We start from the raw sequence: 57,671 nt of genomic DNA on the forward strand, positions 1-57,671 counted from the left end.
GCGTATCCCGGCTCGCCGCCGAGCTGGCCGGCCAGACGTCGCACCACCCATTCGCTGATACCGAACGCGAGCACGATCAGCCCGATCGTCATCACCGCTATCATCACGAACGACGAGTGGTAAATAAAGCCCGATGCATCGATCGTCGCCTTCGCGGCGGTGCCGCGCTGCACGACGAGTTCGTCGACCATCTTTTCGAGCTTGTCGGTTTCGACCAGCAGCGACACGTCCTGCGTGCCGACCTGCCAGTTCATTTGCGACAGATCGAGCGGCTGTGCTTTCACGAGCGTCACGAAGTCGCGCAGGTGCCCGCTCCAGACCGTGACGGCGGCGGCGAATTTCTTCTGCTGGTCGACCGCCTTGGCGTCCGACGTATCGACGTACTGCTGCAGCGTGACGAGCTGCGCGGCCAGGCCGTTCAACCCCTTGTCGATGTCGCCGCCGAGGTCGTCGCGTTCCTTCGCGGTGGTCGCGGTCAGCAGCATTTTTTGCGCGCGGCTCGCGCGCAGCATGTGGCCGCGCGCCTCTTCGGCCGCGCGGCTGGCAACGTGCCCCTGGTCGTAGATGGATTGCGCGGAAGCGTTCAACCGGCTGATCTGCGTCAGCGAAAACACGCCGATCAGCAGCGTACCGATCAGCAGCACCGCGAAGGCGAGACGCAGCATCACCTTCACCGACAAACCCTTGAGCTTCACGCCGCGCGAGCGGCTGCTCTGGCCACGCGGCGGCAACTTGCCCGCCGAATCCCCCTCTGGAACAAAACCCACACCTGCCTGGCTGCCCAGCGACACTGCTTTCATATTCCCCGTCCCCACATGTAGAGCTGCCGGAAAGGTCAGTCCCGGCATTGCTGCCTATCTCTCCGGGTCTACGGCAAGAACGTCTGCGATCTTTAGCGTCGCTCGCGAAATGCCGACCGCGTATTGCCCGGTCCTCGACGCATCGCCTTGTAAGCTTCGCGCCCGCGACCGTTTTATACACGGCCAAAAATCCCCGAGCCGGATTTATCCGACGAGTCGCCAGCCACCCGTGGTAAGGGCAACACACGCGCATCAAGCACCGTGACGGTGCAGGCGGCTCCCGCTTTCGGCGTGTCGCGATGTGGCATGCATCGACAAATCATGTCCGATTCGCGACAAAACTTGTCCTTACATTTCGCTCAAGCCACATTAAACTGCGACAAATAGCTGATTACGCCGGTTGCCGCGTCGAAATGTCGCAGCAGTCCACGCCCAGCGGCAAGGCGCACCGGCAGCATCGAATCCTTTCCCGTCATCTTCCTTTTCTGTCATCTACCGCATGGAAACGAGCCTCGATAAAAGCGCCCTCGCCGGCGCGTCGGCCGGAGCCGGAAACGGCACTGTGTCCGCCAACTCCGCTGCCCATCCCGCAGCCAACCCCGCCACTGCGCAACCGGCCGCCACGGTCCAGCGCACGGTGTATTCCGTGCTCGGCGCGATCAGCTTTTCGCACCTGCTCAACGACATGATCCAGTCGTTGATCCTGGCGATCTACCCGATGCTGAAAGACAACTTCGCGCTGTCGTTCGGTCAGATCGGGCTGATCACGCTGACCTATCAGATCACCGCGTCGCTGCTGCAGCCGTTTATCGGCATCTATACCGACAAGCATCCGAAGCCGTATTCCCTGCCGGTCGGCATGGGCTTCACGCTCGCGGGCCTGCTGCTGATGTCGGTCGCGCCGAGCTTCGGCGTGCTGCTGGTCGCGGCGGCGCTGGTCGGCTGCGGCTCGTCGGTGTTTCACCCGGAGTCGTCGCGGGTCGCGCGCATGGCGTCGGGCGGCAAGCACGGTCTCGCGCAGTCGCTGTTCCAGGTGGGCGGCAACGCCGGTTCGTCGCTCGGGCCGCTGCTCGCCGCGCTGATCGTGATTCCGCATGGCCAGCGCAGCATCGCGTGGTTCTCGGTGGCGGCGCTGGTCGCGATCGTCGTGCTGACGCAGATCGGCCGCTGGTACAAACGGCATCCGTCGATCAAGAAGGCGCGCAACTCGGCACCGCACGCCACGCTGTCGCGCAACAAGGTCATGTTCGCGATGGGCGTGCTGATGCTCCTGGTGTTCTCGAAGTACTTCTACCTCGCCAGCCTCAACAGCTACTTCACCTTTTATCTGATCGACAAGTTCCATCTGCCGGTGCAGGCCGCGCAGATCCATCTGTTCGTGTTCCTCGCCGCGGTGGCCGCGGGCACGGTGATCGGCGGTCCGATCGGCGACCGGATCGGCCGCAAGTACGTGATCTGGGTATCGATTCTCGGCGTCGCGCCGTTCACGCTACTGCTGCCCTACGCGAACCTGTTCTGGACCAGCGTGCTGACGGTGATCATCGGCGTGGTGCTGGCCTCGGCGTTCTCGGCGATCATCGTCTACGCGCAGGAGCTGATTCCCGGCAAGGTGGGCATGGTCGCGGGGTTGTTCTTCGGCTTCGCGTTCGGCATGGGCGGCGTCGGCGCCGCGGTGCTTGGGCAGTTGGCCGACGCCACCAGCATCGCGTATGTGTACAAGGTCTGTTCGTTCCTGCCGCTGATCGGCGTGCTGACGGTGTTTCTGCCGGATGTCGAAGGCAAGCGCGCGAAGGCGTGACCGGTTAGCTCGAAAGTGGGTTTCAGAGAAAGGCGCTGCGGCGCCTTTTTTGTGGGTCGGTCGCTCATGGACAACCCGCGTTGTCCGCAACGTCGCGCCTGTTCTATCCTTGTGCGGGACCACACCCTGCTCCCGCGCCGCGCAAGCCGGCCGCCCGCTCCGCTATCCCGTTCACTCAGGTTCACTCACGCAGCAGAAGGATTGCCGTCGATGACCAGCTACCGCGACTTCCACCGCCGTTCGATCGAGAACCCCGAAGCCTTCTGGCGCGACGAAGCGCAACGGATTCATTGGGAGACGCCGTTCGACACGGTGCTCGACCGCTCGAATCCGCCGTTCGCGCGCTGGTTCAGCGGCGGTCGCACGAACCTGTGCCATAACGCGGTGGATCGTCATCTGGCCGCGCGCGCGCAGCAGAATGCGCTGGTCTATGTGTCGACGGAAACCGGTATCGAGCGGCGCTACACGTACGCCGAGCTGTACGCGGAAATCAACCGGATGGCGGCGGTCATGCGCTCGCTCGGCGTGAAGCGCGGCGACGTGGTGCTGCTCTATCTGCCGATGATCCCCGAGGCGCTGTTCGCGATGCTTGCCTGCGCGCGGCTGGGCGCGATTCATTCGGTCGTGTTCGGCGGCTTCGCGGCGCCGAATCTCGCGGCCCGCATCGACGACGCGAAGCCGGTGCTGATCGTGACCGCCGACGCCGGCGCGCGCGGCGGCAAGGTGATCGACTACACGCCGCTGATGGACGAAGCGCTCGCGCGCGCCACCCACAAGACGCCGCACGTGTTGCTGATCGACCGGCAACTCGCGCCGGAGCGGCTCAACGCCAGCTACCTGGTCAGCTACGAACCGCTGCGCGCCCAGTTCTACGACGCCCATGTGCCGTGCGAATGGCTCGAATCGAACGAGCCTTCTTACGTGCTGTACACGTCGGGCACAACCGGCAAGCCGAAGGGCGTGCAGCGCGACGTCGGCGGTTATGCGGTGGCGCTGGCGGCGTCGATGGAACACATCTTCCAGGGCAAGCCCGGCGACACGATGTTTACCGCGTCGGACGTCGGCTGGGTGGTCGGCCATAGCTACATCATTTACGCACCGCTGATCGCCGGCCTGACCACCGTGATGTACGAAGGCACGCCGATCCGGCCGGATGGCGGCATCTGGTGGCGCCTCGTCGAACAGCACAAGATCAATCTGATGTTCACCGCGCCGACCGCGTTGCGCGTGCTGAAAAAGCAGGATCCGGCGCTGCTGAAGCAAGCGGATCTGTCGAGCCTGCGCACGCTGTTTCTGGCCGGCGAACCGCTCGACGAGCCCACCGCCGCGTGGATTACCAAGGCGCTCGGCAAACCGGTGATCGACAACTACTGGCAGACCGAAACCGGCTGGCCGATGCTGGCGATTCCGCGCGGCGTCGAAGCGTTGCCCACCAAGCTCGGCTCGCCGGGCGTGCCGTCGGCGGGTTTCAATCTGAGCTTGCGCGACGAGTTGAGCGGCGAGCCCTGTGCGCCGGGAGAGAAAGGCGTGCTGACGCTGGCTTATCCGCTGCCGCCGGGGTGCATGTCGACGGTTTGGGGCGATGACAAACGCTTTGTCAGCACGTATTGGTCGAGCATTCCGAACCAGCAGCTCTATTCCACCTTCGACTGGGGCATTCAGGACGAAGACGGCTACGTGACGATCCTCGGCCGGACCGACGACGTGATCAACGTCGCGGGCCATCGGCTCGGCACGCGCGAGATCGAGGAAGCGTTGTCGAGCCACGCAGCCGTGGCGGAAGTGGCCGTGGTCGGCGTGACGGATGCGCTCAAGGGACAAGCGGCGATGGCCTTCGTGGTGCTACGCGACGCCGACGCTTATGCGGGCGCAAAAAAACGCACGAAGCTGGAAGCCGACCTCACGGCGACGGTCGACCGTCAACTCGGCGCGATTGCGCGGCCGGCGCGCGTGGTGGTGGTGTCGATGCTACCGAAGACGCGCTCCGGCAAGCTGCTGCGCCGCGCAATCGCGGCGCTTGCGGAGGGACGTGAGCCGGGCGATTTGCCGACCATTGAAGATCCGGCGGCGTTGCAGCAAGTGCGCGAGGCGTTGGACGAGATGGGGAAGGATTAGCGTGCGCTGTGACAAAAAACGCCGGCATGCAGCCGGCGTTGTTGTCATTCATTCCGCGACACGGGTCAGTCAGTGCGCCGAACTCCGCGCTGCTAAAAACCGCGTCAGGATCGCGTTCGAATACGTGCCGGCGATCTCCGTGAGAAACGAGACGAACGACTCCGGCGCGTGATCGTCGGCGGTATCCGAGATCGTGCGCACCACCGCGCACGGCACACCGTATTCGTAGCAAACCTGCGCGATTGCCGCGCCTTCCATTTCGACCGCGAGCGCGTCCGGCAGCGCGTCGCGCAGCGCTTTGACGCCTGCCGCGCTGGCCACGAACTGATCGCCGCTGATAATCAGGCCGCGATGCACGCGCGGCGCCTGAGTCCCAAACCGCGCCGCCGACACTGCGCCCTCTTCAGCGACGAAGCGTTCGCAAGCCGCCGCGAGCTGATCGGCCAGCGCCGCATCCGCCGCGAAACGCGACACGCCCAGCAACGGCACTTCGAAGCGCGGAAACAGCGGCGACGCGTCGAGATCATGCTGCAGCAGCGCGTTGGCCACGACGATATCGCCGACCCGCACCTCCGGGCCCACGCCACCGGCGACGCCGGTGAACACGACCGCTTCGACCTCGAACGCGTGAATCAGCGCGCTGACCGTAGCCGACGCCGCCACCTTGCCGACCCGCGCCAGCGTTACGACGCAAGGCGCGCCGTGGAAGGTGCCGAGGTGATAGTCGCGCTGACCGTGCGTGATCGTGCGTACGCCGGACTCGGCTCGCATTGCGTCGATCAGATCGCCGAGTTCCTGCGGCAGCGCCGCCAGAATGCCGAGCGGACGATGTGACGGCGCGGCGCTCATTCGACCGCCTGCAATTTGGCGACCGCGAGCGCCAGCCACTTCTCGCCGTGCCGCTTGAATTTGACCTGCGCCTTGGCGTCGACGCCGCCGCCTTCGAGCGCGGTGATCGTGCCTTCGCCGAACTTGGTGTGGAACACCTGCTGCCCGACGCGGAAGCCCGTTTCCGCTGCCCGCTGCTCATTCGCGAAAGCCGGCAACGGCGCCGGCGTCGACGACGCGGGCCCGGTATAACCCGGCCGCGCGAACCAGTCGCGCCCATAGCCGGCGTTGTCCGACCGGCCGCCGCCCCAGCGCGCGCCCGCCTCGATCTTCGGCGTGAGCCACTTGAGGGTTTCCTGCGGCAGTTCGTCGAAGAAGCGCGAGCGGATGTTGTAGCGCGTCTGGCCATGCAGCATGCGGCTTTGCGCGAACGACAGATACAAACGCTCCTTCGCGCGCGTGATCGCCACATACATGAGGCGCCGCTCTTCCTCCAGACCGTCCGACTCCATCGCGCTGTTCTCGTGCGGGAACAGGCCCTCTTCGAGACCGGTGATGAACACCGCCGTGAACTCCAGCCCCTTGGCCGCGTGCACGGTCATCAGTTGCACGGCCTCCTGGCCGGCTTGCGCCTGGTTGTCGCCCGCTTCGAGCGATGCGTGCGACAGGAAGCCGGCGAGCGGCGTCATCGTGTCCGGGTTTTGCGCCGGATCGGCGATGCCGGGGGCGTCGAACACGACGGTATTCGGGTCGTCGGTGGCGACCGCCAGCTCAGGCGCGGCGCTCGCGCCCGGGCGCAGCGGAATGGACCGCGCCGGCGTGTCCATGCCGTAGCCTTCTTCGCTGACGAACGCCGCCGCCGCGTTGACCAGTTCCTGCAAGTTCTCCAGTCGGTCCTGGCCTTCGCGTTCGTTCTGATAGAACTCGGACAGCCCGCTCGTGCGCACCACGTACTCGACGGTTTCCGGCAGGCTCATCTGCTGCGTTTCCGCGCGCATCTTGCCGACCAGGTTCGCGAACGCGGAAAGACTCGAACCCGCCTTGCCCGCCACGTACGGAATCGCCGCGGCCATCGAGCAGTTGTACAGACGCGCCGCGTCCGCGAGTTGTTCGATCGAGCGCGCGCCGATACCGCGCGTCGGGAAATTGACGACGCGCACGAACGCGGTGTCGTCGTTCGGATTGTCGATCAGGCGCAGATAGGCGAGCGCGTGCTTGACTTCCTGGCGCTCGAAAAAGCGCAAGCCGCCATACACGCGATACGCGATGCCCGCGTTGACCAGCGTGTGTTCGATCGTGCGCGACTGCGCGTTGCTGCGATACAGGATCGCGACTTCGCTGCGCGACGTGCCGGTACTGATCAGCGCCTTGATTTCCTCGACGATCCAGCCGGCTTCCTGCGAATCGGTAGCGGATTCGTACACGCGCACCGGTTCACCGTGACCCGCGTCGGTGCGCAGGTTTTTGCCGAGACGTCGCGAATTGTTGGCGATCAGTTGATTGGCGGCGTCGAGAATATGGCCGTGCGAGCGGTAGTTCTGCTCCAGCTTGATCAGATGGCGGACGTTGAACTCGTGTTCGAAGTCGCGCATGTTGCCGACGTTCGCGCCACGGAACGCGTAGATCGACTGGTCGTCGTCGCCGACCGCGAAGATCGAGTTGGTCTGGCCGGCCAGCATTTTGAGCCACGCGTACTGCAGCTTGTTGGTGTCCTGGAACTCGTCGACGAGGATATGACGAAAGCGCGCCTGATAGTGGGCGCGCAGCGGCGGATTATGCGCGAGCAGCTCGAAGCAGCGCAGCAGCAGTTCCGGGAAATCGACCACGCCTTCGCGCTGGCACTGCTGGTCGTAGGCTCCGTAGAGTTCGACGAATTTGAGGTTGAAGTTGTCGGTCGCGTCGACGTCTTTCGGGCGCAGGCCTTGTTCTTTCGCGTTGTTGATGAAGTACTGGAGGTTTTTGGCCGGGTACTTTTCATCGTCGATATTGAGGCCCTTCATCAGACGCTTGATCGCGGACAACTGGTCTGCGGTATCGAGAATCTGGAACGTGGCGGGCAGGCCTGCGTCGCGATGGTGCGCGCGGAGCATGCGATTGCAGAGGCCGTGGAAGGTGCCGATCCACATGCCGCGCGTGTCGATCGGCAGCAGCCCCTGGAGACGCGACATCATTTCGCGCGCGGCTTTGTTGGTGAAGGTCACCGCGAGGACGGTGGCGGGCGACGCCAGCCCGTGCTGGATGAGCCACGCGATGCGGGTGATGAGCACGCGGGTTTTGCCGCTGCCTGCACCGGCGAGGATGAGCGCCGGCTCGTTGGGGAGCGTGACGGCGGCGTGTTGTTCGGGGTTCAGGTTGGCGAGTAGGTCGGGCATTTTTCTCGGAGGAGCGGCAGGTCGGGGGACATTATATGCCCCACGGCGGGCGCGGTTTTTTTGATTCTCCGTCCGGCAGCGGCGCTTTTTCGCGATCCTTCCGGCCGCGGAACCCGGGCCGACACGCTCAGTTCATTTCTTCGGAATAGATCCGACGACAACCCGTTTTTGCAACGACGACTGCGTCGAGTAAGGCCGCAGCAATGGCCTCTGCCGGATTGACGTGAAATTTCCTCGGCAGGATCGGCGCCAGCAGCCGAAGCACCGTCAGCGCCGCGCCCTCCGCGCGCCTCGCTTCATTCCGCTCCCCGCCGATAAGGCTGGGTTGGCAGATCGTCAGCGAGCGGAATCCGATGTCCAGGATGTCCCGCTCGACCTCGCCTTTGGTCCGGTAGTAGAAGCTCATGGACTGAGTCGATGCGCCCATCGCGGTCACAATCGCATACGTTTCCACGCCGGCACGATGCGCGGCTTTGCCGATTGCAACGGGGAGTTCGTAGTCGACATAACGGAACGCTTCCTTCGTGCCCGCTTTGGCCTGGGTCGTGCCCAATGCGCAGATAACCGCATCGGGCCGGTACGACATCAACGGTGGAACCAGCTCGTCGAGGCGCGAGCCGGTCGGGTTCACCAGTCTGTCGTTTGGTGCAAGCGGTGTCCGCGTCGGCGCAATCACCTCGGAAAAGGCGGGATTGGAGAGCGCGAGCTTCAAGGTTCTGCTTCCCACTAACCCGGTCGCTCCCAGCAATAGCAGTTTCATTGTTCACGCCCTCCTGTCCGGGTGTTCGATCCAACGTGAACCAGTCTAAAACGGTTTGGAGTCAGCAAAGACCGAAAGCCTATTGCTTGATACCTTCGAAATTGATCGTCACGTGGACGTCGTCGCCAACATAAGGGACATAGGCCTTCATGCCGAAATCGGAACGCCTGATTATCGTCGTGGCGGTAAAGCCGGCCTTAAATACGTTTGTACCGGTCGTGTCCTGCGCCATGCGATTGAACGTTGTCTTGAGAATCAGCGGTTTGGTGATCCCGAGCAGGGTGAAGTCGCCCTGAATGTCGGCCGTCTTGTCGCCCGTCATTTTGATGTGCGTGCTCCTGAATGTCATGGTCGGAAATTGCGCGACGTTGAAGAACATCGGCCCTTGCAGACTTTTGTCGCGAGCCGCGAAGCCCGTGTCGACGCTGTCCGCGGCCATGGTCACCGTCACCACGCTGTTTTCGGGTTTCGCCGTATCCAGAAGCAGCGTGCCTTTAATATCGTGAACCGCTCCGGTGATTGTCGAGAAACCGAGATGGTCGATCGTGAAAATGGTCTGGGTATGGGCTGGGTCCAGCGCGAACGTGTCAGCCGCGAACGCGGCAGAAAACGGCGCGGCGCTGATCAGGGCGGCCGCACAAAGTGACTTCAATGAAAACGACATGAATAGAGTCCATCTTGGGTTGAGATTGAGTGTCGATGGAATGTTCGACCATTCGGGTTTTTGATCGACTTCGCACAATCGCGGCGTTAAACCGGTTGCGTGCCGTGAGCTGCATTCGATACGGTTTCCCATTTGTCCCAATTGGCCAGTCGCGCCGCGTAAACCGCCTTGAACTTCGCGATCGTCGTCGAACCGAGCACGAGGCGAAGTGGCGGCTCGGCAGCGTCCACGGCTTGGAAAATGGCCGCGGAGGTGGCGACCGGATCGCCGAAATCCCCAGGTTTGAATGACGCGCGAATGGCCTGGCGGATGGGGTTGTAAGCGTCGATGGCCGGTGGGACTTGCACCGCCGCGCGAAACCCGGTGGTGAAGTGGCCCGGTTCCACGATCGTGACTTTGATGCCGAATGCGGCGACTTCGGCCGCCAGGGCTTCCGACAAGGCTTCGACGGCGAACTTGGTGGCCGTGTACGTGCCGCCGGTCGGGAAGGCAATCACGCCGCCTATGCTCGACACCGTCAGGATATGACCGCTGGCCTGCGCTCGCAGGATCGGCAGCGCGGCCTGAATGACCGAGAGCGTCCCGAATACGTTGGTGTCGAAGCTGGCTTTGGCTTGCTCGGGCTCCAGTTCCTCGATCGCGCCCATATAACCATAACCGGCATTGCTCACGATAACGTCGAGGCGGCCAAAATGCCGATGCGCCTGACCGACCGCCTCGAATACGGCATGCCGATCCGTCACGTCGAGCGCTAAGGCCAGAACCGCATCGCCATGCGCGGTGACCAGGTCATTGAGCTTGCTCACGTCTCGCGCGGTGGCGACGACCCGGTCGCCGCGTTGCAGCGCCGCCTCCGTCCACACACGACCGAACCCGCTCGATGCACCGGTGATAAACCAGATTTTTGATGACGTCATGTTGGCCACTCCGTTATTTCGACAAAACAGAACTACACTCAGTGCAATTTATCGCACTGAGTGTAGTTCTGTCAAGAAATACGGAGTGTGATCGCTTCGTTCCGCCGCAAGCGCGCGGCGGAGGCATCGGGCGGCTACGGCATAATCAGAGAACGGGAATCGCCCGTCGCCGCCTGCCGGCCACGGACCATGTTCGATTCCGATAGCGATAAAGCGCCCCTGAACCCTTACACCCCCGGCAAGTTCAGACTGCTTTCCGGGTGGAAAAATACTGAATCGCAGCGGCCGTCAGAGTGACCACGATGAGTAACACAGAGAAAATCCCGAACGAGTTGCGCGAACGCAAACGTCAGTTGACGCTCGATCAGATCGCCCAAGCCGGTCTCAAGCTCTTCATAGAAAACGGTTACGAAGCGACGACGCTCGACGCGATCGCCGCGGCAGCGGGCATCTCGCGGCGTACTTTTTTCTATTATCTGAAGTCGAAGGAAGAGGTTCTGCTGGCGCACGAGAGCGGCAACATCCCGCGCCTTCTGCGTCCCACTTTCCTGAAGCAAGCGCCGGAGCAATCGCCGTTCGACGCGGCCCGGAAGACTTTTTTGACCTTGGCGTCGCTGTATGAGACCGAGGAATCGGTCATGGCGGACCGAATCCTGCGATCGATAGAAACGCTTCGGCTACGCAAAGAAGCGCTTCATATTCAGTTGGAGGCGGTACTGGCCGAGGCGATGTACGAACTATGGCCCGATCCGATCCGGCGACCGGCTTTGCGTCTGGCCGCCATGATGGCGATGGGTACGCTCCGGTTTGCCAAAGACAACTGGCGACTGGACGACGCGGCGCGTCCGTTGACGCACTACATCGACGAGGCTTTCGATCTTCTCGATCAACAGTCGAACCGATGCGCCGAAACGGATCAAGGCGCGAAGGGTTAGTTAGTAAGCATCCGGGCAGGCGCGTCGACGGCAAGCCAAGGCCGACAACGCCGAAGCAACGACAGCCCAGCCCATCGCCGCACGCCCCGACACACCCTGCTGTAGAATTTCACACTTCAGCGTCGCCGCAAGCGACGCGCCGTTCCCGAAGGTCATCGTCGATGCAAATTCAGATTCACAAAGAAGTCGATGCACGCGGCCTGTTGTGCCCGCTGCCCATCTTGCGCGCCAAAAAAGCGCTCGCCGACATGGAAAGCGGCCAGATTCTCAAAGTGCTCGCCACCGACCCCGGCTCGCAGCGCGATTTCGCCGCCTTCGCCAAACAAACCGGCAACGAAATCGTCGAAACCTCGACTCACGACAAAGTCTTCACGTTCCTGATGAAACGCCGCTAACCCGGCAGTCACTCACGCACCGAACGCCCAAACAAAAGGCGCTGTGCCCCGCAATCGCGGGCACAGCGCCTTTTTTACGTCAGTCTGATGCTATCGAGAGGCTAAAACGACCTGCGAACAGGCCAATGCGCCTAACTCTCGTTCAGCCTTCCAGCACCGGCGAACGGGTACGCAAATATTCTTCGAAATCAGCGGCCACTTCCGGATGACGCAACGCGAACTCGACCGTCGCCTTCAGATAGCCAAGCTTGCTGCCGCAGTCGAAACGCGTGCCGTGATACTTGTACGCCAGCACCTGTTCGTCGGCGAGCAACGACTGGATCGCGTCCGTCAGTTGCAATTCGCCGCCAGCGCCCGGTTTCAGCGCGCGCAAATGTTCGAAGATACGCGGCTTCAACACGTACCGGCCCACCACGCCGAGATTCGACGGCGCCACGCTCGGTTCCGGCTTCTCGATGATGCCCGACATCTTGATGATCGAGTCTTCCCACTCCTTGCCGTCGACAATGCCGTACGACTTGGTTTCCTGTGCCGGGATCTCTTCGACGCCAATCACCGAGCTGTGATAGTGGTCGAACACCTCGATCATCTGCGTCATGACCGGCGGCGTGCCGTACAGCAAGTCGTCCGCGAGAATCACGGCGAACGGGTTGTCGCCCACCAGCTTTTCCGCGCACAGCACCGCGTGACCGAGGCCCAGCGCTTCCGGCTGACGCACGTAGAAGCAGTCCACATGGCTCGGCTTGATGCTGCGCACCAGTTCGAGCAGCTTGTCCTTGCCGCGCGCTTCCAGTTCCGCTTCGATTTCGTACGATTTATCGAAGTGGTCCTCGATGGCCCGCTTGCTGCGCCCCGTGACGAAAATCATTTCGGTGATGCCGGCCGCCATGGCTTCTTCCACCGCATATTGAATCAGCGGCTTGTCGACGATCGGCAGCATTTCCTTCGGGCTCGCCTTCGTGGCGGGGAGAAACCGCGTGCCAAGACCTGCTACCGGAAATACCGCTTTTGTAACTTTTAGCATGTGATTACCCTGAGTCCTCTGGTTTAGCTATCAGTCCTTGTCCGCCCGATCACCCTCTGATCACAGGCGGACACGGAGCCCCGATCAGGCGGGCAACCGCGCCAACTGGGCTTGCAGCTTGCCCACCGTGGCTTCGAATTCAGCCCGCCTTTTCTGCTCCTGCTCAACGACTGCCGGCGGCGCCTTCGCAACAAAACTTTCGTTCTGCAATTTGCCGTTGCACTTGATGATTTCCGTGCTCAACCGCGCAATCTCTTTCGACAAACGCTCGCGCTCCACGGCGACATCGATTTCGACCTTCAGGACGAGCTTGTCATTCCCTACGATAGCAATTGGCGCGCCATCTGCCTGGGCGTCCAGCGTTGCTTCGTCCGCGATGATCTGCACTTCCGACAAACGGGCCAGCGCCTTCGCGTACGGAGCAAAGGTACGCAGGCGCTCCGCGTTGCCGGCCGCGAGCAACGGCACCTTGACCGCCGGCGACAGATTCATTTCACCGCGCAGATTCCGGCACGCGTCGATCACCGCTTTCAGATCGGCTGCCCATTGTTCCGCGTCTTCGTCGATCTTCGAAGGCTCGGCAACAGGGTAAGGTTGCACCATGATGGACGCTTCGCCCTCGGCCTTGCCCGCGGGATAACGTCCGGCCAACGGCGCCACTTTCTGCCACAACGCTTCGGTAATGAAAGGAATCACCGGATGCGCGAGGCGCAGCACCGTCTCGAGCACGCGCAACAGCGTGCGGCGCGTGGCGCGCTGCTGGTTCGGCTGACCCGTCTGGATCTGAACCTTGGCGAGTTCGAGATACCAGTCACAGTATTCGTCCCATACGAACTTGTATAGGGCGTTGGCCACATTGTCAAAACGATAGTCGGCGAAACCCTTGGCGATTTCCGCTTCCACGCGCTGCAGGCGCGAGACGATCCAGTAGTCGGCCTGCGAGAAGTGCAGATGGCCGTCCGGGCCGCATTCGCCGCACTGTGCCGGCTGCTCGAAGCCGCAATCGTGGCCTTCGCAGTTCATCAGCACGAAACGGGTGGCATTCCACAGCTTGTTACAGAAGTTGCGATAGCCTTCGCAGCGCGCGAGATCAAAGTTGACGTTGCGGCCGAGCGTGGCCATGGAGGCCATCGTGAAGCGCAGCGCGTCGGTGCCGAACGCCGGGATGCCGTCCGGGAATTCCTTGCGGGTTTTCTTTTCGATCGATGCGGCCTGCTTCGGATTCATCAGGCCGGTGGTGCGCTTGGCGACCAGCGTGTCGAGGTCGATACCGTCGACGATATCGATCGGGTCGAGCGTATTGCCCTTGCTCTTCGACATCTTCTGGCCTTCGGCGTCGCGCACCAGACCGTGCACGTAGACCGTGTCGAACGGCACCTTGCCGGTGAAGTGCGTGGTCATCATGACCATGCGCGCGACCCAGAAAAAGATGATGTCGAAGCCGGTCACCAACACCGACGACGGCATGAAATGCTTCAGTTCCGGCGTTTCGTTCGGCCAGCCGAGCGACGAGAACGGCACCAGCGCCGACGAGAACCATGTGTCGAGCACGTCTTCGTCGCGCTTCAGTGCACCCGTGTAGCCGGCTGCGGTGGCCTTGGCGCGTGCGTCTTCTTCGTTTTTCGCGACGAAGATCTCGCCGTTTTCGCCGTACCAGGCCGGAATCTGATGGCCCCACCAGAGTTGACGCGAGATGCACCAGTCCTGGATGTTTTCGAGCCACTGGTAGTACGTGGAGCTCCAGTTTTCCGGCACGAATTTGATCTCGCCGCTGCGGACCACGTCCAGCGCGGTTTCGGCGATCGATTTACCCGGATTGAAGGTGCCTTCCGGCGCCGGCTTGCTCATGGCGACGAACCATTGGTCCGTCAGCATCGGCTCGATGATCACGTTCGTGCGGTCGCCGCGCGGCACCATCAGCTTGTGCGGCTTGACCGATTCGAGCACGCCGAGCGCTTCGAGATCCGCCACGACCTGCTTGCGGGCGTCGAAACGGTCGAGGCCGCGGTATTTTTCCGGCGCGTTCCCGTTGATCTTCGCGTCGAGCGTGAAGATTTCGATCATGGGCAGGTTGTGGCGCTGGCCGACCGCGTAGTCGTTCAGGTCGTGCGCGGGCGTGACCTTGACGACGCCGGTGCCGAATTCGCGGTCGACGTAATCGTCGGCGATGATCGGCACTTCGCGGCCCGATAGCGGCAGCGTGACAGTCTTGCCGATCAGGTGCGCGTAGCGCTCGTCTTCCGGGTGGACCATCGCGGCGGTGTCGCCGAGCATGGTTTCCGGGCGGGTGGTCGCGACCGTCAGATGGCCGGAGCCGTCGGTGAGCGGGTACTGGATATGCCAGAGGAAGCCGTTTTCTTCTTCGCTGACCACTTCGAGATCGGACACGGCCGTCATCAGCACCGGGTCCCAGTTGACGAGGCGTTTGCCGCGATAGATCAGGCCTTGTTCATACAGGCGGACGAACACGTCGCGCACGGCGGTCGACATTTTGTCGTCCATCGTGAAGTATTCGCGCGACCAGTCGATCGAGGCGCCGAGGCGGCGGACCTGATTCGTGATGGTCGAGCCGGACTGCTCTTTCCAGTCCCAGACGCGTTCGACGAATTTTTCGCGGCCGAGGTCATGGCGCGACACGCCTTGCGCGTCGAGTTGACGTTCGACGACGATTTGCGTGGCGATGCCCGCGTGGTCGGTGCCCGGCACCCACAGGGTGTTTTCGCCGAGCATGCGGTGATAGCGGGTGAGGCCGTCCATGATCGTCTGGTTGAAGGCGTGACCCATATGCAGGGTGCCTGTGACGTTCGGCGGCGGCAGCTGGATCGAGAAGTCTTTCTTGTTCCCGTCGAATGAAGGTGCGGCGTAAGCGCGTTTTTCCCATTCCGGGCCCCAGTGGGCTTCGATGGTGTGGGGTTCGAAGCTCTTGGAGAGGGTGTCGGTGGCGGTGGTGTCGCTCGGGGTCTCGCTCGGGGTCTCGCTCATGGGGCTTTCTGCTGGTGGATGCGTGGAATCTTTGATTATAAGCGGGGGTTGGGGTTGAGCGATTTTTGAGGTTGGTTTTTGGCCTGCTCGGCGCTTGAGTTGTGCTCTCTGCTGCGTTGGCCTTTCCTTGTTGTCGCGGTGGTCTATTAGCGATCCCCCTGTGCGGGGGGGCACCTACTTTTCTTTGCCTGCCGCAAAGAAAAGTAGGCAAAAGAAAGCGGCTCACACCGCTAACTCTTAAGCGGGTCCCATGGTCCGCGACGGGTAGTGGCTCATCTGGAATCCGTGCCCCCGCACACTCCGCGCTGATGACAAGGCAGTCATTCTTCCGGCGGCGCTGCGCGCGCCGTAGCGGTCGTTCACCAAAACATCGGGACTGGGCGCGCCGGTGGCGGGTGTTCGCCGGAACATGAGGGGCTTTCTCAACAACGCCGAAATCAGCAACACATTTTGGCGCATCGCCGAGGCGAAGCCGACGGCTCCCGCCGCGCGCAGAAAAGCCACTGGTTCGAGGTGAACCGTTCCGGCGAGCGCGTAGCGCGAGGCGGGATGAACGATGGCCTTGTCACGAACGCGGAATGCGCGAGAGCACAGATTCCAGATGCACCACTACCGGTGGTGGACCACGAAACCCGCTTAAGAATTGGCGGTTTGAGCCGCTTTCTTTTGCCTACTTTGCTTTGCGGCAAGCAAAGAAAAGTAGGTGCCGCCCCGCACAGGGGCAACGCTAATAGACCACCGTGAACTCAAGGAAAGGCCAAAGCAGCAGGCCAACAACGCAAAGCGCCGCGGCCCAACCACAACCTACAAAACCACAGCCTGCCCGCTCAGAAGCGACTCCCTCAACGCACTCCCAATCCGCGTAGCCTCAACCGCATCAGCGAGCGTAGCGCCGCAGGCACTTCCACCCCGCACAGCGGCAACAAACTCCTTAGCCTCAACCAGAAACGCCTCTTCAAACCGATCAAAAAACGTCGGCGTGCACTCATTCCGGATCCCGGATCGATCATAAATCTCAACCCGATTCACCGACGGATTCCGCCCGATCGCCAGCGCCCCGGCCGTGCCGATCACTTCGCTATGACTATCGTTCCCATGCGCCTGCGTCCGCGACGCATAAAACACGGCAAGCTTGCCACCCTCAAACTCACAAATCGCGACGCCATTGTCAACGTCGCCAAACTCCCGCAACCCCTCATGCAACGCCACCGCCCCAGCGGCAAACACCCGCGTGGCCCGCGGCTTCCCCAACAGCCACCGCGCGACATCGATATCGTGCACCGTGCAATCCAGAAAAATCCCGCCCGACGTCGCCGCGAAGCGCACAAAAAAACCATCGGTATCGTTCTGATCCGTCGTCTGCGAGCGCACCAGAAACGGCCGCCCAATCGCGCCCGCTTCGATCTTGTCGAACGCATCCCGATAGCTCGGATCGAAGCGCCGCATAAACCCAATCGTCGCCTGCAAATGCGGATACTTCGCCGCCTCGGCCAGCACCCGCTCGCATTCCGCCAGATCCAGCGACAACGGCTTCTCGCAAAACACATGCTTGCCGGCCTGCAACGCATCGATAATCTGTTGCGCGTGCAACGACGACGGCGTCACCAGCCACACCGCATCCACCTCACGATCCGCCAGCAACTCGGCGTAATCGTTATAAAGCCGCGGCTCGGGCAGCGCCTCACGCGCCCACGCGCGCTCCTCCTCCACCGGACTGCAGGCCGCCACCAGCGCGGCGCCCGGCACCCGGTACGCAAGATTCTCCGCATGGCGCTTGCCCAGCCGCCCCAACCCCACCACGCCCAGCCGCAGCCGCCCCGTGTCCGCGCTCATCACAACGCCTCGCCGAGTTTGACCGCACGGCCCTCGCGCCACGAACGCGTGGCGGCATCGGCGAGTTCAAGCGCTTTCAACCCATCGGCGACGGTCGTGCGCACCGGCTTGCCGCGCGTCACCGCATCGAAGAAATGCGCGATTTCAAGCGCATACGCTGCACGATAACGTTCGAGGAAAAACGCTTCGGGCACATCGCTCGACACTTCGGTTTTCGAGTACGCCGTGACTTCCGTCGGCCGCACATTGCCCGCCTGCAGCATGCCGGTGCTGCCGAGCACTTCGAAACGCTGGTCGTAACCATACGCGGCACGCCGCGCGGTGTTGATCTGGCACAAGCGGCCGCGCTTCGTGCGGATCGTCACCGCCGTCGAATCGATATCGCCCGCCTCGGCAATCGCCGGGTCGGTCAGGCAACTGCCGGTGGCGTGCAGCGTGTCGGCTTCGTCGTCGAGAATCCAGCGGAAGATGTCGAAGTCATGAATCAGCATGTCCTTGAAAATGCCGCCCGAATGCCGGATGTAATCGACCGGCGGCGCACCGGGATCACGGCTCGTCACCACCAGCATCTCCGGTGTGCCGATTTCGCCCGCGTCGATACGCGCCTTCAATGCGGAAAACGTCGGATCGAAGCGGCGCTGAAAACCGATCATGCACACCACGCCCGCGCGCGCCACCGCGTCGGCGCAAGCCCGCGCGCGCTCCAGCGTGAGATCGACCGGCTTCTCGCAAAACACGTGCTTCTTCTGCGCGGCGGATTTCAGAATCAGGTCCGCATGCGTGTCCGTGCTCGAACAGATCACCGTCGCGCCGATCGACGCATCGCCCATCGCACCGTCGATATCCGCCACCTGCGCGCCATGCTCGGCGGCGAGCGCCGCGGCAGCCTCGCGATTCACATCGACCACATACTTGAGCCGCACGCCCGGTTGCCGCGCGAGATTGGCCGCATGAATCTTGCCGATGCGTCCCGCGCCGAATACCGCTACATCGATCGTCTTTGCCACATCAGTCATCGTATCCTCCAGTGTCTTTGGATTCTTCAACGTTCAATTCGAGCTTGTACGCGAGCGCGATAAACAACGCCTGGCACAAACAGATCGTGCTGGTCAGCGAGCGGAACGCGAACGCACTGCCCTCTTTCACATACAGTTGGGTGGTCGCGTAGCGGGACAGCGGCGACAGTTGGCTGTCCGTAATCACCAGCGTTTTCGCCTGATGGTGATGCGCGACGCGCAAGCAATACTGCGTTTCCTTGCCGTACGGCGCGAAGCTGATCGCGATCACCACGTCGCCCTTCTTCACGCTGCGAATCTGTTCGCGGTACATGCCGCCGAAACCGGACACCAGATGCACGCGCTTGGGCGTGTGCTGCAACGCGTAGACGATGTAGCTCGCCACCGGAAACGAACGCCGCACGCCGATCACGTAAATGTTGTCGGCCTGCTGCAGCATCTTCACGGCGGCGTCGAACTGCGCGTCGTCGAGGCCGGCTTCGAGTTCTTCCAGCCCGCCACGCGACGCCGCGATAAATTCCCGCGCCACCGAACCGCCCGACAACGCACCCGGCTTTTCGTCGATCAGCTTGCGAATGCGCTGCTGATAACTCGGCGACGAACTGCCCTGCCCCGTGTAAGCCTGACGAAACACCGCCTGCAAATCCGAGAAGCCGGAAAACCCGAAGCGCTGCGCAAACCGCACCACCGCCGACGGATGCACGCCGCAACTCGCGGCGATGTCGCTAGTGCGATCCACCATCACGCTCGCGCGATGCTGTTCGATATACGTCGCGACGTTCTTCAACTGACGCGGCAGCGCCTCGTAGTTTTCCGCGATGCGCTGCATCAATTCTTCGACGCTCGGCAATTCTTCGATGCTCTCTTCCGCCATGGCTCTCTCTCGGGTGCTTTATTGCAGTGCGGTATCGGCCTGTAAAGCCCGCCACACGGCGTCCTGACGCTGCCGATTATAGGCAGCCACCCCATCAAATGGAACGTATTTTCTATTTTTATTTGTCATGAAATTTTCATTGCAACGCTCAGGAAGATGGCCTAATCTTGGTCGTGAGCGATGGCGCCGAGCTGAACCCGCACGGCCAGGTTTGCGAACGGAAAGCCGCCCGCCAGACGCTCCCTTCAATAACGACAGACCGAGAAAGGTGGAGACAATGAGACTTTGCAAGGGCAAGGGTGCGCTCAGGATTCTGGTGACGGCATTGACGTTGGCGACGGGATTCGGCGCGGCCTCGGCCGCCCGCGCGGCTGACGCCCATTTCGTGCTGATCAGCCACGCGCCGGATTCGGATTCGTGGTGGAACACCATCAAGAACGCGATCAAACAGGCCGACGAGGACTTCAACGTCGAGACCGATTACCGCAATCCGCCGAACGGCGACATCGCCGACATGGCGCGGCTGGTCGAACAGGCCGCGGCGCGCAACTACGACGGCGTGATCGTCTCGATCGCCGACTTCGACGTGCTGAAGAGTTCGATCGCCAAGGTCACGCAGAAACACATTCCGCTCGTCACGATCAACTCCGGCACTGAAGAGCAAAGCGCGCAGCTCGGCGCGATCATGCACGTGGGCCAACCTGAATACGCGGCCGGCAAAGCGGCGGGCCAGAAAGCGAAAGCCGCGGGCATCAAGTCGTTCCTGTGCGTGAACCACTACGCGACGAATCCGGCTTCGTTCGAACGTTGCCGTGGTTTTGCCGACGCACTCGGCGTCGACTTCAAAACCTCCACGCTCGACGCGGGTCAGGACCCGACCGGCGTGCAGTCCAAGGTGAGCGCGTATCTGCGTAATCATCCGGACACGCAAGCGGTGCTCGCGCTCGGTCCGCTGTCGGCCGATCCGACCATCAAGGCGTTGCAACAGATGGGCCTCGCGGGCAAGCTCTGGTTCGCTACGTTCGACTTCGACAGCGACATCGCGAAGGCGATCCAGGACGGCACGATCCAGTTCGCGATCGATCAGCAACCGTACTTGCAGGGCTATATCCCGGTCGCCGTGCTGGCGATCGTGAAGAAGGACCACACCACCGACCCGGCGAAGATCCGCCAGATCCTGCAGGCCAATCCGAAGTTCAAGGAACGGCTCGCCACTTACGGGCTCGCGCCTTCGTATGGGCCGCGCAATATCGGCTCTGGGCCGGGCTTCATCACCAAGGCTAACGTCGACAAGGTGCTGAAGTACGCGGGGCAGTACCGCTAAGCCGGTAATCCGCTAAGCCGCTTGGCCACGCATAGCCTGAACCCGCCGCGGGCATCGCGATCACGACGATCGCCTCGCTCGCGGCCAACAACAATCAAGCGGGGAACGGGCGGATCGATTCGGCCCGGCCGGCACTCGCCCGCCCGTTGTATTTGACGTGCAGCCTCGTCGCGCTGCACCGGCATGCCGCACAGACCGACGCGACAGGCCGCCACTATTCGCCGCATTTACTTTGCTTCAAACGCCGCACGGGTTGCCGACGACCAGTCGCCCGCCGGCGTATCAAGGAGAGCTTCAAATGGGTGTCGCCAACATTTTTCATCCCCATCCCCGCAAGCAGCCGCCGACCGACCCGCAGGACCCGACGGGACAGGCCAGCACCACGACGGCGGCTGGCGCCGACGAACGCGTACGCCGCGAATCGTGGTTCAAGCATCTGCTGAATCGCCCGGAATTCGCGGCGCTCGCCGGCACCGCGATGGTGTTTATCGTGTTCGGCCTGGCGGCCGGCAACTCGGGGATGTTCAACCTCGACGGCGTGATGAACTGGTCGCAAGTCGCGGCCTATCTGGGCCTGATCGCGGTCGGCGCGTGCGTGCTGATGATCGCCGGCGAATTCGATCTGTCGATCGGCTCGATGATCGGCTTTGCCGGCATGATGGTCGCGCTGCCCACCATGTACTTCCACTGGCCGATCTGGCTCGCGATCATTTTCGCTTTCGCCGGCTCGATGCTGCTCGGCGCGCTCAACGGCTATCTGGTGATGCGCACGCGGCTGCCGTCGTTCATCGTCACCCTCGCCTTCCTGTTCATTCTGCGCGGCCTCACGCTCGCCTTGTCCGTGATGTTCGCCGATCGCACGATCATCTCCGGTGTCGGCGACGTCGCGCGTCAGGACTGGCTGGCGCACACGCTGTTTCAGGGTGTCGCGTTCAAAGGTCTGTTCGTCTGGCTCGGCCATCTCGGTCTCGTCAAGATGCTCGACAACGGCGTGCCGCTCGTGCCCGGCATTCCCAAGGTGCTGCTGTGGTGGCTCGGTCTGGCGATCGTCTGCGCGTTCGTGCTGGCACGGACCCGCTTCGGCAACTGGATCTTTGCCGTCGGCGGCGACGCCAACGCGGCCAAGAACGTCGGCGTGCCGGTACGGCGCGTGAAGATCTCGCTGTTCGTGCTGACCGCGTTCTGCTCGTGCCTGTATGCGGTGCTGCAGGTGTGCGACATCGGCTCGGCCGCGGCCGACCGTGGTTTACAGGCGGAATTCGAAGCGATCATCGCCGCGGTAATCGGCGGCACGCTGCTCACCGGCGGCTACGGCTCGGTGATCGGCGCCTGCTTCGGCGCGCTGATCTTCGGCGTCGTGCAGATCGGCATTACCTACACCAACGTCGACTCCGACTGGTTCCGCGTGTTCCTCGGCGTGATGCTGCTGTTCGCCGTGCTGTTCAACCACTACGTGCGTAGCCGCGTCGCGGCGTCCCGCTAAACCTCGCTAATTTTCGCTAAGGCACGGAGTTCACGATGAGCACCCTCGAACAGACCGAAGGCGACTACATCCTGTCGCTGGAAAATGTCAGCCGCTATTTCGGCAACATCATCGCGCTGAAGGACATCAACATCAAACTGCGGCGCGGCGAAGTGCATTGCCTGCTCGGCGACAACGGCGCGGGCAAATCGACGCTGATCAAGACGCTCGCCGGCGTGCATCAGCCGAGCGAAGGCACGTATCTGGTGGACGGAAAACCGGTCCGCTTCACGTCGCCGAAAGATGCGCTCGATCTCGGCATTGCGACCGTCTATCAGGATCTGGCGCTGGTGCCGCTGCTCTCGGTAGCGCGCAATTTCTTCATGGGACGCGAGCCGCAGAAAAAGCTGCTGGGCTTCATCAACGTGATGGACCTCGAACACTGCGCCACCGCCGCACGCGACAAGCTGGCGGAAATGGGCATCAACGTGCGCGACCCGCATCAGCCGATCGGCACGATGTCAGGCGGCGAGAAGCAATGTCTGGCGATCGCGCGTGCGATTCACTTCGGCGCGCGCGTGCTGATTCTCGACGAACCGACCGCCGCGCTCGGCGTGAAGCAGAGCTTCAATGTGCTGAAGCTGATTCACAAGGCGCGCGCCAAAGGTATTTCGGTGATCTTCATTACGCACAACGTTCATCACGCGTATCCGATCGGCGATTCGTTCACGCTGCTCAATCGCGGCAAATCGCTCGGCACGTTCACGAAAGACACCATCAGCAAGGACGAAGTGCTCGACATGATGGCCGGCGGCGCCGAGATGCAGAAGATGATGGGCGAACTCGAAGGCGCGACGATCTGATTGGATCTGATCTATTCGCGTGGGCCCGGTGCCAAGACGCCGAATCCCACGCTCAGCTATTCAGGATTATTCATGGCTCACTCCAGCACACTCAGCGCTAACCCGTCCGGCCCGGTGTCGGGTTCGGGTTCGACCACCGGCCGCTTCGCGCCGGGCCGCACGCGCGACATCGTCTGCCTCGGCCGGCTCGCCGTCGATCTGTACGCGCAGCAGGTCGGCGCGCGGCTCGAAGACGTGTCGAGCTTCGCGAAGTATCTCGGCGGGTCGTCGGCGAATATCGCGTTCGGCTGCGCGCGGCTCGGTCTTGCCTCGGCGATGCTGGCGCGTGTCGGCAACGATCATATGGGCCGTTTTCTCACCGAGACGCTCACCCAGGAAGGTTGCGACGTCAGTCATGTGCGCGTCGATCAGGAACGCCTGACCGCGCTCGTGCTGCTCGGCCTGAAAGACCGCGATACGTTCCCGCTGATTTTCTACCGCGAGAACTGCGCCGATATGGCCGTCGACGAAGCGGATTTCGACGAGGCGTTCATCGCGTCGTCGAAAGCGCTGCTGATTACCGGCACGCACTTCTCCACCGAACAGGTGAACCGCACGAGCCGCCGCGCGCTGGATTACGCGCGCCGCAATCAGGTGCGTACGGTGCTCGATATCGACTACCGCCCGGTGTTGTGGGGCCTCACGGGCAAAGCGGACGGCGAAACCCGCTTCGTGGCGAGCGAAGGCGTCACCGCGCATTTGCAGCGGATTCTGCCGCTGTTCGATCTGGTGATCGGCACCGAGGAAGAATTCCGCATTGCCGGCGGCAAGACCGAACTGGTCGATGCCCTCGCGATGGTGCGCGCCGTGACGCCCGCCACGCTGGTGCTCAAGCGTGGGCCGCTGGGCTGCCAGATCATCGACGGCGCGGTGCCCGCCTCACTCGACGACGTGCCGATTCAGGGCGGCGTGGAAGTCGAGGTGCTGAACGTGCTCGGCGCGGGTGACGCATTCGCGTCCGGTTTCCTCTCCGGATGGTTGCGCGATCAACCGCTCGAAGCCTGCGCGCGCGCGGCGAACGCGAGCGGCGCGCTGGTGGTGTCGCGGCACGGTTGCGCGCCGGCCATGCCGACGCCGGCCGAACTCGACTACTTCCTGCGCGAAGCGAAGGCCGACCCGCAGCGTATGCGCCGTCCGGATCGGGACGCGACGCTGGCCCGTTTGCATCGCGTCTCGCCAGCCCGCAAACAATGGGACGAAGTACTCGGCTTCGCGTTCGATCATCGCAACCAGTTCTTCGAACTCGCGCAGCAAACCGGCGCCGACGAAGCGCGCATCGCGCAACTGAAAGGCCTGTTCGTCGAGGCCGTTGCGCAGACGGAAAGCGCGTTGGGTTTGCAGAACCGCATCGGCGTCTTGATCGACGACCGTTACGGCCAGGACGCGCTAAACGCGGCCACCGGACGCGGCTGGTGGATCGGCCGTCCGGTCGAACTGCCCGGCTCCGTGCCGCTGGTGTTCGATCACGGCCGCTCGATCGGCACCTCGCTGATTCCGTGGCCGCAAGACCATATCGCCAAGTGCCTCGTGCAGTTCCATCCGGACGAGCCCATCGAACAGCGTCTCGAACAGGAAGCGCAGTTGCGCGCGCTATACGACGCGACTCAGGCAAGCGGCCATGAACTGCTGCTCGAAGTGATTCCGCCGAAGCACGGCTCGCTGCCGCAGGGACCGGACATTGTGTATCGCGCGTTGAAGCGGTTGTACAACATCGGCATTTATCCGGAGTGGTGGAAACTCGAACCTATGGACGCCGCGCAATGGCAGGCCGTCGACGCGCTGATCGCCGAACGCGATCCGTATTGCCGCGGCGTGGTGCTGCTCGGTTTGTCGGCGGGTGTCGAGCAGTTGAACGAGGGTTTTCGCGCCGCCGCGCAATCGGCAACGTGCCGTGGCTTCACCGTCGGCCGCACGATCTTTCACGAGCCGAGCCATGCGTGGCTCGCCAATGAAATCGACGACGACGAACTGATCGTGCGCGTACGCCGCACGTTCGAAACGCTGATCGCGTCGTGGCGCGCGACGCGTGGCGCGAATGCCGCGCAGCACGGCGCGTCGAGCCGCGTTCATCAGGAGCAGGCCGCATGAACCAGCGCGTAATGCATCACGACACGGCGTCCGCCAACGACGCTACCCAGGCACGCCCCGCGGTGTCCGGCACGATCCGCCTGACGACCGCGCAGGCGCTGGTCCGCTACCTCGCCGCGCAACGCGTGCCCACCGAAGACGGCAAAGGCACCGAGACGCTATTCGGCGGCGTCTTCGCGATCTTCGGGCATGGCAATGTTGCGGGGATCGGCGAGGCGCTGTATCAGCACCGCGAGGAATTGCCGACGCTGCGCGCCTACAACGAACAGGCCATGGCGCACAGCGCGATTGCTTTCGCGAAGGCGCATTTCCGCCGCCGCATGATGGCCGTGACGACCTCGATCGGACCAGGCGCCACCAATCTGGTGACGGCGGCGGCGCTCGCGCATGTGAACCGTTTGCCGGTGCTGCTGCTACCCGGCGACATCTTCGTGTCGCGTGCGCCGGATCCGGTGCTGCAACAGGTGGAAGACTTTCACGACGGCGGCGTGTCCGCCAACGACGCGCTCAAACCGGTGTCGCGCTATTTCGACCGTATCGTGCATCCGGCGCAATTGCTCAATGCGCTGCCGCGCGCTGTGCGTGTGCTGACCGACGCCGCGTTGTGCGGTCCGGTCACGCTCGCGTTGCCGCAGGACGTGCAGGCGCAGGCGTGGGATTTCCCGGCGGAGTTTTTCGAGCCGCGCATCGTTCGCTTTCATGCGCCGGCGCCGCGTATTGATGAAATCGAAACCGCCGTCGCGCATTTGCGGCGCGCCAAACGGCCGCTGATCGTCGCGGGCGGCGGCGTGCTCTACGGCCACGCCACCGACGCGCTGCACCGCTTCGCCACCACGCACGGTATTCCGGTCGCGGAAACGCAGGCGGGCAAAGGCTCGCTGGCGTGGAACGATCCGTTGAACGCAGGGGCGCTGGGCGTAACGGGGTCGCCCGCCGCCAACGCGCTCGCGCACGACGCCGACTGCGTGCTCGCCATCGGCACGCGCCTGCAGGACTTCACCACCGGCTCGAATACGCTGTTCACGCAGGCCGACGTGGTGGCGATCAACGCCAACGCGTTCGACGGCCTCAAGCATCGCGCCCTCGTCGTGGAAGCCGACGCGCGTCTCGCGCTCGACGCACTCGCCGAACCGCTGCAAGGCTGGCACGCGGAACGCCCCTGGACCGCGCGCGCGCACAAACTCGCGGCAAGCTGGCGCGACACGGTGAGCACGCTCACGCATGCGCCGCAACGCGACAGCGTGCTGCCGTACGAAGGCGACGTGATCGGCGCGATCCAGCGCTCGAGTCCGGGGTCGGCGGCGAACGACATCGTCGTGTGTGCGGCGGGCACGCTGCCCGCTGAATTGCACAAGCTGTGGCGCGCCGGCAAACCGGGCGCGTATCACGTCGAATATGGCTATTCGTGCATGGGCTACGAGATTGCCGGTGGCCTCGGCGCGAAGCTCGCGCGACCAGCGCGCGAAGTGATCGTGATGGTCGGCGACGGCAGCTATCTGATGATGAACAGCGAGATCGCGACCTCGGTGATGATCGGCGCGAAGCTGATCGTGGTCGTGCTCGACAATCGCGGCTACGGTTGCATCAACCGCCTGCAACAGGCGTGCGGCGGCGCACCGTTCAACAACCTGCTGGAGGACTGCATGCAAGGTCCGCTCGGCGCGCCGACGATCGATTTCGCCGCGCATGCGCGGGCCCTCGGCGCGCAAGCCGAACACGTCGCGAATATCGCTGAACTGGAAGTCGCGCTGCAACGCGCACGCGCCGCGGATCGCACTTACGTGATCAGTATCGACACCGACCCGGCCCGCACCACCGACGAGGGCGGCTGGTGGTGGGAAGTCGCCGTGCCCGAAGTGTCGGCGCGCCCCGCCGTGCGCGACGCGCGCGCGAAGTACGACGCGCAGCTCGCGGCCCGCGCCGAATCGGCCGACACCGGCGAGCACGCTGCCCAACCCGACAACGAATAAGGACGTCCGCATGACTGCTTTCGACGTACGTATCGGCATCAACCCGCTATCGTGGATGAACGACGATCTGCCTTCGCTCGGCGGCGAGACGCCGCTCGACACGGCGCTGACGGAAGGCCGCCAGATCGGCTATCAGGGCTTCGAACTGGGCAACAAGTTTCCGCGCGAACCGCAGGCGCTGAAGACCCTGCTCGCGCAATACGATCTCGCGCTGGTGTCCGGCTGGTATTCCGGCCGCCTCGCGCGCGGCAGCGTGGAAGACGAAATCGCGTCGGTCGGCCCGCATCTGGAACTGCTCGCGCAAAACGGCGCGACGGCGATGGTGTACGGCGAGGTCGCCGATTCGATTCAGGGCGCAGCGCAGCCGCTGTATCAACGGCCGCGTTTTTTCAGCGATGCGCAGTGGGCCGCGTACGCGGCGCGTCTCGATGAATTCGCGCGCTATACGTTAAGCCGTGGCGTGCGGCTGGCTTATCACCATCACATGGGCGCGTATGTCGAAACGCCCGCCGACGTCGATCAGTTGATGGCACGCACGAGCGATGCCGTCGGCCTGCTGTTCGACGCCGGGCACATTACGTTTGCCGGCGGCGATCCGCTGGCGGTGCTCGACAAACATATCGGCCGCGTGTGCCACGTGCATTGCAAGGACGTGCGCCCCGCCGTGATGAAGCTCGCACGCAATCGCAACTGGAGTTTTCTCGACGCGGTGATTGCCGGCGCGTTCACGGTGCCAGGCGACGGCGCGGTGAATTTCCCGGCGATCATCGAGCGCCTGAAGCATCACGGTTATCGCGGCTGGCTGGTGGTCGAAGCGGAACAGGACCCGGTGGTCGCGCCGTCGTTCGAGTACGCGCAGAGGGGTTATCGCACGTTGCGCGCGTTGGTGGATGCACCGCTCGACGGTGTGGGCAGCGCGGATCAGGAGGCAGCATGAGTTTATTGGTGAAGGCGCAGCGCGACGGCCAGACGATCGCGCGGGTCACGCCGGAGTCGGCGTGCTGGCGGTATGTGGGCTTCGCCGCTTACCGGTTGGGTGAGAACGAAGTCGTGCATGTGCTCGAAGCGGCGCGCGAGGTGTGTATCGTCGTGCTGACCGGCGCGGTGGATATCGAAACTGCGGACGCCACGTGGACCGCGCTCGGTTCGCGCGACAACGTGTTCGAAGACGCAGCGCCATACGCGGTATATCTACCGCCGGGCGTGCGCGCGACCGTGCGCGCCAATCGCGAAGCGGAGATCGGCGTGGCGAGCGCGCCGGCCAAGGGCCAGTTTCCGGCAAGGCTGATCGAACCGGCGTCGATGAAGCGCTCCACACGCGGCAAGGGCCTGAATACACGTTACGTGTGCGATATTCTTCCGCAGACCGAGCAGGCGGAGTCGTTACTCGTGGTCGAAGTCAGAACGCCGGGCGGACACGCATCGAGCTACCCGCCGCATAAGCACGACACCGACAATGTGCCGCACGAGAGCTCGCTTGAAGAGACTTACTACCATCGGTTGAATCCGCCGCAAGGCTTCGCGTTTCAGCGCGTGTACACCGACATGCGCGATATCGATGAATCGATGGCCGTGGAAAATCACGATGTGGTGATGGTGCCGCGTGGCTACCATCCGGTGATCGTGCCGTATGGTTATGACTCGTACTACCTGAACGTGATGGCCGGCGGGCAACGGGTCTGGCATTTCCGCAACGATCCGGCGCATGAATGGATCATCAATAAAGACGCTTGAAAGACGATTGAGCGTTTGGCGTCACGTCACGGCGCGCCTTGACGCGTCGTGACGCCGCGTGACGTTCGCTACTTTCTCGTGGCCAGGTCGACGTTCAGGCCGCCGTCGGTGCCCATTCGCACGGTGCCCTTCGACACGTCGCGGCGATAACCGTACAGATCGAACTTCATCACGCCGGGGTTCGAACTGTCCTTGATGAAGGTTCTCGTATTCGTCACCAGCGAATTGAACATCTTCACGTCGCCGGATTCGATCCACACGAAACTCTTGCCCGCATTCGCCGGCGGGCGCGCGGCGGCGATCGCTGCGTCACGCTTGAATTTCAGCACGAGACCTTCGTCGCTCACCGTCGCGCTGGCGAGGCGTCCTTGCAGCACCGGCGGCGGAAACACCGTGTACTGGTCGAACACCAGCTCGTTGCCCTTCAACGCGACGCCCTTGCGCGTGAACGGCGTCAGCGACGCCAGCGGAATATCCAGCGCGCGCAGCAAGCCCGCCTGCGGCACGCCCAGCACCTTCACGGAGGTTGGTTCATAGACGAGATGGCGCTCGTCCTTCGCGACGATCGTGCCGCTCATCGTGGTCGGTAGCCATACGCCGGGAAAGTGATTCCACAACTTGATGCCGCCCGTGACTTCGAGCTTGCCGTCGACGGGTTTCAACTGCAGATCGTTCAGCGAGCGCGGCGCGTAGTCGAGCAGGTAGTCGTTGAACAGCGCCGCCATGGCCGGCCAGGGCTCGACCACCTCGCCGCCGATGATATGAATGTCGTACTGATCCGGATCGTCGAGGTCGACGGGTTGGCCCGGATGCTTCGGCACCATCTGCGCGTCCAGCGATCGCACATGAAAACCGATCCGCCCCGCTACGTAGAAGTCGACATTCTCGACGTGAATCAACGGCGCGACGCCCGGCGAATGACGCTCGTCGGTGAACGCTGAGCCGGGTGTCGCCATGCTTTGGCCGCTAAATGCCGCGCGTGTGCCGACCGGAATGGCGCGTGCGATCGAGGCGGTCCTCAAGGTCTGCGGCACGTGTTGCCAGATCAGCCGCGCTTGCGCAAGCGAAGCCTGTTGCGCGCGGATGAAGCTGTCGTTGAAGCGCGCGCCGGCGCTGCCCGTTTGCAGCGGCGTGTCGTTGGCGGCGGTGCTGGAATTTGCACTTGCGCTAGCGCTGGCGAGCGTCGAATAAGAAGGCAGATGCACGTCCAGCGCGCCCGCTTCGTCGAAGGTCAGATAACCGGCCTCCATCTGGTCGCGGTAGTGATACAGGTCCAGCACGAACGGCGCGTTGGCGTCGAGCGGCGTGATCGCCATGTCGATGTTCATCGGCATCGACCGCATGAATTTCACGTCACCGCCCTGCACCAGCATGCCGCGGGCGGGCATCGTCGCGGGCCAGTCGATTTTGGGCACGGTGTGGTCGTCCAGCGTGAAGCGCACGCCGGCCGCGCTCGTGTCGATGTGCGTGATCGTCATGCGCAACGCGGGCGGCGGCGTCAGTTTGGCGACCTGCATCACCACGTCGTCGCCGTCCAGACGCGCGATCGGCGTGTCGACTTTCAGCAGGTCGGCCATCTTGACGTGCGCGGCCTGCATCAGCTTGTCGGCGCCGACACCGGCGACTTCGACGTGATCGGCGTGGAACACGAGTTCGTTGGCGTTGCGCATCGACAAGGCGCCGCTCAGCACGATCGGCACCCAGGTCTCGCGATGCATCTCGCCCGTAATGCGCAAGCTGCCGCCGTCTTGCGGCACCACCCGCATGTTGCGCAGCGGCGAGCCCTGGTACTGGAACAGATAGCGGTCGAAAATCGCGGTGAGCTTCGCGCTGTCGAGCGTGACGTCGCCGCGGTGGACGTTGATCGTCACGCTGGTGGGGTCGTCGAAGACGATCGGCTGGCCGGGATGCGCGGGACTCAGCGTCGCGGCCATGTCGTGGATCATGAAGCCGATGTCGCCGGTCACACGAAAGTCGACGTCGCGCGCGAACATCAGCGAACCGTCGATGCCGGAATCGCGCAACGTTAGCGGGCGGGTACGCTTTTCGGTCATGCCGCTGGCTGACGGCAGGCGGTCGGCGATGCGCTGTTCGGTGGCGAGTTGTTTGGCTTTCGCGAGTTCGAGTGATGGGCGTGACGACGCGGCGGCGCCGTGCGAGGTGTCGGCGGCGGTGAGGGCCGCGTCTTGCGACGGCGTTGCGGTGACGGCATTGCCGGTTGTGCTCGCCGTGCTCATCGAAGCGCTCACGGGTTTCGACGAAGTGGACGACGTCTCGGTGGTGCTCGAACTCGCGTCGGCGCAAGCGGACATCAGCAACGCGGCGGTCAACAACGCGACGCCGACGCCAATCGGTGCGCACCACGCTCGCATTTGCCCTGCTCTTCGTGACGTTTGCGACCGTGGTCCATTCAACTCCACCACGCGCCGCCCATTCGCGGCCGCTTCGCCTGTTACGCGTCTCTGTTTCACGATGTCTCCTCCTGAGGCCGCGACGCGTCTCGCGCACGTCGGCTGCGGCATGGTTCGTCGCGCTGACGGCGGCTTTAAACACCACGCCGACGCCGCGCGCCTTTGACCTGATTGTCTTGATTTGTCAGCGCGCTGCCGACAAGATTTCTGGAGGACGCTCACCAAACGATCAAGCGTTTGAATCGCTGCGGTGAGTCAGTGGGAAGCCGCATGGGTCGGGCGTCAGCGCCGTGCCGTGAAACGGCATTCAAACGGCACTCAAACGGCACTGAGGGGCTTAATTTGCGCGAGGTGTGGGATTAGCGGAGACGTAGAGGTCCGCAAGGCGCTCGCTGAAGCCGCAGAAACAATCGTCGATCGATTTGCGGCGCTGCAATAAGCAGGTGGCCTATCGACCGCCTTTGAACATCACGTAGTCTGCTGAACCCATTGCTTACGCCAACTGGGTGCTTCAAAAGGATCCGAAAAATACTGGGTCTCGTGGACGACCTTGCCGTCGTGAAACTCCATGATGCTGACCGTCCAGAACGCTCGACCGTTATAGGTGATCTCGTATTCCGTGACCCACAGATTGCCTTCGCCTTGAATTCGCCTGACGTCGAATCCGGATGGCTTGTCGGGGTGGTGTCCGCGCAGTGCCTGCAAATTGGATCGGCCGAGAATTCGCTCGCCCGATTGCGGATAGTCGCAGATGGCATCGTCAGCGTAAATAGCGTGCTCCGCGTCCAGATCGCCGGCCGCCGATGCGCGCCAGTGCGCATTCAAGGCTTCACGCAATTGCTCTTCCTGCATGGCAACACCTCCGCACGATTTCGTGTCCCGCGATGAAGGACTCACGCGATGAAGCCGTCAAAACGGGCACGGTTGATTCGTCACCAGGTAGCCGCTGTCAGGGTCGAACCGGGCCCTGAACAACAGGTGGATTGGCTAATTCAGTGTACCAAATGAATCGCTGCTGAATGACGCCGACTGGTAACGGCAGGAATTGCACCGTTTACCAGCCGGGCCCCAAAAAGATTCTTCACTCAGGTTTTACAAACCCAACGATTCCTCCAATCGCCGCATCTCCTGCTGCCATTCCTGCTGCAAATGAGACTTCTGATGCTTCGGTTTACGCGCCCGGTCCGTCTCCAGCCACGCCTCCAATTGACACCAGCGCTGCCACTGCACTTCGGCCTCTTCACTAGCGAAAGTGGACTGCGCAACCAGATCGGGCAGCGCAGCCGGAGCAGTTTCGGATCGCACCTTGCCGCCGGTGGCGAACAGACTCTGATAAGCACTCGCGGCATCCGGCCATTCCTGGACGCGACCCTTGCTGATTACCCAGAAACGGTTGCAACTGTTTTCGATCAGTTCACGGTCGTGCGAAACCAGCAGAAAACCACCAGCGAAAACAGCGAGCGCTACCGCGAGTTCACGCTTGCCGTCCAGATCCAGGTGATTGGTCGGTTCATCGAGCCATAACAGGTGATAGCTGGCCATGGACAGCGCCAGGAACAGCAACCGCGCGCGCTCACCGCCGCTGAGCGTGGCCACCTTCTGACCGTGTCGCGAATAGGCGAACCCCGCCGAGATCAGGGCTTGCCGTCGCTCCCGGTCGCCAACCGGTGCGAACTTGTAAAGGGCGTCGGCTAGTGTCGCTTCGTCGGCCAGTTGACGCAGCGACTGATCGTAGTAGGCGATGCTCGCCGCAGGGTGATAGCGCCAGCCTGCCCGAGCCTCGCCTGCCTGCACGTCGCTCCAGCACTGCCGCAACAGCGAAGACTTGCCCGCGCCATTGCTGCCCAGAAGCGCGACCTTGTCACCCGGCCGCAGCCACAGCGCGTCCAGCTCAAACAACACGGGCTGGTCGGACTGCGCGCATACCTGCAGGCCTTCGAATGCCTGCAGATTGTCGGCGGCCAGCGATTTCCCTTGCAATGTCAGGCGCCACGGACTGCCACGACTGACGAAGGTCTGATCGTCTTTCAGCTTATCGGCGCGCCGCTGTATGTTCCTGGCCTGACGCACCAGCTTTTCATTGTCATGCTCGCGACCCCAGATGGCGACGCGTTTGCTGCTGGCGGTCAGTCGGTCGATTTCCTTTTGCTCGCCGGCATGGCGCAACTGCGCCGCCGCGTCGGCTTCGGCCAAGGCGATTAATGCCCGGCTGCACGGCAAATCGAAGCTGTACAACTGCTGATCGCGCAGAATCCAGCTCTTGTCGCTGAGCGTGTCCAACAGCCGCGGATCATGCGACACGAGAATGAAACCGCCCTGCCAACGTCCCAGGAAATCCTCCAGCCACAGCAGCGACGGCAGGTCCAGATGGTTGCTGGGTTCATCCAGTAACAGCAGGTTAGGCTCTTGCAACACGGCTCGCCCCAGCAGCAGGCGCGTATGCTGACCGCCGCTCAGGCTGGCCACCCGCGTATCGGCGGCCTCAGGCAATCCCAGTTCGTTCAGCAGACTGTCGACTCGCCAATGTTGTTCCGGCTGTTTGTCTATCGCTTCCAGAAGGGCCTCGCGCGCCGTCAGGTTCGCCAGCCGCGGCGGCAGATGTTGCTCGACATGCTGCAGGCGGCACTGCCCAGCATATTGCACGCTGCCGGCACTGGGCTCACGGCTGCCGGCCAATACGCCGAGCAAACTGCTTTTGCCGCAGCCGTTATGGCCCAATAGACCAATGCGGTCGCCCAGTTTTACGGTAAAGGAAAGGTCGTGGAATAGCGGGCCGTGGCCGCTTTCCAGTTGCACGGAAAGTGCGGAAATCAGGGTTGTCATGCTTTGCTCTCGTTTCTGCGGGACGTGTTTGTCCCTGTCAACAGGAGCGCTGGCGACAACAATGGAATCGAGAAAGAACTCGACCAGACGGAGTGGGCTTTGCTCTGACCAGGTTATCGCAGCGCGATGGAACGCAGGTGAGAGCAGGCAAATGTGCTGGACCAATGTACCAACATCATCGGGTACAAAAGCAGAACCATATTTACCTCCTTTTTCAGAAAGAGTTAAGGTCTGCGCAGTGTAATCGGGCTTGGGTGAACTGGACAAGTCGTGCGATAGAATCCGTTTTGAACGGATAAAACGAAAGCCTCTTTTGAGGAACACAAATCGGCGCGTCGATTCATCGAACGATCAATGCAATCGGCGACGAACGCTATTTCCTTAACGCCAGCGATAACGACGCCGGGCTGAACAAGGTATGCACAGCCAGAACGTCATCATCCTTAATCGCTGTTATTGAGCAGCCGGCGATACGGTGCTCGGGGTCGCCAGCGTGTTGTGGCTTCCCGGCAGGTTGGTCAGGGACGCCGCGCTATTGCTTGAGCTATTCGAATTCGGCGACCCGGCGCTTGTGCCGCTTTCCGAGTTGACGGCGCCAGGTGTGCCGTAACCGCTTGTTGTTGCAGCGACCGGCGATGTGGTGCTCGGCGTTGCCAGCGTGTTGTTGCTCTGCGCATAAGCGCCGGCCGACAGCGTGAGCGCGGCGACGGCCGCGATTAATGTGCCAGTTGTCTTGATCATGTCCCGCTCCTTTTTGATTTGGACTCGAATTGCGCCGTAAACGACCCATTCGCCGTTCTGCGCGGCGGTCGTTGCCGGCCTGATTCGTGGCGATCAAACTCGTTTGCCCCTCGCAGTTGTACGCGTGGCGCAAACCATAGATCACCGCACAGCTAGTCTAGGAAAACGGTCGCGGATAATTAAGCGCTTTCTTCGCAAGGGATAATTTCTATTTCCGGAATTAAGCCGTGGGGGGTTCTGATCGCCGTTACGACGTGCAGGTAGCGCTAAGCCTAAGCATTCTTCGCAGCAACCAGACTACGTTTCCCCGCGCCCATCCGCACATCGACTTCGTCGAAAATCGCCTCGGCGAATTCCACTGCGGCAGGTTTCTCCGCGTCGTACATCATGACGAATTCGATATCCGGCAGTTCCGGCAAACCTTCGCTCACGCCGAGTTCGCGGAGTTCGTCATCGATCACGCTACGCGGCACCGGTGCGATGGCAATCCCCGCTCGGGCGAATGCCCGAATACCCATCACACTCGGACTTTCACACGCGATGCGATACGGCATGTCGGCCAACGCGAGTGCCTTGACGGCCGCCTCCCGAAATGGACACGGATCGGGAAAACACGCTAATGGCACATCGCCTTCGGGAAGCGGCTCATGACGGGCAAACGCCCAGGCGAGCGGCTCTCGCCAAAGCGTCGTGCCGGCATTTGACGCAGAACACCGGCTGCCGATCACCAGATCGAAATCGCCATTCGCGTGCCGTCGAAACAGACTGTCGCCAATGTCGACGGTGAGATCCAGCAGTAATCCACGGCGCGCGGCGCTAAACCGGCGCATCGCGTCGGGCAGCCATCCGCCCGCAAAATCCTCCGATGCAGCAATGCGCAGCTTTCCGCCGTAGGCATCGCCCGCGCCCAATCGGGTCCTGGCCTCTTCGCTGAGATTAAGCATGGCCCGCGCGTAGCCAAGCAGCGTCTGGCCATGCTCCGTGAGCGCGACGCGACGCGTATTGCGCACAAGTAGCGCGCGCCCGATTTGCTCCTCGAGACGAACCACCTGGGCGCTCACCGCGGATTGACTCAAATGCAGCCGGCGACCGGCGCCGGTGAAGCTCCGGGCATCGGCGACGACAACGAACGTAAGAAGGAGCGCGGTATCGAGCGGGCTGTCCATTGATCACCAAACCGGGTTAATTCAAGCAATTAATATCGTTTCTAAATTATAAGCCGGCTCGGTACGCTACGAATCACGGCGAGCGACCACGCATTCCGCCGGTCGCCGCCACCTCTCGTCAGGACTGATTTCATGACTCGCGTTCTCTATATCGAAGGCTCACCCAACAAGGGCTACTCGGCGTCCATCGAGGTGTGTAACGCGTTTCTCGATGCGTACCGCCTGGCGCATCCCGATCACGATATTCAAAAGCTCGACCTATGGGACGCGCCGCTTCCCGAATTCGACGCGGACGCCCTGGCCGCGAAATACGCCGGGTTGAGCGGGACGCCGTTGACGCCGAACCAGGCCGCGGCATGGCAGCGCATTGAAGCTCTCGCGGCACCCTTTCACGAAGCAGACAAATTTCTGTTCGGCGTGCCGTTGTGGAATTTCAGCATCCCGTACAAGCTGAAACATCTGATCGACCTGATCTCGCAGAAAGACGTGCTGTTCTCATTCGATAGCTCGGGTTTTACCGGCATGCTGCGCGGGAAAAAAGCGGCCGTCGTTTATGCGCGCGGCCTCAGCTATACGTCGCCAGGCTCGCTGACGCCGGCCAGCGAGTTCGACCTCCAGCGTCCTTACATGGAAACGTGGCTGAAATTCGTGGGCGTGGAGGACGTCGCGGGCATCGTCGTCGAACGCACGCTGCTGGGTCCCGAGGGGAAGGTCGACCGAAGCCGCGCAATCGAAGAAGCCCGCGCGATCGCACGCGAGTTCTGAACGTGCGGGCTGCGGCCGAAATTGATGGCAGAAACGCCTAATCGTGGCACGTGCAAACTTCGAATTCGTGGCCGTCTGGGCTTGCCAGAACGACGCTGGTCATCGCGTCGTTTAACTGCATGACGACGGTTGCCCCGAGAGACTTGGCGCGGTCCAGAAAAGCCGGCAGGGAGGACGCATCGAATTCGAACACGGGCACGCTTGCACTACCAACTAACTCATCGCCAAAATCATTCAGCAATAACCCGAGCCGAACGCCGCCGATTGAAAACTCGGCCCACTTCTCCGACTTGCGATTCGGCGAAAGTTCTAACAGCTTTTCCCAGAACGTGATCGACCGCTCCATGTCCATCACTTTGAAATAAATGGTTCTGATGCGCATTGGATTTTCCAGGACGAGTATTTGGAAGACCCACAAGATCACATACGTTAAACAGAAAAGATACTGCCGAGTCATTGCCCGAGATCCAAACCACGGTGTCGAGTCAAAAGAGCTTTCAAATCCCTTCGTTGACGTCCCTGCAAAGCAAGTTTGCCCGCAGCACGATGTATGTGGCCAACGCGTGGCCGAAGCGCGGCCACGCGTTCACGAATGCGTGTGTTCCTGACGTGTAGACTATTTCGATGACCCAAGAAATCGACTACCTCAACCCCGCCCTTCCGCATGGGCTCCGCCGCGTGACCATGCCTGTGGTCGACGCGACCCCGCAGACGCTCCACGGATTCGGCAGGCTCGTTGCAGACCCGAACGATTGCGCAGTCGAAATCGTACAGTGGCCGGCAGTGGGATCGAGGCCGATCGATCCCGGCACCGGTGACGAAGCCGGTACGACCGACGGCACCTTCATCAGCGAATGGCGCGGCGACATTCTCTACGGCCGAAACGAGGCCGTGGGCGGCAACTACATCCTCGCGTACGCCACGGAGCCCGAAGCGGCCCGCGAAGACCACGCCGCCGCACCGCAGCGCATGTTGCTCTGGCACGCGAACTATCACCCGGACGGCGGACAGCTCTTCTTTCCGCTCGACGGTCGCCCGTTCTACGTGCCCCTGGCATTACCAGGCGACGACATTGCGCCAGAGAACTTCGTGTGCTTTCGTTTCGATGGACGGCAGGGTCTCTACATCCATCCGAACATCTGGCATGAAGGGGTGTTCACCCTCGAAGGCACCCAGCGCTTCTTCGACAAACAAGGCGCCGTACACGCGCGCGTCTCTGTCGACTTCGCCCGCGAGTTTGCGTGTCTTCTCGAAGCGCCGATCCATAACGACGCCGCGCCCCTTTGAGGCGGCAAGCTTTAGCGTGAAACGAAACTTCTCGCCTCATGGCGAGAAGCGGCTATCGGCTGCAAAGACCGCTAACTAGCAGTCCGAGCCCAAATTCAAAGGCCACATCGGGATCGATCGGATCGATCGCCGGGCCGGCATCTTCCACCTGAGCGGTCTTACCTTTGCCGACCTCTTTGCGTTGAGGTTCGGGCGACGCACTCCGAACGTCACGCGCCTGCTCCTCCAGCACGCAGCCCACGGTGAACTGGCCCGCGGCCAGCAACGCCATCTGCGCATCCGATTCGCTAAACCCCGCGTTCACCAGGTAGGCCACTTTCGGCAGGATCCGCGCGAGCTCCGCCTGGTTCGGTGTCGTGCCGGCGTGCAGCAGTGCGCCGTCGCGATGGGCGAGGAGCGCACGGCGAAAGCTGCGCGCGTTGTCGGCAAACCAGACCGGCCAATCCGCGATGTCCTCGGGCACGCCGATCGTGTGATGCCGCGCCAGCACCAGGGAAGCCATCTCGCCGAGCAGCGCCGACTTGTCACGGAAGTGCCAGTAGAGCGTGGCCGACTCCACACCGAGTTTCTCGGCAAGACGTCTCGTCGATAACCCGTCGAGGCCGACCAGGTCGAGGAGTTCAAGCGCCGCACTCGCCACTTCGTCACGTCGAATTTTTGCCATGCTTGACTCTCTATCAGTGATAGATATACTTATCGATGATAGATTTTACCATCAAGGAGTCGCGCATGACCGTTCTCCCTACCCGCACATCGGTGCTGATCGTCGGCGGCGGATTGGTCGGCCTGTCGGCCGGCCTGTTCCTGCAACGTCTGGGCGTTCCCTTCATCCTCATCGAGAAAAACGAGGGCGTTTCGCTGCTGCCGCGCGCCCGCGGCATCCATCTGCGAACCATGGAACTGTTTCGCCAGATTGGCGTTGAAGACGCGGTCAAGGCGGCGACGGTTGCGGCCTGGAAACAGGGCGGCTTCGGCGGTGCGCGACGCGGGCGCACGCTGATGGACGCGCAGTCGATCGTCGACGTCTCCACCATGCGCGTGAAGATGGCCGCGGCCGGCGCGTCACCGTCGAGTTTCGGCGCGTGCCCGCAGACGTTGATCGAACCGGTGCTGCGCCAGCACCTCGAAGCGCGAGGCGGCGACGTGCGCTTCGGCCATGAAGTCGTGTCGTTCGTCGAGTCGGGCGATGCGGTGGTCGCCACCGTACGCGGCCGGGATGGGCAGGAGACGGTCATTGAGGCCGCCTGGTTGCTCGGCGCCGATGGCGGGCGCAGTTTCGTGCGCAGGCAGTTGGGCATCGGCATGATTGAGACGCCCGCCCCGCAGCATCTGCTCAATATCTTCTTCCGCGCCGATCTGGCCGCGGCCGTGGAAGGCCGCACATTCAGCCAGTGCGAGATCGCGAACGAGAAGGTGCGCGGTCTTTTTCTGGCGATGAACAACACGGACAGGTGGTCGTTCCATCTGGAATACGACCCATCCCAAGGGCCGCCGGCCGACAGCGAACTGCCCGACCTGGTGCGCGCCGCGATCGGTCTGGACGATGTCGACATCGAGATTCTTAGTCATGGCGCGTGGAGCACCGGCGTGTCCATTGCGCAGCGTTATCGATGGGGCCGCACTTTTCTGTGCGGCGACGCGGCGCACTTGATGCCGCCGTGGGGTGGCTTCAATGCGACCACCGGCATTGCCGATGCGCACAATCTCGCGTGGAAGATCGCCGCTACATTGCGCGGTGACGCGGCACCGGCGCTGCTCGATAGCTATGAGACCGAGCGACGACCGCTCGCCGTGCGTAACGGCAGCCAGGCGCTGCTGCGCACGGACTTCGATGCGCGCTTTGGTATCGAAACGCAGACCAACCGGGAGGTGTTCCCTGCGCTGCTCGATGCGGGTGCTTTGTTGTTGCGGCATCGCTATCGGTATGCAGACGACGCGTCTTCCGAAGATTCGTCAACGTTGGTTGAGCATCTGCAGGCGCAGACCGGGACGCGCTTTCCTCACGCCTGGATTCGGCACAACGGCCAACGGATCTCGACACTGGACCTCTTCGGCGACAGCTATGTCTTGCTGGCTGGACCGAACGCTTCGGTGCAGGCATCGAGCCGTGCAAGCCTCAACTCCGCTACGCCCGCAGTTTATGTCGCCGGCAAGGATTTTGAATTCGTCGATTCCGAAGACGACTGGCGCACATTGACGGCTCTGCCCGACGACGGCGCGGTGACGATACGGCCAGATGGTTTTGTTTTGTGCCGCTCGGCATGCCCGGTTCCGCCAACTCATGCGATCAAGTCCAATTAGAGGCTTTATTCGCATCGTTTAATGCGTAATCAAAATAAAGGCTTAAATACTTTCTAAAGATTTCATAACCGCTGACGTTATTTGTCAGTAGAAAGGCAAACAATGGCGTCCGCGCCAATTCAAAAAATCTTCAGAGAGTCCATCCGGCTATTCGCTGGCTGGAATAGTTGACGGGAGGCCAAGCCTTTCGGCCGACCGTCGACCTTCATTCGCGTGAGAGACCTTGCATGAAAAGCTTCTACCGAACCCTGTTGCTCGCCGGCAGCGCTGCACTGCTCGCGGCGGGTTGCGCGTCCGGGCCGCAATATAAAGACGTGGCGTCGTCGATCCCGACGCTCTCGCCTGACGACGGCCGCATCTACTTCTTCCGCTCGGATTCGTTTGCAGGCGCCATGCTGCAACCCGAGATCAAGCTCAACGACAAGGTGGTCGGCCATTCGAAGGCTGGCGGCTTCTTCTACGTCGACGAACCGGCGGGCAGCTATACCGTCGCCACCTCGACCGAGGTGACAAAGACGATCACGTTCGAGCTGAAGGCCGGCGAGACGAAGTACGTGCGCACGGCAGTCAGCATGGGCGTGCTGGTGGGTCACATCACGCCGACGATCGACTATCCGGAGAACGCGCAGCTGGAAATCCAGACGCTGAAGTACATCGGCGATGCGGCTCCGGCCGTCGCGGCGGGTGCGCAGACGAGCGCGGCTACGGCTACGTCGACGTCTACTGGCAAGATGTAATTGCGGTGGGGAGCGCGGGGGTGGGACGCCGCGCTCCTTGTTCTGCGATTGAACGAGGCGAAAATTCAACACGCCGACACGCTGCGGCGACTCAGGGTTGTCCTGAAATGGGAATCCTCTTGAGAACAATCGTAAGGCGCTTTCTGTTAGCGCTGATCGTCCTGATGGCTTGCGTTCGCAGTGGAATTGCGCTGGCAGGAACCGCATCGGACCCGCCCTTTTCACCTGATCCAAAAATCCAGAAAACTGCGGAAGCCTACTCACTAGACGCCGTCGACTTCTCCGCCAAACAGTTTGGAATAAAACTCGACTGGTCGGACGCGAGTATTGCCAATGTCGAAAAGGCCTTGGCGCAAATGAGTTCATCCTACGTCAACACCAGTCCCAGGCCGACGGACGAGCAAGTCATGTCATTTGCGAAAGGCTACGGAAGTTACGTCGGAGAGGTGTATCGCCGCAATCACGGCGGCGAATGGGGTATGGTCACCGTGGGTGGAAGCCGGTTCCCGGGTCTGCGAACGGCCTCAGGTTCCAGCTTCTGACCATGGGAACGAGTATTCAATCGGATCACGAAGGGGACGGAGGATAACGTCGCGGACTACTACGCGGTGCTGTTGAAAAGGTAGCGGGCGGTACTTCCAGTCAAGTTGGTTTTGAAGGTGCCAACGATTCAGGTCAGATGTCGAAGGAACGGAATTGGCCGACTTGAGACACATTGGGAGAGGCTGAATTCGACCCGTTACGGTCAGACAGCTTGCTCCAAACCGGTCAGTCATCCAGATTCAGGTTTTGCAAACTGGCGTGCCGACAAGCGGCCGTTCGCGACCTCACCCAATCGGCCAGTCTCGGACGTTCACGAAGGCCTGCTTTCGAGCAGGTCGCTAGGTTGCGTACTGATACGCGCCAACGCGTGAATCGGTTTGACCATTTCAGTGCCCGCTTTCCGGCTTCCGCAGCGGGTGCTCTATCAGAATCTCGCGGCACTGCGCGATGATTGCCGGTAAGAACGTCTGGTCAAACGATTCAGTGAACTCATGCTTCTCTAACATGTGGTTCGGCGTGATGTGAATCCGCACATCAACGTGCCCGCTTGTCTTGGCTGTCAAGGTAACGCCGAGGTTTGGCTCCATGCAATCAAGCTTCGCAATGCCCGATAGGGACTCGTAGAGACGCTCGCATTCCTCGAGGAGTTGCACCAACTCACCTAGGTGCACAATGGGGCCGACCGTCGAAACGGTGGAACTTGCGGAGCCGCATAGCGCGGTTACTTGCAGCCAGTTTCCATCCCAATAATCTTGGGCCAACGGGAATTGGCGACCATGGACCCAGAGTTTCAATCTCCCAATCTGCAGGCTGGGTTCAGCCAAAATCACATGAGGTTGCTCGGACATTTAATCGGATTCGGTTGTTGCGGACGCACATGGTGCCTGTGCAAAGTATATAGGCTCGCCGTAGCTGCTCGCCAACGTCCGGTTTCCAGCAGCCAATCAACGCTCTCAAGTGGCAGCAACGGGTCGGGTTGCGTCAGCCCGCTCTTAAAATTCACCGCCGGAAAGCGGCCAGTGGGATTCCGCTTCCCGGAAGCGGCCAGTCGGCAGTGCGTACTCCCGACCCGGAGCAGCCACACAGATTGTTCGAAAGCAGACATTCTTTGTTGCGAACCCGTGCCACTGTCTTGAAACACAACCTGGTTCGGTTCAGTAGCAGCGGCGCGTCAGGCAGCGCACGGGCGGGCGAAAACCGACTGATGAACGTCGACGAATGATAGGTGCAACCGCTTGGTGACGATACGAACAATGACGAACCTGCCGTCTGAACGATATCTGGATTTGCGTATGAGGCATGCCGCATGTCCCGCCATTTCTTTACTGGTGAGCGCAGCGATATCGATATGGATGGCACATCGCAGCGAACTATTTTTCTTGCATAACTTTCTAATTTATTGGCTGCCCCAGGCGTTTGCGATCGGTGTCTTCGTTTCGCAGAGGGGCCAATCGGCCGTGACGAGCGGAGCATCAATAGCTCTCGCATGTCTTCTAGCGCTATGTGCGTTACGGTTTTATCACGCAGACGACTGGCTGCTCTATCTATGTGCCGTCGGCGGAGCGATGATCAGCGTGTTAATCGTGGGTCGCCTCAGTTCCGTTCAATTGGCCGGTTCCATCTGGGGTTTCATCCTCGGATTTTCGACAGTGGTCTTGGCCTCCATGGTACTTGCACTGATCATTTTCGGACAGATTATGCTGGGCACCATGTATGCAAGTCGTTAGATTGTCTTCAGTCCGATACGCCAACCGCGCGCTTGTCACCAATTCCTGAATATCGATCGAATGACGCTTCCTGGCCGCTTATTACCTTCTGCATTCAGAGCGGGCTTCCGTCTTCCGACTCCCTTACGACATAAAAGTGATTACCCATCGGCCGAACAGATTTTTCGGGAACCTTGGGTGCCAGCAACTCCGCATCCGTTGGATCGTAGTTCAATGTGTACGCAACGCCGGGCGAAAATGGGGCCGCGTTCAATCCCCAGCTCCAACTGTGGAAGGCCTTACCGCCATTGGACGAAAAGTGCAGTTCGATCTCGTGCGGATACTTGACCAAAAGAAAATGAATACGCTCGGAGTCTATGCCGACAAACGGCAGACCCAATACCAAACCGACTGCCAGTAAAGGCGCTAGAAATGCCGAGGCCGCACTGCGCCAACGCCGCCGAACTGCGTTCTCCATACTCCCAAAAACCCAGACAACAAAGAGCGGCGGGAAGAGAAGAATCGTCGTAAGTAGTATCGCGATCACGCCTTTGTCAAACTCCCAAAGTCCGAAACAAACGATGAGGAAACCAATCCATCGCGCGAAATGGCGAGCGGAAAATCTGTCTACGGCTGTGGATGACGAAGCAGCGTTCGATTGCATTGATCTATGGGTGCTACATGCGGGAAAGGCGGGACCGTATGAGTCAACGTTGCTCAGCGGCGGACCGGGCCAACCGAGCGATTGTCTACAATGTAGACGTCGTTGTCGAGCGGCCGCTTGTGTTTAGGGTTGTAGGACGCCTGCCCTGGTCCGTACGCACGTGAACTCGCCCAGACGCCAGCGGGCAGGCGTCCTGCAAGCCCCAAGGGAGGAAACCGCGGAGTGTTCCGACGTGGTCTGAACATTTCACCGCTATGGCGATTTGTTTGGGCGCACTGAGGACATGGTGGATATAAAGGCGGGTAAATCTGAGGCTGGACAGGCACGATCGCGGCAGCGGCACAGCGGCGGGCTGCCATCGCGCCGACTCGGCCAGCGCCAGACTGCCTGTCTGGAAAGATAGGCGCAGGCGTCTGCTATCGGCTCTCGTTGCCGAAGAGCCGACAGTCGGATTGTGCATCCTGACACGATGGTGTTCATGCGTGGGCTCGCTCGACAGGCGGTGCCCGGATAGGTCTGCTGCGTTGGAGTATGTCGATGATGATCATTGGCGAACCGCAGTGCCGGCAAACGAAGGTTGGCGGCACTGCTACGGTGGATACGACGTTGGCACTGAGGCCGATACTGGCAGGCACTACGTCCAGCAACTCGCGTATCGTCGCGAGATTCTCGCGCCGCGATGGGTTCGCGATCAGACCGTAGTGGCGGATGCGGTGGAAGCCGCCAGGCAGCACGTGCAACAGGAACCGGCGCACGAACTCATCCGTTTCGAGTGTCATGGTCTTGTTGCGTGTGCGTCCGTCCACGCGGTAGTCCTTCCAGCGGAAGGTCACGCCGTGTTCGTCGAGCGCGACCAGGCGTTGGTTAGAGATCGCGACCCGATGCGTGTAACGCGACAGATAGGCGAGCACCGCCTTGGGTCCCGCAAACGGGCGTTTGGCATAGACCACCCACTCGCATGCGCGCATTGGCGCAAGCCACCCGGCAAAGGCTGCCATATCGTTGAGCCCGGCGTATTCGCCGAAGAAGCGCAACTGGCCGCGGCGATAGATCGCTTCCAGCTCTTCGAGGAATCGTCGCCGGAACAGGCGCGAGAGCACGCGCACGGGAAGGAAGAAACCTGGCTTGCACGCTACCCACCGGCTTCGATCCGGCGACAGCCCACCACCGGGAACGATGCCATGCACATGGGGATGATGCGTGAGCGCCGAGCCCCAGGTATGCAGCACGAGAGTGGCACCGATCTGTGCCCCGAGATGCTTCGGATCGGCGGCGATGGTGCGCAATGTCTCGGCCGCGATATCGAACAGCAGCCCGTAGATGACAGCCTTGTTGTAGTACGCAATCGCGCTGATCGCCGCCGGCAGTGTAAAGACCACGTGGTAGTACTCGACGGGCAGAAGATCGGCCTCACGCGCTTCGAGCCACCGGCGCGCCGCGGTAGCCTGGCACCTTGGGCAATGTCTATTGCGGCAGGAGTTGTAAGCGACCTCGATCTGTTCGCAACCGGAACAGCGCAACACGTGTCCACCCAGCGCCGCGCTGCGGCACTGTTCGATCGCTGACATCACCTTCAGTTGCCCGAGGTTCAGATTGGCGGATTGACGCCACACTGGACCAAGAGAGCGAAAGACGTCGGCCACCTCCAGCGCGCAATGCGCCACGATGGTGACCTACGCAGGATCCAGACCATCAAGGGGGCTGACCACCTCACGCAGAATATCGGTGGCGACCTGGGCATAAAGCGCTGTGGTCTCCAGCTTCTTGTGCCCGAGCATGACCTGGATCACGCGGATATCGACCTTCTGTTCCAGTAGATGGGTGGCAAAGCTATGGCGCAAGGTGTGCATGGACACGCGCTTGTCGATTCCCGCGGCCTCGGCGGCCGCATGGACCACCCGGTTGAGTTGGCGGGTGCTGAGCGATTCAATCGGGTTAAGCCCAGGAAAGAGCCAGCCACCGTCAAGCATCCGGCCCTGGGCCCGGGCCACTCGCCACCAGACCCGCAGACGCTCGAGCAGCACCGGGGACAGCATCGCGTAGCGGTCCTTCTGCCCTTTACCCTGCTCAACGCGCAGCGTCATGCGCTGGCTGTCGATGTCTCCGACCTTCAGGGCCACCACCTCGCTGGCCCGTAGTCCTGTGCCGTAGGCTACTGCGAGCGCTGTCTGATGCTTGAGGTTACTGGCCGCCGCGATCAGTCGACCCACTTCGTCGCGGCTGAGTATGACGGGCAAGGTACGCGGAAGATAAACCGGACGCATCTTCGCCATCAACTCCCCTTGACCGAGCGTGGTGGTGAAGAAGAACTTCAATCCGGTGATCGCCGCGTTCAGGGAAATCGGCGACACACCGCGGTCAACCAGATGCAGCTGATAGCGCCGCAAGTCCTCGACGGTGGCGGTGTCAGGCGAACGTCCGAGAAAGACAGTGAACTCTCGCACCACACGAAGATAGTTGGCTTGCGTGGTTGGCGCGAGGCGGCGCATGCGCATGTCGTCCATCATGCGCTGGCGTAGCGGACTGATGTCCTGGCTGTGGGTAGTCATGGCTCGGCTCCTGTCGAGTGACGAGGCGGATCGCCTCATCCCTCAACATAGGAAACCGGGCGGGTTTCCTATGAAGAACCACCACGTTGAAACGGAGTGCATACCGCGCGAGCGGTTTAGTCCTGTGGCCGAACCAAGACGGCTGGTGAGTGCCTCAATTCGACCCAAAGCGGTCCGCCACAGCTTGATGGACCGATTGGCTGCTATCAAGTGTTGAGCGGCTATCCGGCGCTCCCGACACCCAAGGCCAGGCAGTTAACTGCCGTACAGGCAGGGCGACGAGAGCCGGAGGAGAAGAAGCCGAAGACTTGGTGAACGTCCGCCTCTGGGCTAGCATCACAGGTGCTGCAGTTTCGTTGCTGGATATGCTAGACAGATAAGGGGGATACATTTGCGCACGACAAAACATAGCATGATTGATTACTCAGCTTCGTACCGCGAACAACTATCTAATGCCATTGCAGAGGCCAAAAGTCTAGGGTTCACCCGGCGGCCGCTAATTTCTCCCGCCGCGGACATTGCAGACGAAACCTTGCGCCGCACCTCTGAGTTGTTGAACCACCTCTCGGGCTTCTTTGGCATGATTATTCCCGGCTACTGGGGAAACTCCTGTCAAACTTTGTCGTCGAACATTTTCGCCCAACTGAATAACGAAAGTATTCCTGCGGACATTGTACTCGGCAATGTCATCATCAATGGCACGGACGAGTTTGAAACCACCCTGGAAAGCTTACGAGCTGAGGTGCGCGCCACGACGCCCTATCTCGGGAAGCAAAGAGTCCACGCATGGGTTTCGCTGGGTGGGGATACCATTGTCGACGCCGCACTTCCTCCACGGTTGGTCAAGCATTACGACGCACCAGAACACTTCAATGACACCATATTCATTGGAAGGGCTGCGGAGATGCTCGAGAGATTTAATCTGCAATACCAGCCAATCCTTGCTGGCACAGAGTTTTTCGCCAAGACAAATCCACCCGATCCGATGGATCTACTTAGCGAACTGATGAAGCGACGGCGGTCCTAACAACAAGAAAAACACCCTGTAGGGCTACTCTGGCAAGTTCCGATCGAGGCGTAAAGACGGTACACGTTCCTTGCATACGGATGGCCGCTTTGGAGTACGCCACTGACACCCCAATGACCGGGGCGGCCTCCTGCGACCGTCTCATGCTGGCCTACTACCGCGCGATGTGGTCGGCCGTAGCCGACCCACAAGGAACAGTTAACTTTCTCAACAACGGACGTTACACACCGCAAGTCTTAGGCTTCCGAGGCGTTTTCCATTCCGAAGCGTCACTATGCGATTACGCGTGGCGTCACGGGCCTGTCGAGCCGCAGCGATCTGTCGACTTACGCCCGCCAATTGCGTGTGGTCGCAGTCGGCGACAATGTGAACGCCGCCGATGCAATGGCGGCCTATCTTCAACGGAAAAGACTGATTGCCGTGTCGCCTACAGCGGTGTCGAAGCCATCGCCGGCGGCCGATAAGCACGCCTCATCCTTCCTCGATCCGCGCATCCCACTACACGAACGCAGAAGTCCTCGCGATTTCTTGCCTTCTTCCAGTCAATGGCGAGCAGCACGAGCGTCGGCGAAAGATAACTGCGACGAACACACTCATCGAAGCACTCCGCGGTTCGGGCGGAGGAACGGTGTGGAGTGCAAGCGGTGGCGGATTCGTGTCGGATCAAAAGCGCGGATTTGCGAGCACGTAGAACAGCCCGGCCGACATGGCCATCGTCACCGGCAGCGTCACAAGCCAAGTCAGCGCGATGCGCAGGAGCATGCCACCTTGCACGCCCTGACCGCCTGCGGCCATCGTGCCGGCGATGCCGGACGTAACGATATGCGTCGTGCTCACCGGCAAACCCGTGAAGCCGGCCGTGCCGATCAGAATCGAGCCGACCAGTTCCGCGCTCGCGCCTTGGCCTGGCGTCATATGCTGCTTGCCGAGCCGTTCGCCGAGCGTGCGTACGACTCGCTTGTAGCCGACCATCGTCCCGATACCGAGACACAACGCGCTCAGCATACGAACCCAGAGCGGCGCGTATTCGACAGGCTCGCTCATGTCCTTCATCAGATCGGCCGCCTGCTTCTTTTCCTGCTCGCTGGCGCTTTTGGCTTCGCTGACGTGCTTGAGTTGCGACACCACTTCGTAGATGTCGCCACGCAATTGCGAGCGCGTGGCGCGTTCGCCGTCCTGTCCGGACGCGCCCGATTTGAGTTCCGACGCCTGCGTTTCCAGTTCGGACTGCGCTTTCTGCAAGGCGGTGGCCGCCTTGAGTGCGTGATCCTTGACGTCGTCGCCATATTTCTGGATGAGTGGCAACGCGGCCGACGCGCGCTGTCCGAGTTGTGTCAACTGATTCGTTGCTTCCGGGTTTAGTGCATAGCTAGCGGGCAACAGTCCGATGATCGTCAGCATGATCAGGCCGATGCTTTTTTGACCGTCGTTCGTGCCGTGCGAAAAGCTGACCGACGTACACGTGAGAATGAGCAGTCCGCGCAGCCACCACACAGGCGGCTGACCTTCTTTGGGCGGCTCGAACAGATGCCCGCGCCGCACGACGAGGCGAAGCAAGCCATACAGGCCGCCCGCGAGCACGAAGCCGAGCACCGGCGAAACAGCGAGCGCTTCGAGCACCTTGATGATCTGCTGCCAGTCGACGCCCTGGCGGAGATCGCGCGACTTCAGCACCGCGTCCGCCGACGCTACGCCAATCAGCGCACCGATGATGCAATGCGAACTGCTATTCGGGATCGCGAACGCCCAGGTCAAGACGTTCCACAGCAACGCCGACAGAAAGATCGACACAAGCATGGGCACGGCTGGCGAGCCATTGGGCGGCGTGAGGACATCGGGCGGAAGAATCTCGACTAGCGCGTAGGCCACGGCAATGCCGCCGACCAGCACGCCGACGAAGTTCATCAAACCGGACCAAACGACGGCCTGCACGGGCTTGAGCGACTGCGTGTAAATCACGGTCGCGACGGCGTTGGACGAATCGTGGAAACCGTTGGTGGCTTCGAATGCCAGCACCATCACGAAGCAAACAACCAGCATGACGATGACGACGCTGGACGACGGCATGAAATGAACGAGCATTCGCACTCCCGCAAAGAGTTGGGGGACAAACTCGCGGATGTCGGCCTGTTGCTCCGTGAAGGCGAACGGTTGATCGTAGACGGCGATGATGAACGTTTTAAGTCGGTAAAGGAGCCCGTCAGCCCGCGACGTGTCGGACTTACCGCAACCATTACATTCGCATTGCAGCGTTAGGCGCAAATTCAGGGACAGCCATTCATGTTAATAGCGGTCGATTAATTCTTATGATCTTTTCAAAATCGGCTAGAGCGACAAGGTTTTACTCAACACTCGGCGGCGCTGAAAAGCAGACCTGTTGTGCATTTTTTGCACAAGACAACTCGCCGCTATCGGTGGCACTGTTGAGCGTGCCTCCGTACCCATCAAACCTCATAGAGGTTCCCCGTCAAGGACTGACTGTGGGTGCGCCGGCGTGCGATTGTTATCAGTCTACGCGACAGCAACGAGTGGCCGAAAATGGCCGAACTCTGCGCCGGTCGGCGCTCGAATCAATTATTACAAAACGCGAAGAATTGCTCCATTCGCGTTCTGGCATGCCATCCTTGATTCAAAATCGGACAGCGAGGCAGTGCTTAGCGGAGGGCCATGAAATCGTCGTTATAGCTTGGTCATACGTGGACTGGCCAAATCCAGGATTGTCCCTTAGCAGCTCCCTCTTCAATCGCTCGCAATCAGGGCGTTTAGCAAACACTGCGGAGACGTAGGCGAGAGCGTTTTCGTTCAATCGCCGAACTCGCGCCTTCGCCTCCTCTATCTCTTGTGGGGTTTTGTCTGCGTAGGTCTCGGCAAGATCTATCGTCGCGATGGCCGGCGGCCTAGGCTTTCGGTAGCCAGATGCCCAGATCCCGTTGTAACGTTCGATTTCAAAGACCCCGTCCAGGAAGCTTCCTTTCGACGCAATTTCCAACGTCTGAGCCCGCTGCTCTAAAGCGCGCGTTTGATGATCTCTCACGGTCTCTCCGAATTTTCGTCACGACGGCCGGTCCGGATTGTCAACGATCTAGGCCTTGATGTCGACTGGCCGCTGTTGGCCGGGTGTCGCCTCCTGCATTCCTCATACAAGCCTGACCCATTTGAAGGCTGCGATCGGCACCGGGCGACTTGTTGCGGCCATTGACGGCATTCATTCATCAATCAACCGTGGGCTGCATCCTACAAAAACGAGGAGGCGGTGGGACGAGGCCTCAAACATTGCGGTGTACCGCGTGACCAGCTTTTCGTCACCAGCAAGCTATGGGTTGAAGACGCCAGCTATGAACGCGCCCGCATTGCCATTGACAAGTCGTTGAAGCGGCTCGACACGGATTATCTCGACCTGTTTCTGATCCATCAGCCGTTCTCGGACGTTCACGGCGCGTGGCGAGCGATGGAGGAGGCGCATCGCGCCGGTAAGCTGCGTGCGATCGGACTGAGCAATTTTCAGCCGGATCGTCTGATGGACATCACAGCTTTTAACGAAGTGAAACCAGTCGTCAACCAGATTGAAGTCAACCCTTTCCACCAGCAGGCTGAGAGCGTCGACTTCATGCGTGAACTCGACGTGCAGCCGCAGGCTTGGGCTCCCTTCGCCGAAGGTCGGAACAACCTGTTTCAGAACGAGCACCTTGTAGCGATTGCTCAGCGCTACGGCAAAACCGTTGGACAAGTCGTCCTGCGATGGCTGGTTCAACGCGGCATCGTCGCTCTCGCGAAGTCCGTGCGGAAAGAGCGGATGCTGGAGAATCTGGCCGTCTTCGACTTCGAGCTGTCCGAAGAAGACATGCAATTCATCACCACATTGGAAACTGGCAAGAGCAGCTTCTTCTCCCATCGCGATCCGGCGATCGTGAAATGGATGAGCGAACGAAAACTCGGCCTCTGACATTCAGTCTGCCTGGCTCTCAAAGGAGACCAGGCACCCTTTAACCTGAAAGAGCAGGATAATGACCAAAGAAGCTCAGACCATCGTTCGCAACGGCACTAAGCCGTCAATCAAGGGCCCTGAAAGCTGGTTCACCGGTTCCGTTCGTATAGATAGCCTTTTCCAGGCTGAGGAACCGGCGCGTCTCGGCGGCGGCATCGTGACGTTCGAACCCGGTGCACGCACTAACTGGCATACGCATCCGCTCGGGCAGACTCTCGTCGTTCTCAATGGCGTAGGCTGGACCCAATGCGAAGGCGGCCCCCGAACGGAAATCCGCGCCGGTGACATTGTCTCGTGCTCGTGCGGCAAGCGGCACTGGCACGGAGCAGCTGCCACCACGGCAATGTCGCATCTCGCGCTTACCGAATTGCTCGATGGCAAGAATGTTGAATGGATGGAGCCGGTGACCGATGAGCAATATCAGGCGGGGCCGCTCGTCATCGAATAACGGCGCTCCGGGCCTCGACTTATACCTCTCGCGCGGGACTGGAGGTCAATCAAAGGGCGCCGCGCAATGCATCTGTACCGTCGATGTGCGCTTTCGGCGAAAGCGATCAAGGGCACGCTCAATGCCGACTCCAGCGTCTGCCCTGAGAGTCGGATTCTTCTCTGAAACCGGTCGTTCGAATTTCGACGACGTCCGACCGCTTGTGGCTGACCCCGGTCCCCTGGTGACCGGCTCGGATCGACCCGTCGGGGACACACCGGGTCAGCTATCGGGCGGCTTTGAGAGGCAAGGCGGTCTCACAGAGCAGCGGCGTAGCACTGCTCTTCGTTCTAGATCGTCACCACAATCTTTCCGACCTGGTTCCCGGCTTCCATATATCGATGCGCTTCGGCAATCTGATCGAAGCTAAAAGTGCGGTCGATCGTTGGCCGTAGCTCGCCTGTCGACAAGCCTTGAGTGATGAACGTCTTCGCTTCCTCCAACCGATGCGGGCTGGTCGTTATCTCGAAAAGTTCGTAGCCGCGTACCGTGAGGTGTTTTCCGAGAATATCCATGACGGGTACCGGGATATCCCGCGCGTCGAGTGCGCCGTACTGGAAAAACGTTCCATCGTGGCCGAGGGCTTGTAGAAGGCTCCTCGCGTGCGGACCACCGACCGGATCGAAAACCATGTTCACGCCCTTTCCGTCCGTCACATCAAGCAGTTGCTGATGCAATCCGGCATCGTCCCCGACAAAAACGTGTGCCGCGCCTCCTCGCAGCAACGGGTCCTTTTTCGCAAGGCTACGCGTCAAGGCAACAGGCGTCGCCTTCACAAAATTCGCGATCTGTATCGCGGCCATCCCGACACTGCTAGTCGCTGCGCCGATGACAACGGTTTCGCCGGCCTTCAGTCCGCCGAGATTGATGAGCGCGCCATAGGCCGTGGTGAACGCCATCCACGTTGCTGCGGCTTCTTCGAACGATACATTGTCGGGTGTTTTAACGACCGCAGAGACCGGCGCATTGACCACTTCACCGTACATGCCGTAGTCGGCGAAAGAAAACGCCGGGATGATGCCAACTCGATCACCCGACGCGAACCCTGTGACACCGTCGCCGACTGCGGCAACTACCCCGGCGGCTTCATAGCCCAGCATGGCTGGGAAACTCGGCTCGATTACGTACTGGCCGCTTCGATACATCACTTCAGCGCGATTGATTCCAAGCGCTTTTACTTTAATCTGGACTTCGCCCGCTCCGGGTGCTGGGACATCGATATCTTCAATTTGCAGAACCTCGGGACCGCCGACGCGGTGAAAACGAACTACTTTCGACATTTCGCTACCTCTTGAATTGTGACGGCGACCAACATCGCGCCCGTACAACAAGTTTAGGCATATCCATCGATTCCAGTAAGCGGCTATGATTCCAGACATTCCATCCCTGAATTCCACAATCCCGCGATGAATGAAAATTTCGACGGCATACGCGAATTCGTTACCGCGATCGACTCCGGGAGTTTCTCGGCTGCAGCGCAAGAGCTTGGCGTAACCGGATCGGCAGTCGGCAAGAGTATCTCGCGGCTGGAAAAGCGCCTTGGAGTGCAGCTTCTGCACCGGACCACGCGACGTATCGATATGACTACTGCGGGCGAGACTTTCCTTGCGACGTGTCGTCGCGTGCTCGCTGAACTCCATGAAGCCGAGGCACTACTCGCCACCGGCCGTCAGCAGCCTATCGGACGCATGCGCGTCGATCTGCCAACCACCTTTGGCCGACGCCACATCGCTCCGGCTCTTCTTCGTATGGCGCAACGGTATCCGCGTCTGGATCTGTCTATATCACTTCAAGACCGCCCAATCGACCTGGTAGGTGAGGGTGTCGACCTCGCAGTCCGGATCGGCTTGCTCGATGACTTTACTGACCTGGTGGCGCGCAAGCTTGGCCATCAACGTATGACGATCTGCGCCGCGCCCGCTTACCTTGAACGGCATGGCATGCCGGAGTCCATCGACGACCTTTCAAAACATGATTGCCTCGTTGGGTGGCAGCGATTCGGCCAGCCGGGCTGGCTGATTGCGGACAATGGAGGTAAGACTGCGTATAGGGATGTGCGCGCACGTCATGAATTGACAGACGGCGACACGCTCCTTATGGCGTCTATCGCGGGATGTGGGCTGGTTCAACTTCCTGGCTGGTTGTCTATGGAAGCGTTGGCGACGGGACAACTGCGCGAGGTTCTTCCTGAACTTTCGGCCACGATGCCGATTCACGTCATCTGGCAGAAAACTCGGCATCTCCAACCGAAAGTTCAGGTGACTGTCGAGGAACTGGAGACGCTTGCAACGGCCGAGGCGGCGGTATTCCGCGCTTGACTGCATCGCTACGTCCGTCAATGGCCGAACTCCGCATTTCAGCGATCGGCAGCACCCGACCCTGAACGGTCATCTGTAATTCCAGAAAGCAGCCACTCATACTCGATAAACACAGATGCTAATTGCATGCTACGGCACCGCCGGTCGACGTGCACTGGTGCATCGACCAATGACTTTGCCCCGTCAGAGTTGCGCCCCGACTCATCCCGCCGCCCTGTGAAAATGGCGTGAAAATCAGGTCCAACTTCGAAAAATGGCGTTCAGTAGGCGCTGGCGCCAGAGGAGGTGCAGCTCGGATCGATATGTCGACAGCACGATCCCAAGCTTCACTGCCACTGGTCCGCAAGCGCTTCACGGAGTTGATAGACCCATCATTGTTTATAAGGATCTCGACAGTTGCCTCCGGGTTCTCGTGAACCTGATCGATGTCGACTCGCAAATTGCTACTCATGGCGCAAGTGACATAGCCGATCCATTGCGATGCGGTGAGGTTGTTTTGCGTAGGCATCGGCCCTCCTTGCGGAGCAAGGCTCGCCAAGCAATGGTTAATTACTTGCTCGAGGGGTATCGTCGGCACATTGCTTGTAGTCTGTGCAATATCGTTTGCGCACCCCGTTAGCTGAGCAAACACGTAGAAGCAGGCAGCGAGTTTCCAGTTCTTCTTTTTCATGTTCGAATTCAGTGCGTTAATACAAAACGACCCGCCTCCGATTGTCATCGATCTTGGCTACGGTGTCGAACGTCGTTTATGAGGCTTCACGCGACCAAGTGATATAGAGGAACAGCCAGCAAGCAAGACCGCTCACCACCCCAACGGGAATAACGAGCCGGATCAACACTCGTGCGACGTTTCACCAGATAGCAGGTACCGCCCATTTGCCGAGCCTTGAACGGCCGGAAGAAGTCACGCGCGTGATCGCGAATTTCATCGACCAATGTAAAGCACAGCAATAGCTCAGTTAGCGAAATGCTGACGCTCGAAGTACGAAGTCATTGTTAGTCAGCCAGGAGGGGTTATCGAATGCCTGCGTTTGACCAACCCACGCCGACTGACCACCACCCCACTCCGCCCGGCAAAAACCTCAGCCCTCGGTCTGATGGCAAACCACTTCAATATTGTGCCCATCCGGACCAATAACAAAAGCCGCATAGTAGTTCGCGTGGTAGCGCGGACGCAGACCGGGCGCGCCATTATCTTGGCCACCAGCCTCCAGAGACTCGCGATAGAAAGCATCGACTTGCTGGCGATTGTCGGCCGTGAACGCCAGATGTAGATGCGCCGGTTTCTCTTCAGTCTGAAACAGGCACAAAGAAGCCTTGTCCGGCGAACTAAGCTCGACACCATAAGTCGGCACCCCCTCCGAGACAACCACTACGCCGATCGGTCCGAGTGCCTTGACGAAGAACGCTTTGCTCGCTGCATAGTCGCTGACGCCGAATTTAACGTGGTCGAACATGAGTGCTCCAGAAGTGTGGGCGCCCGCGCGAGGCCTGACGCGATTGGAAAATCATGGCGATGTTGCCACACGTAGTCACGCGTAACCACCGGTACCAATCCGGGTATGAATTCCATACGATGCGAGAGCGCGTCGAAGTCCGGTGTGTTAAGTTTTCGCATCGTCGAATCGGATATTGAAATCCCTATGCGAATTCTTGTGATGGGCGGCACGCTATTTCTTGGCCGTCACATCGTCGAAGCGGCTCTAAGGCGCGGACATGTCGTCACGATCTTCAACCGGGGTCGAGAAAACCCATCGCTGTTCCCCGAGATCGAACGCCTTGTCGGAGACAGGAATTCGAACCTGTCTACTCTGCGCGGCCGCGAGTTTGACGCAGTGATAGATCCGTCCGCGTATAACCCGAAGCAGATCGATCTCGTACTTTCTGCTCTCGGGGTTCTCCCGAAGCACTACACGTTTATCTCCAGCATTTCCGCATATCGAGGCTTTCCGCCCGGCATACGATATGACGAAGACGCCGACTTGCTTCCCGGTAGTCAAGACTACGGCGCGCTGAAAGCGAGAACGGAAGCCGCGATTCAGTCTGCCATGCCGGGGCGCGTCGCGATTCTAAGACCAGGTTTAATTGTTGGTCCGCATGACCCGACGGGAAGATTCACCTACTGGATTCGTCGCATCGACGCGGGCGGCCGTGTGCTTGCTCCGGGACGTCGCGACCGTCTCATTCAGTTCATCGACGTGCGAGACCTTGCTGAATGGTCCGTACTCATGGCGGAAGATCGGGTGAATGCGGTTTTCAATGCGGTCGGTCCACAATCGACGTTGACCATGGGGCAGTTCCTTGACGAGTGCCTTGACGCATCCTCGCAGAGTGGCGCGCGGCTTGATTGGCTCACGGACGAGCAGGTGCTGGCGGCAGGTATCGAAGGATGGACCGAACTGCCTCTCTGGGTCGCTGAAAACGATATTGAAGCTGGCGGCATTTTCCTCGCCGACAATCGCCGCGCGAGAGAGCACGGGCTCGAATTCCGGCCGCTCTCACAAACGGTCAAGGATGTACAGGCCTGGAGCCGCACTACTGTCGAGATTAGACAATCGACGCTGCTGGTTCGGACTTTAAGTTCAGAGAAGGAACAAGCAACGCTTGCGCGCTTCGATGGTTTTTAAGCTCAGGGCTCACAAACCTCCCGCCCCAAACCAACCTCAAAAACTCCGCACCACCTTCGGCTGCGACCGCAGCAGCAAACAGAACGCAGCGACATGCGTGATCTTTAAGAAAGGCACATAGATAACCGGAATCACGTACATCGCACCCAACTCCCCCGCGTGCGCCGGAAGCCCCGCCTGAATCGCACGGTAATAGTCGAGGACGAGATCCGTCACCCCAACAACATTAAACGCCACGACAAACAACCAGAACAGCGCAGGTCTACGTACCGTCAATAACGCCAGCATCGCCAGCAAGCCCGTCGCGAAGTCACCATACGCAGCAGACACGGCGAAGCTCGCAGGCAGATGCGGACCGACAACGCCCGGCAAAATAAACGCCAGCCCAAAAAAACGAAAACTATGGAACGTAGCGATAGCGCGATGCGCATCGAACGCATCCATCGTTTTAAGCCTGGGCCAGACATACGCGCGGAAGCTAAGCAGCCCGGCGACATACCCCAGCGCGAGATGCAACGGGAAGATCAGTTCCGGTGGCATGAAGCCTCCTGTCAGGTGTTATCCGGCGCGTTGAAGGACACGAAAGAGACCGGCCGGCACGACTTCTTATCCGCAGACGTAGGTGTACCATGGCCTCTCTCGACCGACTATTCACCACAATGTTGACGGGCTATGAAGCAGAACTTCACAGTCAGACAAGGCGCGCTCGATGGTGTGGAGGTGTTCCTGAGCGTCGCCCAG

The 57,671-nt window shown here is 61.0% G+C and carries 48 protein-coding genes and 1 pseudogene (2 of these 49 only partly in view); 22 read left to right on the plus strand and 27 right to left on the minus strand.

What is annotated here, in order from left to right; translation table 11 throughout:
* Nucleotides 1–800: the start of a methyl-accepting chemotaxis protein gene (locus FA94_RS04010; RefSeq protein WP_035546984.1), read on the minus strand. Its footprint begins 877 nt before the window's first position; 800 of the gene's 1,677 nt are visible here — the first part of the coding sequence; it begins with the start codon at nucleotides 798–800; the stop codon falls past the left edge of the window.
* A gap of 499 nt (nucleotides 801–1,299) precedes the next feature.
* Here FA94_RS04010 and FA94_RS04015 point away from each other — a divergent pair, with 499 nt between their 5' ends.
* Nucleotides 1,300–2,598, plus strand: coding sequence for an MFS transporter (locus tag FA94_RS04015; RefSeq protein ID WP_035546987.1), 1,299 nt, complete (start codon nucleotides 1,300–1,302; stop codon nucleotides 2,596–2,598).
* Nucleotides 2,599–2,808: 210 nt separating this feature from the next.
* Nucleotides 2,809–4,713 carry a propionate--CoA ligase gene (locus FA94_RS04020; RefSeq protein ID WP_035546989.1) on the plus strand — a complete coding sequence of 635 codons (1,905 nt, stop codon included), beginning with the start codon at nucleotides 2,809–2,811 and terminating at the stop codon, nucleotides 4,711–4,713.
* 69 nt (nucleotides 4,714–4,782) lie between these two features.
* Here FA94_RS04020 and FA94_RS04025 read toward each other — a convergent pair whose 3' ends face one another.
* The 5 genes from FA94_RS04025 to FA94_RS04045 all read right to left on the minus strand — a co-directional run bounded on the left by FA94_RS04025 (nucleotide 4,783) and on the right by FA94_RS04045 (nucleotide 10,254).
* Nucleotides 4,783–5,562 carry a 5'-methylthioadenosine/adenosylhomocysteine nucleosidase gene (locus FA94_RS04025; protein WP_035546991.1) on the minus strand — a complete coding sequence of 260 codons (780 nt, stop codon included), beginning with the start codon at nucleotides 5,560–5,562 and terminating at the stop codon, nucleotides 4,783–4,785.
* On the minus strand, nucleotides 5,559–7,913 hold the full coding sequence (locus tag FA94_RS04030; RefSeq protein WP_035546993.1) for a UvrD-helicase domain-containing protein: 2,355 nt from the start codon (nucleotides 7,911–7,913) through the stop codon (nucleotides 5,559–5,561). The genes FA94_RS04025 and FA94_RS04030 overlap by 4 nt, the downstream gene beginning before the upstream one ends.
* 127 nt (nucleotides 7,914–8,040) lie before the next feature.
* The gene (locus FA94_RS04035) at nucleotides 8,041–8,673 is read right to left on the minus strand and encodes an NAD-dependent epimerase/dehydratase family protein (RefSeq protein WP_035546996.1); all 633 of its coding nucleotides are present in this window, start codon (nucleotides 8,671–8,673) and stop codon (nucleotides 8,041–8,043) included.
* 79 nt (nucleotides 8,674–8,752) lie between these two features.
* Nucleotides 8,753–9,469: a YceI family protein gene (locus FA94_RS04040; protein ID WP_081935660.1), complete on the minus strand. Its 717-nt coding sequence runs from the start codon at nucleotides 9,467–9,469 to the stop codon at nucleotides 8,753–8,755.
* Nucleotides 9,424–10,254, minus strand: coding sequence for an SDR family NAD(P)-dependent oxidoreductase (locus FA94_RS04045; RefSeq protein WP_035547000.1), 831 nt, complete (start codon nucleotides 10,252–10,254; stop codon nucleotides 9,424–9,426). Before FA94_RS04045 ends, FA94_RS04040 begins: the two co-directional genes overlap by 46 nt.
* Before the next feature lie 353 nt (nucleotides 10,255–10,607).
* Here FA94_RS04045 and FA94_RS04050 point away from each other — a divergent pair, with 353 nt between their 5' ends.
* Together FA94_RS04050 and FA94_RS04055 are read left to right on the plus strand one after the other, a co-directional pair.
* Nucleotides 10,608–11,189: a TetR/AcrR family transcriptional regulator gene (locus FA94_RS04050; protein WP_176059620.1), complete on the plus strand. Its 582-nt coding sequence runs from the start codon at nucleotides 10,608–10,610 to the stop codon at nucleotides 11,187–11,189.
* 167 nt (nucleotides 11,190–11,356) lie between these two features.
* On the plus strand, nucleotides 11,357–11,584 hold the full coding sequence (locus FA94_RS04055) for a sulfurtransferase TusA family protein (RefSeq protein WP_035549249.1): 228 nt from the start codon (nucleotides 11,357–11,359) through the stop codon (nucleotides 11,582–11,584).
* 142 nt (nucleotides 11,585–11,726) lie between these two features.
* Here FA94_RS04055 and galU read toward each other — a convergent pair whose 3' ends face one another.
* From galU to FA94_RS04080, 5 genes are all read right to left on the minus strand, one after another.
* Entirely contained in the window at nucleotides 11,727–12,608 is an 882-nt protein-coding gene (gene galU / locus FA94_RS04060; RefSeq protein WP_035547003.1) for a UTP--glucose-1-phosphate uridylyltransferase GalU, read from the minus strand.
* A gap of 84 nt (nucleotides 12,609–12,692) precedes the next feature.
* Nucleotides 12,693–15,590, minus strand: coding sequence for a valine--tRNA ligase (locus FA94_RS04065; protein WP_035547004.1), 2,898 nt, complete (start codon nucleotides 15,588–15,590; stop codon nucleotides 12,693–12,695).
* 804 nt (nucleotides 15,591–16,394) lie between these two features.
* A complete protein-coding gene (locus FA94_RS04070; RefSeq protein ID WP_035547007.1) occupies nucleotides 16,395–17,423 on the minus strand; it encodes a Gfo/Idh/MocA family oxidoreductase in 1,029 nt (342 codons plus the stop codon).
* Nucleotides 17,423–18,439 (minus strand): inositol 2-dehydrogenase, encoded by a 1,017-nt coding sequence (iolG, locus tag FA94_RS04075; RefSeq protein ID WP_035547010.1) that lies wholly within the window; start codon nucleotides 18,437–18,439, stop codon nucleotides 17,423–17,425. The genes FA94_RS04070 and iolG overlap by 1 nt, the downstream gene beginning before the upstream one ends.
* Entirely contained in the window at nucleotides 18,432–19,313 is an 882-nt protein-coding gene (locus FA94_RS04080; protein WP_035547012.1) for a MurR/RpiR family transcriptional regulator, read from the minus strand. The genes iolG and FA94_RS04080 overlap by 8 nt, the downstream gene beginning before the upstream one ends.
* 277 nt (nucleotides 19,314–19,590) lie before the next feature.
* Between FA94_RS04080 and FA94_RS04085 the strand changes: the two genes are divergently transcribed.
* The 7 genes from FA94_RS04085 to iolB all read left to right on the plus strand — a co-directional run bounded on the left by FA94_RS04085 (nucleotide 19,591) and on the right by iolB (nucleotide 28,793).
* Nucleotides 19,591–20,637, plus strand: a complete 1,047-nt coding sequence (locus FA94_RS04085) for a sugar ABC transporter substrate-binding protein (RefSeq protein ID WP_035547018.1) — start codon at nucleotides 19,591–19,593, stop codon at nucleotides 20,635–20,637.
* A 298-nt stretch (nucleotides 20,638–20,935) separates the two neighbouring features.
* Nucleotides 20,936–22,120, plus strand: coding sequence for an ABC transporter permease (locus tag FA94_RS04090; protein ID WP_035547020.1), 1,185 nt, complete (start codon nucleotides 20,936–20,938; stop codon nucleotides 22,118–22,120).
* A 35-nt stretch (nucleotides 22,121–22,155) separates the two neighbouring features.
* A complete protein-coding gene (locus FA94_RS04095; protein ID WP_035547022.1) occupies nucleotides 22,156–22,962 on the plus strand; it encodes an ATP-binding cassette domain-containing protein in 807 nt (268 codons plus the stop codon).
* A 72-nt stretch (nucleotides 22,963–23,034) separates the two neighbouring features.
* Nucleotides 23,035–25,089 (plus strand): bifunctional 5-dehydro-2-deoxygluconokinase/5-dehydro-2-deoxyphosphogluconate aldolase, encoded by a 2,055-nt coding sequence (locus tag FA94_RS04100; RefSeq protein ID WP_035549251.1) that lies wholly within the window; start codon nucleotides 23,035–23,037, stop codon nucleotides 25,087–25,089.
* Nucleotides 25,086–27,059, plus strand: a complete 1,974-nt coding sequence (gene iolD, locus FA94_RS04105) for a 3D-(3,5/4)-trihydroxycyclohexane-1,2-dione acylhydrolase (decyclizing) (RefSeq protein ID WP_035547025.1) — start codon at nucleotides 25,086–25,088, stop codon at nucleotides 27,057–27,059. The genes FA94_RS04100 and iolD overlap by 4 nt, the downstream gene beginning before the upstream one ends.
* A gap of 10 nt (nucleotides 27,060–27,069) precedes the next feature.
* Nucleotides 27,070–27,996 (plus strand): myo-inosose-2 dehydratase, encoded by a 927-nt coding sequence (iolE, locus tag FA94_RS04110; protein ID WP_035547028.1) that lies wholly within the window; start codon nucleotides 27,070–27,072, stop codon nucleotides 27,994–27,996.
* Complete coding sequence (gene iolB / locus FA94_RS04115) at nucleotides 27,993–28,793, plus strand: 5-deoxy-glucuronate isomerase (protein WP_035547030.1); 801 nt, start codon at nucleotides 27,993–27,995, stop codon at nucleotides 28,791–28,793. Before iolE ends, iolB begins: the two co-directional genes overlap by 4 nt.
* Nucleotides 28,794–28,861: 68 nt before the next feature.
* Here iolB and FA94_RS04120 read toward each other — a convergent pair whose 3' ends face one another.
* The 5 genes from FA94_RS04120 to FA94_RS04140 form a co-directional block, all read right to left on the minus strand.
* A complete protein-coding gene (locus tag FA94_RS04120; RefSeq protein WP_156126513.1) occupies nucleotides 28,862–31,165 on the minus strand; it encodes a hypothetical protein in 2,304 nt (767 codons plus the stop codon).
* A gap of 507 nt (nucleotides 31,166–31,672) precedes the next feature.
* Complete coding sequence (locus FA94_RS04125) at nucleotides 31,673–32,056, minus strand: nuclear transport factor 2 family protein (protein ID WP_035547032.1); 384 nt, start codon at nucleotides 32,054–32,056, stop codon at nucleotides 31,673–31,675.
* A gap of 240 nt (nucleotides 32,057–32,296) precedes the next feature.
* Nucleotides 32,297–34,027 (minus strand): ABC-F family ATP-binding cassette domain-containing protein, encoded by a 1,731-nt coding sequence (locus FA94_RS04130; RefSeq protein ID WP_035547033.1) that lies wholly within the window; start codon nucleotides 34,025–34,027, stop codon nucleotides 32,297–32,299.
* 453 nt (nucleotides 34,028–34,480) lie between these two features.
* Nucleotides 34,481–34,768: a hypothetical protein gene (locus FA94_RS04135; protein WP_035547036.1), complete on the minus strand. Its 288-nt coding sequence runs from the start codon at nucleotides 34,766–34,768 to the stop codon at nucleotides 34,481–34,483.
* A gap of 272 nt (nucleotides 34,769–35,040) precedes the next feature.
* On the minus strand, nucleotides 35,041–35,934 hold the full coding sequence (locus tag FA94_RS04140) for a LysR substrate-binding domain-containing protein (RefSeq protein WP_035547037.1): 894 nt from the start codon (nucleotides 35,932–35,934) through the stop codon (nucleotides 35,041–35,043).
* A gap of 132 nt (nucleotides 35,935–36,066) precedes the next feature.
* On the opposite strand from FA94_RS04140, the gene FA94_RS04145 reads away from it, so the two are divergent.
* Entirely contained in the window at nucleotides 36,067–36,699 is a 633-nt protein-coding gene (locus FA94_RS04145; protein WP_035547039.1) for an FMN-dependent NADH-azoreductase, read from the plus strand.
* Nucleotides 36,700–36,736: 37 nt separating this feature from the next.
* Here the strand turns inward: FA94_RS04145 and FA94_RS04150 are convergent, their stop codons facing one another.
* Nucleotides 36,737–37,081, minus strand: a complete 345-nt coding sequence (locus tag FA94_RS04150; RefSeq protein ID WP_035549257.1) for a VOC family protein — start codon at nucleotides 37,079–37,081, stop codon at nucleotides 36,737–36,739.
* Between the two features lie 242 nt (nucleotides 37,082–37,323).
* Here FA94_RS04150 and FA94_RS04155 point away from each other — a divergent pair, with 242 nt between their 5' ends.
* The gene (locus tag FA94_RS04155; RefSeq protein ID WP_035547040.1) at nucleotides 37,324–37,986 is read left to right on the plus strand and encodes an ureidoglycolate lyase; all 663 of its coding nucleotides are present in this window, start codon (nucleotides 37,324–37,326) and stop codon (nucleotides 37,984–37,986) included.
* 52 nt (nucleotides 37,987–38,038) lie between these two features.
* On the opposite strand, the gene FA94_RS04160 is transcribed toward FA94_RS04155, so the two are convergent.
* Nucleotides 38,039–38,650, minus strand: a complete 612-nt coding sequence (locus FA94_RS04160; protein WP_035547043.1) for a TetR/AcrR family transcriptional regulator C-terminal domain-containing protein — start codon at nucleotides 38,648–38,650, stop codon at nucleotides 38,039–38,041.
* Nucleotides 38,651–38,742: 92 nt separating this feature from the next.
* On the opposite strand from FA94_RS04160, the gene FA94_RS04165 reads away from it, so the two are divergent.
* The 3 genes from FA94_RS04165 to FA94_RS04175 all read left to right on the plus strand — a co-directional run bounded on the left by FA94_RS04165 (nucleotide 38,743) and on the right by FA94_RS04175 (nucleotide 41,566).
* Nucleotides 38,743–40,287 (plus strand): FAD-dependent monooxygenase, encoded by a 1,545-nt coding sequence (locus FA94_RS04165; RefSeq protein WP_231584841.1) that lies wholly within the window; start codon nucleotides 38,743–38,745, stop codon nucleotides 40,285–40,287.
* A 227-nt stretch (nucleotides 40,288–40,514) separates the two neighbouring features.
* Nucleotides 40,515–41,024, plus strand: coding sequence for a DUF2846 domain-containing protein (locus tag FA94_RS04170; RefSeq protein ID WP_063771761.1), 510 nt, complete (start codon nucleotides 40,515–40,517; stop codon nucleotides 41,022–41,024).
* A 119-nt stretch (nucleotides 41,025–41,143) separates the two neighbouring features.
* Complete coding sequence (locus FA94_RS04175) at nucleotides 41,144–41,566, plus strand: hypothetical protein (protein ID WP_156126515.1); 423 nt, start codon at nucleotides 41,144–41,146, stop codon at nucleotides 41,564–41,566.
* A gap of 387 nt (nucleotides 41,567–41,953) precedes the next feature.
* Here the strand turns inward: FA94_RS04175 and FA94_RS04180 are convergent, their stop codons facing one another.
* The 4 genes from FA94_RS04180 to FA94_RS04200 form a co-directional block, all read right to left on the minus strand.
* Nucleotides 41,954–42,415, minus strand: a complete 462-nt coding sequence (locus FA94_RS04180; protein WP_035547046.1) for a WapI family immunity protein — start codon at nucleotides 42,413–42,415, stop codon at nucleotides 41,954–41,956.
* A 973-nt stretch (nucleotides 42,416–43,388) separates the two neighbouring features.
* Entirely contained in the window at nucleotides 43,389–43,937 is a 549-nt protein-coding gene (locus FA94_RS04190) for a hypothetical protein (protein WP_035547050.1), read from the minus strand.
* 476 nt (nucleotides 43,938–44,413) lie between these two features.
* A complete protein-coding gene (locus tag FA94_RS04195) occupies nucleotides 44,414–45,601 on the minus strand; it encodes an IS91 family transposase (protein ID WP_051980300.1) in 1,188 nt (395 codons plus the stop codon).
* A gap of 9 nt (nucleotides 45,602–45,610) precedes the next feature.
* Complete coding sequence (locus FA94_RS04200) at nucleotides 45,611–46,486, minus strand: tyrosine-type recombinase/integrase (RefSeq protein WP_035546331.1); 876 nt, start codon at nucleotides 46,484–46,486, stop codon at nucleotides 45,611–45,613.
* A gap of 412 nt (nucleotides 46,487–46,898) precedes the next feature.
* On the opposite strand from FA94_RS04200, the gene FA94_RS04205 reads away from it, so the two are divergent.
* Nucleotides 46,899–47,513 (plus strand): hypothetical protein, encoded by a 615-nt coding sequence (locus tag FA94_RS04205; protein WP_035547052.1) that lies wholly within the window; start codon nucleotides 46,899–46,901, stop codon nucleotides 47,511–47,513.
* 663 nt (nucleotides 47,514–48,176) lie between these two features.
* Here the strand turns inward: FA94_RS04205 and FA94_RS04210 are convergent.
* Nucleotides 48,177–49,595, minus strand: a complete 1,419-nt coding sequence (locus FA94_RS04210) for an inorganic phosphate transporter (protein ID WP_051980363.1) — start codon at nucleotides 49,593–49,595, stop codon at nucleotides 48,177–48,179.
* Between the two features lie 1,144 nt (nucleotides 49,596–50,739).
* Here FA94_RS04210 and FA94_RS04220 point away from each other — a divergent pair.
* Together FA94_RS04220 and FA94_RS04225 are read left to right on the plus strand one after the other, a co-directional pair.
* Nucleotides 50,740–51,456: pseudogene (locus FA94_RS04220) on the plus strand (aldo/keto reductase); the annotation flags it as partial.
* Nucleotides 51,457–51,517: 61 nt separating this feature from the next.
* Nucleotides 51,518–51,946 carry a (R)-mandelonitrile lyase gene (locus tag FA94_RS04225; protein WP_035547056.1) on the plus strand — a complete coding sequence of 143 codons (429 nt, stop codon included), beginning with the start codon at nucleotides 51,518–51,520 and terminating at the stop codon, nucleotides 51,944–51,946.
* 329 nt (nucleotides 51,947–52,275) lie between these two features.
* Here the strand turns inward: FA94_RS04225 and FA94_RS04230 are convergent, their stop codons facing one another.
* On the minus strand, nucleotides 52,276–53,265 hold the full coding sequence (locus tag FA94_RS04230) for a zinc-dependent alcohol dehydrogenase family protein (RefSeq protein WP_035547057.1): 990 nt from the start codon (nucleotides 53,263–53,265) through the stop codon (nucleotides 52,276–52,278).
* Between the two features lie 126 nt (nucleotides 53,266–53,391).
* On the opposite strand from FA94_RS04230, the gene FA94_RS04235 reads away from it, so the two are divergent.
* On the plus strand, nucleotides 53,392–54,303 hold the full coding sequence (locus tag FA94_RS04235) for a LysR family transcriptional regulator (protein WP_035547060.1): 912 nt from the start codon (nucleotides 53,392–53,394) through the stop codon (nucleotides 54,301–54,303).
* A 118-nt stretch (nucleotides 54,304–54,421) separates the two neighbouring features.
* Here FA94_RS04235 and FA94_RS04240 read toward each other — a convergent pair whose 3' ends face one another.
* On the minus strand, nucleotides 54,422–54,973 hold the full coding sequence (locus FA94_RS04240) for a TonB C-terminal domain-containing protein (RefSeq protein ID WP_035547062.1): 552 nt from the start codon (nucleotides 54,971–54,973) through the stop codon (nucleotides 54,422–54,424).
* A 412-nt stretch (nucleotides 54,974–55,385) separates the two neighbouring features.
* Entirely contained in the window at nucleotides 55,386–55,760 is a 375-nt protein-coding gene (locus tag FA94_RS04245) for a VOC family protein (RefSeq protein WP_035547064.1), read from the minus strand.
* 105 nt (nucleotides 55,761–55,865) lie between these two features.
* On the opposite strand from FA94_RS04245, the gene FA94_RS04250 reads away from it, so the two are divergent.
* Nucleotides 55,866–56,930, plus strand: a complete 1,065-nt coding sequence (locus FA94_RS04250; RefSeq protein WP_081935663.1) for an NAD-dependent epimerase/dehydratase family protein — start codon at nucleotides 55,866–55,868, stop codon at nucleotides 56,928–56,930.
* A 36-nt stretch (nucleotides 56,931–56,966) separates the two neighbouring features.
* Here FA94_RS04250 and FA94_RS04255 read toward each other — a convergent pair whose 3' ends face one another.
* On the minus strand, nucleotides 56,967–57,470 hold the full coding sequence (locus FA94_RS04255; RefSeq protein ID WP_035547068.1) for a DUF8737 domain-containing protein: 504 nt from the start codon (nucleotides 57,468–57,470) through the stop codon (nucleotides 56,967–56,969).
* Nucleotides 57,471–57,602: 132 nt separating this feature from the next.
* Here FA94_RS04255 and FA94_RS04260 point away from each other — a divergent pair, with 132 nt between their 5' ends.
* On the plus strand, nucleotides 57,603–57,671 hold the start of the coding sequence (locus tag FA94_RS04260; RefSeq protein ID WP_035547071.1) for a LysR family transcriptional regulator. It continues 870 nt past the right edge of the window; the window shows 69 of its 939 coding nt (coding positions 1–69); its start codon is at nucleotides 57,603–57,605; its stop codon lies off the right edge, out of view.

Origin of the sequence: Burkholderia sp. 9120 (genome assembly GCF_000745015.1) — a bacterium.
GTDB lineage: Bacteria > Pseudomonadota > Gammaproteobacteria > Burkholderiales > Burkholderiaceae > Paraburkholderia.

Excerpts from the sequence above, each read along its gene's own strand:
- FA94_RS04015 (WP_035546987.1), top strand. The coding sequence starts at position 1,300 with ATGGAAACGAGCCTCGATAAAAGCGCCCTCGCCGGCGCGTCGGCCGGA.
- FA94_RS04020 (WP_035546989.1), top strand. The coding sequence starts at position 2,809 with ATGACCAGCTACCGCGACTTCCACCGCCGTTCGATCGAGAACCCCGAA.
- FA94_RS04025 (WP_035546991.1), bottom strand. The coding sequence starts at position 5,562 with ATGAGCGCCGCGCCGTCACATCGTCCGCTCGGCATTCTGGCGGCGCTG.
- FA94_RS04030 (WP_035546993.1), bottom strand. The coding sequence starts at position 7,913 with ATGCCCGACCTACTCGCCAACCTGAACCCCGAACAACACGCCGCCGTC.
- FA94_RS04035 (WP_035546996.1), bottom strand. The coding sequence starts at position 8,673 with ATGAAACTGCTATTGCTGGGAGCGACCGGGTTAGTGGGAAGCAGAACC.
- FA94_RS04040 (WP_081935660.1), bottom strand. The coding sequence starts at position 9,469 with ATGGGAAACCGTATCGAATGCAGCTCACGGCACGCAACCGGTTTAACG.
- FA94_RS04045 (WP_035547000.1), bottom strand. The coding sequence starts at position 10,254 with ATGACGTCATCAAAAATCTGGTTTATCACCGGTGCATCGAGCGGGTTC.
- galU (WP_035547003.1), bottom strand. The coding sequence starts at position 12,608 with ATGCTAAAAGTTACAAAAGCGGTATTTCCGGTAGCAGGTCTTGGCACG.
- FA94_RS04065 (WP_035547004.1), bottom strand. The coding sequence starts at position 15,590 with ATGAGCGAGACCCCGAGCGAGACCCCGAGCGACACCACCGCCACCGAC.
- FA94_RS04070 (WP_035547007.1), bottom strand. The coding sequence starts at position 17,423 with ATGAGCGCGGACACGGGGCGGCTGCGGCTGGGCGTGGTGGGGTTGGGG.
- iolG (WP_035547010.1), bottom strand. The coding sequence starts at position 18,439 with ATGACTGATGTGGCAAAGACGATCGATGTAGCGGTATTCGGCGCGGGA.
- FA94_RS04080 (WP_035547012.1), bottom strand. The coding sequence starts at position 19,313 with ATGGCGGAAGAGAGCATCGAAGAATTGCCGAGCGTCGAAGAATTGATG.
- FA94_RS04085 (WP_035547018.1), top strand. The coding sequence starts at position 19,591 with ATGAGACTTTGCAAGGGCAAGGGTGCGCTCAGGATTCTGGTGACGGCA.
- FA94_RS04090 (WP_035547020.1), top strand. The coding sequence starts at position 20,936 with ATGGGTGTCGCCAACATTTTTCATCCCCATCCCCGCAAGCAGCCGCCG.
- FA94_RS04095 (WP_035547022.1), top strand. The coding sequence starts at position 22,156 with ATGAGCACCCTCGAACAGACCGAAGGCGACTACATCCTGTCGCTGGAA.
- FA94_RS04100 (WP_035549251.1), top strand. The coding sequence starts at position 23,035 with ATGGCTCACTCCAGCACACTCAGCGCTAACCCGTCCGGCCCGGTGTCG.
- iolD (WP_035547025.1), top strand. The coding sequence starts at position 25,086 with ATGAACCAGCGCGTAATGCATCACGACACGGCGTCCGCCAACGACGCT.
- iolE (WP_035547028.1), top strand. The coding sequence starts at position 27,070 with ATGACTGCTTTCGACGTACGTATCGGCATCAACCCGCTATCGTGGATG.
- iolB (WP_035547030.1), top strand. The coding sequence starts at position 27,993 with ATGAGTTTATTGGTGAAGGCGCAGCGCGACGGCCAGACGATCGCGCGG.
- FA94_RS04120 (WP_156126513.1), bottom strand. The coding sequence starts at position 31,165 with ATGCGAGCGTGGTGCGCACCGATTGGCGTCGGCGTCGCGTTGTTGACC.
- FA94_RS04125 (WP_035547032.1), bottom strand. The coding sequence starts at position 32,056 with ATGCAGGAAGAGCAATTGCGTGAAGCCTTGAATGCGCACTGGCGCGCA.
- FA94_RS04130 (WP_035547033.1), bottom strand. The coding sequence starts at position 34,027 with ATGACAACCCTGATTTCCGCACTTTCCGTGCAACTGGAAAGCGGCCAC.
- FA94_RS04135 (WP_035547036.1), bottom strand. The coding sequence starts at position 34,768 with ATGATCAAGACAACTGGCACATTAATCGCGGCCGTCGCCGCGCTCACG.
- FA94_RS04140 (WP_035547037.1), bottom strand. The coding sequence starts at position 35,934 with ATGGACAGCCCGCTCGATACCGCGCTCCTTCTTACGTTCGTTGTCGTC.
- FA94_RS04145 (WP_035547039.1), top strand. The coding sequence starts at position 36,067 with ATGACTCGCGTTCTCTATATCGAAGGCTCACCCAACAAGGGCTACTCG.
- FA94_RS04150 (WP_035549257.1), bottom strand. The coding sequence starts at position 37,081 with ATGCGCATCAGAACCATTTATTTCAAAGTGATGGACATGGAGCGGTCG.
- FA94_RS04155 (WP_035547040.1), top strand. The coding sequence starts at position 37,324 with ATGACCCAAGAAATCGACTACCTCAACCCCGCCCTTCCGCATGGGCTC.
- FA94_RS04160 (WP_035547043.1), bottom strand. The coding sequence starts at position 38,650 with ATGGCAAAAATTCGACGTGACGAAGTGGCGAGTGCGGCGCTTGAACTC.
- FA94_RS04170 (WP_063771761.1), top strand. The coding sequence starts at position 40,515 with ATGAAAAGCTTCTACCGAACCCTGTTGCTCGCCGGCAGCGCTGCACTG.
- FA94_RS04180 (WP_035547046.1), bottom strand. The coding sequence starts at position 42,415 with ATGTCCGAGCAACCTCATGTGATTTTGGCTGAACCCAGCCTGCAGATT.
- FA94_RS04190 (WP_035547050.1), bottom strand. The coding sequence starts at position 43,937 with ATGCAATCGAACGCTGCTTCGTCATCCACAGCCGTAGACAGATTTTCC.
- FA94_RS04200 (WP_035546331.1), bottom strand. The coding sequence starts at position 46,486 with ATGACTACCCACAGCCAGGACATCAGTCCGCTACGCCAGCGCATGATG.
- FA94_RS04205 (WP_035547052.1), top strand. The coding sequence starts at position 46,899 with ATGATTGATTACTCAGCTTCGTACCGCGAACAACTATCTAATGCCATT.
- FA94_RS04210 (WP_051980363.1), bottom strand. The coding sequence starts at position 49,595 with ATGCTCGTTCATTTCATGCCGTCGTCCAGCGTCGTCATCGTCATGCTG.
- FA94_RS04225 (WP_035547056.1), top strand. The coding sequence starts at position 51,518 with ATGACCAAAGAAGCTCAGACCATCGTTCGCAACGGCACTAAGCCGTCA.
- FA94_RS04230 (WP_035547057.1), bottom strand. The coding sequence starts at position 53,265 with ATGTCGAAAGTAGTTCGTTTTCACCGCGTCGGCGGTCCCGAGGTTCTG.
- FA94_RS04235 (WP_035547060.1), top strand. The coding sequence starts at position 53,392 with ATGAATGAAAATTTCGACGGCATACGCGAATTCGTTACCGCGATCGAC.
- FA94_RS04240 (WP_035547062.1), bottom strand. The coding sequence starts at position 54,973 with ATGAAAAAGAAGAACTGGAAACTCGCTGCCTGCTTCTACGTGTTTGCT.
- FA94_RS04245 (WP_035547064.1), bottom strand. The coding sequence starts at position 55,760 with ATGTTCGACCACGTTAAATTCGGCGTCAGCGACTATGCAGCGAGCAAA.
- FA94_RS04250 (WP_081935663.1), top strand. The coding sequence starts at position 55,866 with ATGAATTCCATACGATGCGAGAGCGCGTCGAAGTCCGGTGTGTTAAGT.
- FA94_RS04255 (WP_035547068.1), bottom strand. The coding sequence starts at position 57,470 with ATGCCACCGGAACTGATCTTCCCGTTGCATCTCGCGCTGGGGTATGTC.